We start from the raw sequence: 57,671 nt of genomic DNA on the forward strand, positions 1-57,671 counted from the left end.
CCGGGCGCGGGGCCGCCGGCCACCGAGGACGTGCGGTCGGTGACGTTCGCCGGCACCCCCACCGGCCTGACCACGGCCGACGGCGTCCCCTTCAAGAACGTCTCGTTCATCTGGAGCCGCCAGACGGGCGACAGCCCCTTCCGCGTCCTCAACCACGAGAACGCCCACAGCTTCGGCCTGCCCGACCTCTACTACACGGGCCGCGGCGCCGCGCTGCTGAAAACTCCCGTGGGCCACTGGGACCCGATGGACGAGGACTGGGGCCCGTCCAACGACTTCCTCGCCTGGCACAAGTGGAAGCTGGGCTGGCTCGCGCCCCCGCAGGTGCGCTGCCTCGACGGGCCGGGCGTCCGCTCCTTCGCCCTGACGCCCACGTCGGTCCCGGGCGGCCTCAAGCTCGCGGTCGTCCCCGTCTCCCGGCACACCGTGATCACCCTCGAGGCGCGGGCGGCCGGGCAGCTGGACCACGCGGTGTGCCGCCCCGGCGTCCTGATCACCACGATCACCACCACCATGTCCACCGGCTCCGGCCCCGTGCGCACCACGGACGCCACCCCGGGCAGCAAGGGCTGCTACACCACCGACCTGAACGTGAACGCGGCGCTGAGCGACGCCCCGTACACCGCCGGGCAGCGGTACGCCGGGCCCGGCATGTCCGTCGACGTGCTCGGCGAGGACGACGAGGGCGACTGGCAGGTACGGGTGCGGACGGTCAGGCCGCGCGCCAGTGACGGCGGCCGAGACTGATCAGCCGCAGCTGCCGACCGGCCGTGTCGGCGATGGCGCGCTCCTCCTCCGGGGACGCCTCCAGGAACGCCGACGCGGTCATCACGAGGTGGTCGACGTAGAGCCCGGCGAGCATGCGGACGTCCTCCGCGCTCCACCCCTGCGAGACCTCCTGCGCGGCGAGGGCGGCGGCGACCTCGTCCCCGAACCGCTCCAGCTCCGCCGCGATGGCCTCCCGCACCGCCCGCACCCCGCCGTGCCGTTCGCGGGCGACGAAGCGCACGTGCGCCGGGTGCCGCCGCACGTGACCGGCCACGGCCTCGACGCTGCGGTCGATGACCTCCTCGGCCTCCTGCTGCTCAGCCAGGACGGCCCGGATCATCACGTGCAGGCTGCCGAGCGACTCCTCCACCAGCGCGACGCCGAGCTCGGCCATGTCCCGGAAGTGCCGGTAGAACGCGGCGGGCGCGACCCCCACGACCCGCGTGACCTCCCGCAGCCCGAGGCTGCTCAGGCTCTGCTCCTCCAGCAGCCGCAGCGCGGCGTCGAGCAAGGCCTGACGGGTCTTCAGCTTCTGGGCCTGGCGGACCCCGAGGGTGGCGTGGGTGCTGCTGCTCATGGATTCAGTAAACAACTGTTTGCCACGGGACGCCAGGAGCGCTACGCTGGATTTCAGTGAACAACTGTCATTCCAACTGTTCACCCAAGAAGGGAAGGACATGATCTTCCTAGTGGCGGCCGTGCTCCTCCTGGGAGTCCTCGTGGGCGCCGCCGCCCATCTCGCACTCCCCGTGATCATCCCGGCGGCGACGGCGATCTCCCTGTGGCTGCTGGTCTTCGCGATCCGCGAGCGCAGGAGGGAGCACTGAAATGCCGACGACTCCGACGACGACCCTGACGAAGCACGCAGCACACCGGCCCGCGACGGACCAGGCGCGGCCGGATCCCCAGCCGCAGCCGCAGCCCGACAAGACCCCCGCCCGCCGGGAGGCCGACGGCATGGCGGTCGCCTCCTTCGTCCTGGGCCTGGTGGGCCTCCTGATCTTCAACATCGTCCTGGGCCCCCTGGCCCTGACCCTGGCCGGCCTCGCCCTCCTCCGCGGCACGAACCGCCCCGGCCGCGCCGCCCTGGGCCTGACCCTGGGCGCGGCCGACCTGATCGTCCTGGCGGCCCTGGCCACCACGGACCACACCCTCTCCTGGAGCTTCGGCCCCTGACCCCCGCCCGCCGCCACCCGCTACACTGGCGGCTACCTTGCCTCCGTAGCTCAGGGGATAGAGCACTGCTCTCCTAAAGCAGGTGTCGGCAGTTCGAATCTGCCCGGGGGCACCGCCTTGAAGCCCTCCAGCCATCCCGGCTGGAGGGCTTCGGCATGGCCGGGCAGCGCGACGACGACAGGCGCTCGCCTCGAGCCACCACGTGACCAGCCTCATGGCGCTCGACAGCAGTCACAGAGAAAAGTGACCCCACCCCGCCCCAACGCCCTACAGTGATCTACCAAGTTGATCGTAGGAGCATCCACAAGGGGAGGGCGCACAGTGTCAACGCATTCCGATCAGGACCCCCTCTTCGAAGAGGACGAAGGCGACGTCACATCCGAGCAGGCCGAGCCCCTGTTCGTCCCCCTCGAAGAGAGGCGGCTGGTCACCCAACCGTACGACCTTTCGCTGGCAACACTGGTGGATGACATCCAGCGCGAGCGGCTACTGCTCAGCATCGAGTACCAAAGAAAGTACGTATGGGACAGGTCTAAAGCCAGCAGACTCATCGAGAGCTTTCTCCTGAACATCCCCGTACCGGTTTGCTACTTCGCCGAAAACGAAGACGGATCCTACGAAGTTATCGACGGCCTCCAGCGGATCCAGACCATCAAGGATTTCCTCGGTGACGAGTTCGCCCTTCGCGGCGTTTCAGTGGTCAGTGAATTTGAAGGTCTCCGCTACAGCGGTCTCCCTCTGAAAGAGCAGCGGCGACTGAGCAACCGCACCATTCGTTGCATCGTAATCACCGACGATTCACACCCGGACATCAAATTTGATGTATTCGAACGACTCAACACCGGATCTGCGATGCTGGCCGCACAAGAGCTACGAAATTGCATTTACCGCGGATCACTGAACTCATCCCTGAAAGAACTGGCGGAGAATCCGGAGTTCTCCGGCATCCTGGGCGGACTAAAGAACAGTCGGATGGCTTACGAGGAGCTGGCCCTACGCTTCTTCGCACTTTACGAAAACCTCAGCGGTTACCGCCCACCGCTCCGTCAGCTCCTTAACACCTACATGCGGCGACACCGAAAGGGGACTCCTGGCGAAGCAGAGATTCAGGTTTTCCTGGAGACCTGCAGAGCGGTCTCAGAAATTTTCGGCACCAGTGCATTCAGGCTGATAAAAGACGGGAAGATGGGGGCGTTCAACAAAGCACTGTTCGACTCCATCATGCTCCCCCTTGCATTCTCCGACCGGCGGTCCGCAGTGAGCAAGGCCAAAGAAATACGAGAGCTGCGCTCCGAGCTACTTGACAGGGAAAGCTTCCAAACAGCGATTGGCCGGGCAACGGCGGACAAGAGCCGGATGCATGGGCGCGTACACGCATTCGCAAGTGGACTGGTGAAACTGGGAGTCCGCTGCGACCTGCCCACTCTTCCCGACTAGCGAGGATCGATGGCCGAGTCCGAACTGGATTCCTACTGTGAGTTCATCGACAGCCTCCGAGAAGTGGAAACGCTTCTTGCTGCCGGCCCTTCACAGCCGCTCGGGCATGGCGGGACTGTGGACCAGGCCCAAGATCGAGAACTGACCAACGCGGTGACCCGAGCATGTGTGGTGATGCTGGTTGCACACTTCGAAGGCTTCGTAAAAGCTGCCCTGACAGAACTCATCGACGAGATCTGCGAGGCGAAGCCACCGACGCGAAGAATCCCCGATGGCCTACTTGAACTGCACACCAGGGAGCGAATCCAAGAGATATTTGGCAGCGAGGGCCCCGACAGGATCCACAAGACCCGTCGATTATTTTCTACATATGCTCCGCTTTGGGAGGAGGACCGCTCCATCAATCCACAGGTCCTCTCGGCCAAAATCTTAACCCGCCAATTCACCAATGCCAGGCCAGAGATTCTGGACAACGTCTTCAGGCTTCTCGATGTTCACGACCTCATCAGCCAAATAGAAGCGCACGTCAATCGAGCCATCGTCAATCGCGGCGACGAAGCAACCAGCGTCAAGGTGGCAGTCAAACTGACCGAGATCGTGAGCAGACGAAATAAAATCGCCCACGGCGACAGATCGGAGAAGCCCACCCAGTTCGAGGTCGAGAGCTATGTTGATTTTCTCAAGGATGTATCGGAGTGCATATCCAGCATCATCCAAGCACGAATCGCCCATTGCTGCTCCCTCAGGTGAAGGGCGACACTCTCCAGCCTTTCAATGATGACTACCCGAGAAATTCTGCACTCGCAACCCCAGTGGCGAGCAGGCGACTCCAAGTGGGCCGCCAGGGTGAACTAGGCCGGGATCAGCCGTGCCTGAACTGCGGGGGAACAGTGGGGACCACCCAGCGGTCCCCAAGCGGGGCTGGTCAGGTTTTCACCAGGCGACCGGGAGGGACTCCGGGCCGCGGTTGATGGAGCCTCGGCGCCAGCGCATTTCGCTTTCGGGGACGGCGAGGCTCAGGTTCGGGAAGCGGTCGAGGAGGGCGGTGAGCATGACCTCCGCCTCCATCCTGGTGATCAGGGCGCCGACGCAGTAGTGGGGACCGTGGCCGAAGGACAGGTTGGGGGCGTCGTCGCGGGTGAGGTCGAGGCGGTCCGGGTCGCGGAAGACCGACGGGTCGCGGTTGGCGGCGAGGTAGGAGACGTAGACGACGTCGCCGCTGCGGATCACCGCCTCGCCGACCTGCAGGTCCTCGGTGGCGACGCGGGGCAGGCCGACGCCGTTGCGGTGCGGGATGTAGCGCAGGAGCTCCTCCACCGCCTGCGGGAGCAGGGCCGGTTCGGCGCGCAGGCGGGCCAGCTGCTCGGGGTGGGTGAGCAGCGCGTACACCATGTTGGACACCTGGTTGCGGACCGCGTCCATGCCGTTGAGGACGAGCATCACCGCGAGCGAGATCAGCTCCGGCATGCTGAGGCCGCCCTCCGTCCGGGCCTCGACCAGGGCGCTGAACAGGTCGTCGCCGGGGTGCTCGCGGCGGTGCGCGGCCATGGCCTTGAAGTAGCCCGCGATCTCGCCCTTGACGGCGTTGCTCTGCTGCTCGGAGTGGTTGCTGGAGAGGATGACGCTGCGCCAGTTCTGCAGCCGGCCGAGGTCGTGGGGCGGGACGCCGAGGAGCTCGCCGATGAGCTGGGCGGGCAGGGGGTCGGTGAGCCACTCGGTCAGGTCGGCCGGGGAGCCGTGCTCGGCCATGCGGGAGAGCATCTGGTCGGCGAGCTCCTCTGCGCGGGGGCGCAGGGCGGCGACGCGTTTGCGGCCGAAGGTGAGGGCCACGTGCCGGCGGATCCGGGTGTGGTCGGGCGGGTCGGTGCGGCCGACGCCGCCGGCCGGGGCGACGACGTGCGGCGTCATGCTGGTGACCGGCCGGTCGACGGTGAGGGCGCGGCTGAGCCGCGGGTCGGCCGCGACCGTCTTGACGTCCTCGTACCGGGTGGCCAGCCAGGCGTCGCCCTCGCCGAACCGCAGCCGGATCCGCGCGATCGGCTCCTCGCGCAGCAGGCGGTGCATGAGCGGATCGAACTCCAGGCCGGGGAGGTGGTCCACCGGCCAGTCGTGGACCGTCTCGCCCGGCTTGCGGAAGGCCGGGCAGCCGGCAGAAGCCGGGTCGGACGTCACATCGGACGTCACATCGGACGTCGCGTCGGACGTCACGCCGGACCTTGCATCGGGCGTCGGATTCGTCAGCGGTTCGGCCATCGGACCCTTCCTCGCTCGCCGGGCATCGCTCACCACGCGACGGGCAGGTGCTCCGGCCCCCGGATGAGCGCGCTCCGCTGCCACCGGATCTTCTCCACCGGCTCCGCGAGGCGCAGGTCCGGGAAGCGTGCGATCAGGCCGGCGAGGATGATCTCGGATTCCAGGCGGGCGAGCATCGAGCCCAGGCAGAAGTGCGGTCCGTGCCCGAAGGACAGGTGCGGATTGTGCTCCCGGTCGAAGTCGATCTCGTCCGGGTGGTCGAAGACGGAGGGGTCGCGGTTGGCCGTGAGGTACGAGGAGTGCACCACTTCGCCGGCCCGGATCAGGACGCCCCCCACTTCGACGTCCTCCATGGCGATGCGGCCGAGGCCCACGGCGTTGCGGTGCGGGATGTAGCGCAGCAACTCCTCGATGGCCTGCGGGAGCAGCCCGGGCTCGCGGCGCAGCCGCTCCAGGTGGTGGGGGTGGGTGAGCAGGGCGTAGACCATGTTGCTGCTGTTGTTGCGCACGGCGTGGGCGGCGCTGGCCTGGATGAGCAGGGCGATGGCGACGGCTTCCTCCGTGCTGAGGTCGCCCTTCGCGACGGCGGCGGCCAGCTCGCTGGCGAGGTCGGGACCCGGCTCCGCGCGCTTGCGCGCCAGCATCTCCACGAAATAGGCGGCCATCTCCGCCTTGGCGCGGTCGCTGGCCTCCCGCCCGTGGCCCGCGGACAGCAGGACCTCCGTCCAGTGCGCCATGCTCGGCAGATCGGCCTCGGGGACGCCCATCAGGTCGCTGATGACGGCGAGGGGCAGCGGGCCGTTCAGGTGCGCCATCAGGTCCGCCGGGGGGCCCTCGCGCTCCATGGCGTCGAGGAGTTCGCCGGCCACGCGCTCGGCGCGGGGCCGGAGCCGTTCGAGGCTGGCGGGCGTGAAGGAGCGCGCCACGGCCTTGCGCAGGCGGGTGTGCTCGGGCGGATCGGCGAAGCCCACCGCCTCGTCGAGCGGGATGAAGTGGGGGGCGAGCCGGGTGATCGGGCGCCCGAGCACGGCCTGCCGGCTGAACCGCGGGTCGGACGTGACGAACTTGACGTCCTCGTAGCGCGTGACGAGCCAGGCGTGCCCCTCGCCGTGGGGGAGCTTCACCCGGGCGATGGGCTCGTCCCGGAGCCGCTCGGCCATGAACGGGTCGAAATCGAGCCCGCGGAGATCGTCCACCGCCCAGAAGCGCACCGGATACTGGTCCGAGTCGGATGCTGTCGTCGTCACCATCAGTGCCCTCCCGCCCACCCCGTCGCTTACGAACCGTTGCTCACGAACCGGACGCCTGTGCGTGGTCCCTCCAGGACAAGCTCCCCGGAAAATCGCACCGGCAACGGGGCACGCCGGGAAAATCACCCGTACGGCTTACAAGGCGGCCCCTCGGCCGACTCGACGGCCGGCTCCGCAGTTCGGCGCCCCGGTCGACCACTCGGCCGGCCCCTCGGTCGCCCCCTTCGGCCACCCCTTCACCCCACACCCCCTCGTACGACTTGCAGCTGATCGGATTGTCCGTCAGGCGGCTAAAGTCGACTTGACCACTGGTTGTCGGGGCCAGTGCACGTGGTTCCGGGACGCCGGGTGTCCCGGGGGGAGGGCATGTATCCGCATGAGTCGTCGCTCCAGTGGACTGATAGGGATCTGGGCCGAAACGCAGCGCCAGCAGCAGCGCCTGCGGGAGGCCGAGCACCGGGAACGGGTGCAGTTCCAGAGGGAGCAGGAGCGGCAGGAACGGGCGGCGGCGCGGGAGGCCGCGCGGGCCGACCGGGAACAGCGGGCCGCCTACCGGCAGCGGCGCGAGGCCGAGGCCCGGCGGCGCACGGAGGAGATAGAAGCGCGCGTCGCGGAGCTGACGGGACTGCTGGTGACGGGCTGTCAGGTACCGGCGTTCTCCACCGCCGCCCTGCGCCACCCCGAGACCGTGGAGCCGTTCAACCCGGGACACCTCGGGCAGCCCCTCCCCATGCCGGACCCCGGCCTGTACCGGGCCCAGGGCGGCTGGGGCTTCGGCGCGGGCCACGGCCGCGAGCAGTACGACCACGACCTGCGGGCCGCGCAGGCCGCCGAGGCCACACGGCAGCAGCAGCTGGCGGCGTACCGGCGGCAGTACGAGCAGTGGGCCGCCGGGCAGCTCGCCGAGATCCGGGAGCACAACGCGGGTGTGGAGGAGATGGTCGCGGCGCTGCGCGCGGGTGACACCGACGCCGTCGTCGACTACTTCTCGGCCGCCCTCTACGCCTCCTCCGCGTGGCCCGACGAGTTCCCGCACCAGGTGTCGGCCGCCTACGACCCGGCCGCCCGGCAGCTGGTGCTGATGTGGGAGCTGCCGGGGTACGACATCGTGCCGGAGGCGAAGGCCGTGCGGTACATGCCGACCGCCGACCAGGAGAAGGAGACGGTGCGGCCCGCGGCGCAGCGCCGGGCCGTCTACCGGGACGTGCTGGCCCAGTGCGTCCTGCTGGTGCTGCGCGACCTGTTCGCGGCGGACGGGTCCGGGGCGCTGGAGTCCGTCGTCGTCAACGGCTTCGTCGACGACCACGACCCGGCCACGGGCCGCCGCGCGGAGATCGTCCTGGCCTCGGCCACCGTCTCCCGCTCCGTCTTCGCCGGGCTGCACCTGGAGCAGGTCAGCGCGGTGGACTGCCTCACCGACGGGCTCGGCGGGCTGCTGTCCGCCCGGCCCGACCAGCTCGCCGCCGTGCGCCCGGGCCGGATGCCCGCCGACGTCGGGCGGGGCGTCGTCTCCCACGGGGGCGGCGACGACCCCGACCTCTACGAGATGGACCCGGTCGCCTTCGAGGCGCTGGTCGCCCAGCTCTTCCGCGCCCGGGGCATGCAGGCCGTGATGACGACCCGCTCCAACGACGGCGGCGTGGACGTCGAGGCCCTGGACCCGGACCCGATCAGCGGCGGCCGGATCATCGTGCAGGTGAAGCGGTACCGCAAGACGGTCCCGCCGACGGCCGTCCGGGACCTGTACGGCACGGTGCAGGGCGCCGGCGCCAACAAGGGCGTGCTGGTCACCACGTCCGGCTTCGGCCCGGGCTCGTACGCCTTCGCCAACGGCAAGCCCCTGACGCTCGTCCCGGGCGAGGAGCTGGTGGGGCTGCTGCAGCGGCACGGGCTGCGGGGGCGGCTCGGCGGCGGGACGCAGGGCGGCCGGCAGCCCGCTCCCCCGGCGGCCGCGCCGGACGAAGGCGCTCCCGGCACGCCGGGAGATCACGGAGAGCCCGGCGCTCCCGGCGCTCCCGGCGCTCCCGGTGACCACAACGTCCTCGGCATGTCCTGGTCCGGCGCCGTCGCCCTCGACGTGTGCGCCCTCGTCTGCCGAGGCACCCGCGTGCTCAGCGACGACCACTTCGTCTTCTTCAACAACCCCGCGACCCCCGACGGGGCCGTGCGCGCCGTGCCGCCGCCCCGCGGGGACAAGGCCGCCGTCCGCGTCGCCTTCGAGGCGCTCCCGGCGGACGCCGACCGGCTCGTGCTCGTCGCAGCCGTCGACCCGGCCGTCAATCCGGACGCCGACCTGGCGGGGTTCACCGACGCCCGGATCCGGCTGGCGGACGCCGCCGGTGCCGAGCTGGGGCAGCTGGAGGTCTCCGACGGCCGGGCGGGCGAGACCGCGCTCGTCCTCGGCTCCTTCCGGCGGCGCGCGAACGGCGACTGGGACTTCGTCCTCGGCGGGCAGGGGTACGAGGGCGGGCTGGAGGAGCTGCTGGAGGACTACGGGATCGAGGTCGCGTAGACCGGTGTCGGGCAGACCGGGGGCGCGCAGACCGCGGTGACGTAAATCGCGGTGACGTAGATCGGGGGCCGTGGAGCCGGGGTGCAGACCGAGGCCGCGTAGATCGCGGCCCCCGTACTCGCCTCCCCGGTCCCCGTGAGTTATCCACAGGCCCCCGTTCGTGTCGGCGGCCCGCCCTAGACTTTCCGCATGGCCGACCTCACCGAGACCGCCCGCCCCGCTGACTCCGTTCCGTCCCCCTCCCCCACACCCGACGCTGCGGGCAGTGAGGCTCTGGGCTGCCTGCGGCGCGTCTTCGGTTACGACGCCTTCCGGGGCGATCAGGAGGCGATCATCGAGCACGTCGTCGCCGGCGGCGACGCGCTCGTCCTGATGCCCACCGGCGGCGGCAAGTCGCTGTGCTACCAGATCCCGGCCCTGGTCCGGCCGGGCGTCGGTGTCGTCGTCTCCCCGCTCATCGCCCTCATGCAGGACCAGGTGGATGCGCTGCGCGCCCTCGGCGTGCGCGCGGGCTTCCTCAATTCCACGCAGGATGCGGACGAGCGGCGGATGGTCGAGGCCGAGTTCCTCGCCGGCGAGCTCGACCTGCTCTACCTCGCGCCGGAGCGGCTGCGCGTGGAGAGCACGCTGCGGCTGCTCGACCGCGGCAAGATCTCCCTCTTCGCCATCGACGAGGCGCACTGCGTGGCCCAGTGGGGCCACGACTTCCGGCCGGACTACCTGGCACTGTCCGCGCTGCACGAGCGCTGGCCGGACGTGCCGCGCATCGCCCTGACCGCGACGGCCACGCAGGCCACCCACACCGAGATCGCGTCCCGGCTGAAGCTGCAGGACGCCCGGCACTTCGTCGCGAGCTTCGACCGGCCCAACATCCAGTACCGCATCGCGCCGAAGAACGACCCGAAGAAGCAGTTGCTGGAGCTCCTGCGCACCGAGCACGCCGGGGACGCGGGCGTCGTCTACTGCCTCTCCCGCAAGAGCGTGGAGGACGCGGCGAACTTCCTGGTGCAGCACGGCATCGACGCCCTGCCGTACCACGCGGGGCTCGACGCGGGCACCCGCGCCGCCAACCAGGCGCGGTTCCTGCGCGAGGACGGGGTCGTCGTGGTGGCCACGATCGCCTTCGGCATGGGCATCGACAAGCCCGACGTCCGCTTCGTCGCCCACCTCGACCTGCCCAAGTCCGTCGAGGGGTACTACCAGGAGACGGGCCGCGCCGGGCGCGACGGCCTGCCGTCCACGGCCTGGCTCGCCTACGGCCTGCAGGACGTCGTCCAGCAGCGCAAGATGATCGACGGCTCCGAGGGCGACGACGCCCACCGCCGCCGGCTGGCCGCCCACCTCGACGCGATGCTGGCCCTGTGCGAGACCGTCGAATGCCGCCGGGTGCGGCTGCTGGCGTACTTCGGGCAGGAGAGCGGCCCCTGCGGCAACTGCGACACCTGCCTCACGCCCGCCGAGACCTGGGACGGCACCGTCGCCGCCCAGAAGTTCCTCTCCGCGGTCTACCGGCTGGCCCGGGAGCGGCGGCAGAAGTTCGGCGCGGGCCAGATCATCGACATCCTGCTCGGCAAGAAGACCGCGAAGGTCATCCAGCACGACCACGACGGCCTCACCGTCTTCGGCATCGGCACCGAGCTGAGCGTCGCGCAGTGGCGGGGCGTGGTGCGGCAGCTGCTGGCGCAGGGGCTGCTCGCCGTCGAGGGCGACTACGGCACGCTCGTCCTCACGGAGGCCAGCGGCGAGGTGCTCGGCGGCCGGCGCGAGGTGCGGCTGCGCAGCGAGCCGGAGCGTCCGGCGCGGGCCTCGGCGAAGTCGGGCGGTTCCGGCTCGGGCTCCGGCAAGCGGGCCGCGCCCGTCGACCTGCCCGCCGAGGCGGTCCCGGTCTTCGAGGCGCTGCGGGCCTGGCGCGCGGCCACGGCGAAGGAGCAGGGCGTCCCCGCCTACGTCATCTTCCACGACGCCACGCTGCGGGAGATCGCGACGGCCGCACCCGCTTCCCTCGAAGCGCTGTCCGGGGTGAGCGGCGTGGGCGAGAGCAAGCTGGCGAAGCACGGCGAGCAGATCCTGGAGCTGCTCGCGGAGATGCGGGGAGAGGCGTGATCGCGAAGGCGTGAGCGCGGAGACGTGAGCGCGGAAGCGTGAGCGGGCCGGGGCAGCCAGGGACGCGGCCGTGAGCAGCCGGCCGCGTGCCCTCACCTCACCCCGGTGAGATGGGCGTAGACGACCACGTTGCCGAGGTAGGCGTGGCTCTCCTCGGAGAACCCCCCGCCACAGGTGATCACCCGCAGCTCGGCGCGCTTCGACGGCCCGTACACCTTCTGCGACGGGAAGTCCGTCCGGCTGTACACCTCGATCGCGTCGATGGTGAACAGCGCCGTCCGGCCGTCCGCGCGCGCCACCTCCACCCGGTACCCCTTCCTCAGGGCGCCGAGGTTGTAGAAGACGGCCGGCCCGGTGGCGGTGTCGACGTGGCCGGCGACGACGGCGGTGCCGGTCGCGCCGGGCGCCGCCCCGTCCGCGTACCAGCCGGCGAGGTTGCTCTCGCCGTCCCGCGGGCTGGAGAGGCTGCCGTCCTGCAGCAGGCCCAGCGGCTGCAGCGGCGCGTCCACGTCGATCGCCGGGATCCGCACCCGCGTGGGCACGGCGGCCGGCAGCGGCGGCACCGCGCGCTCGCCGCGCACCGGCCCCACGGGCGGCCCGGCGGCCGGGAACGCCTCGGCCGCGGAGGGCACCGGGGGCGGGTCCTGGATGTCGGCACCGCGCTGGATCAGCCAGCTCCCGAAGCACAGGGCGACGGCGATGCACGCGGCGACGACGGCCTTGCGCCGGGACTCGCGCGCCTGCAGCGAGGTCCGCGGGGGACGGCGAGGGCCGGGCGGGCGGGCCCCGGAGGACCCGGGCCCGGCGGAGAGCGGGGCCACCGGGGCCACCCTGGCCCGTCTGTTCGGATTGCGGCGCATCTCCCGCGAGTTCCGCGGCTTGCGGGACCCGTGCGCCCTGCGGACGGCCCGTTCGCCTGCGTTCTGCGACTGGGACATCGTTCTCCTCCACCGCGCCCCTGGTCCCCGGACGCGCGCGCGTTCGGGGACCAGGGAACGGAGCCGGCCGGGGGCGCGTCAGACCCGGTTGCCGTTGCTGCCACGGCGCCGCAGGTACCAGGTGCCGCCCACCGCCGCGGTGGCCAGCACGGCCGCACCCGCCATGAGCTCGGTCATGCCGGAGTCGTCGCTCGTGGAGCCGACACCGGTCTTCATGCCGCCCTTCGGGGGCTTGGCGGGGGTCGTGGAGGACCCGGAGCCCGTGCCGGAACCGGAGCCGCTGCCCGTACCGGGGCTCGCGCTCGAGCCCGAACCGGAACCGGAATCGGAAGCCGGGCTCGAACCGGAACCCGAGCCCGAGCCCGCACGGGAACCCGGCGCCGAGCCCGAGCCGGTGGAGACGACCAGGTCGCCCGTGGCCTCCTTGCCGCTGTGGCACTTGACGCCGACGCCGTACGTGCCGGCCTTCGCACTGTTCGGGACCTTGAAAGTGCCGACGACGGACTCCTTCTGCGCGCCCGGCTTGAGCTGGAACGAGGCCGGGCCGCCGACGGCGCTGGCGTCGCCCGTGCCCGAGCCGTTGGCGCCGCAGGCGGTGGTGTTCACCGTGACCTCGGTGCCGGGCTTCGCGGGGTTCGGGCCGACTTCCAGCTTGCCGAAGTCCGCGGCGAGCGCGGGAGCGCTCGCCAGCCCGAGGGCGGCTATGGACAGGGCGGTCCCGGTGAGCACTCGTGAGTTACGCATGCTTGTTCCTCCGTGAGCGCGGCCGCGGCACTTCGATGTGCCACCGAAAGGAGTGGGGGGTCCGCGCTCCTCAGAGCCGAGCGAACCGGGATCCGGCCCCTCCCGCACCCTGACGTCACATCAGAACCACCGGTCCGGAACAGCCCGCCGGGCCCGGCCGGCGGACGTAAGAGCAGGTCACCGACGGTAACCATGCAGTAACCGGAGAGGCCTCCCCCGGGCGTGGCAAACGGGTGAACCCCGGGGGCGCACGGCACCCGCCGTGAATCACACGGAACGGTGACCCCACAGTCGGAGGGGGCACTTCCGCCGGGGGCGCGCGTATGCTCTGCGCCCATGGGGGAGGAGACCGAGGTCCCCGTCAACACCGAGATGCGCGGCGAGACTTGGCGGGTCCGCATTTCCACGTCCGGCGGGGACGTCCTGGGTGCCGGCATCCTGCTGGCCGCCGATGTGGTCCTCACCTGCGCCCACGTCATTCCCTCCGGCCCCCGTGACCCCGCCTTCCCCTCCGTCCCCACCGGCGACGTGCTGGTCGAGCTCGTCGGGGTGCCCGGCGCCCGCCCCGTGGCGGCCCGCGTGGCCGACGGCTGCTGGGTGCCCGAGCTGGAGGACTCCCGGGGCGACGTCGCCCTCCTCACCCTGGACGAGCCGCAGGACGTCCGCCACGCCGCCCCGCTGCACCGCGTCGCACCCACGCGCGGCCGGACGGTATGGATGTGCGGCTTTCCCAGCACCAGGGAGCTCAAGGACGGCGTGTGGTTCCGGGCCACCCTCGCCGGGCCGTCGGGGCCGCGCGGCGAGTGGGTGCAGATGTTCCCCGTGACGCCCGAGGAGACGGTGCGCCCCGGCTTCAGCGGAGCCGCCGTGACGGACGCGGAGACCCACCGCGTCCTCGGCATGGTCGTCAGCCGCTACGACGACCGCTCCTCGGCCGCGCCCGCCGATCAGCGGCTGCACCTGTCATACATGATCCCCATCGAGACCGTCGTCCGGCACCTGCCGGCCATCGCCCGCTACGTGAGCGGCGAGCGCGGAAACGGCCTGCCGTCGGTGCCGCGGAGCGCGGCCCGGGACCGTGACTTCGCCCGCTGGCTCGCCCGCTGGTTCGCCGGCGCGGAGGGCACGCGGCGGGTGGAGGCGATCGTCATCAAGAAGGGCGAGGCGGTCCGCTCGGCGACGCTCAGCAGGGCGGTCGCCCTGGCCGACCGCGAACTCCCCGCGGACGGCCCGGTTCCGGCCGATGGGCCCGGCGGCCCCGACGGGCCCGGTGCGTTACCCGGCGGCCCCGGCACGTCCCACCAGGACCGGAAGCAGCTGTGCAAACAACCGGCACAGCAGGCACAGCAGGCACAGCCGACGAAGCCGCCGCACCAGGCCGCGCCACCGGCCGCACCCACCCCCCGGCCCGCCGTAAATCGACCCCCCGGAAGCCAGTCCACGGGAAACCGGCCCGCCGGGAGCGAGCCCGCAGGGAGCAGGCCCGCAGGGCACCAGCCCACCGGCATACGGCCCCCCGCGCCCCGCAACGCCCCGCCGCCCGGCACCCCGCCCGATCCCCACCCCGATCCCCGCCCCGGCCCCCGGCCCCGCACCAACGGCACCTCGCGCCGCCCTCCGTCCCCGTACGAGACGGAGGACGACGTCCTGCCGCCCCTCGGCAGCGTCGACCTCGCCCTGGACGTCTCCGGGGAGACCGTCGCCAGGGTCGCCGAGCGCATCGCCGACCGGCTCGGGCTGCGCGCCGCCGACGACGAGGAGTCGCCGGTCGGCCGCCTGGGCGCGGCGCGGAGCGTTCCGCTGACGATCGTCGCGGAAGGCGTCGACTACGCGGCCGACCCCCTGGCACTGGTCGAGTTCACCGGGCTCCTCGCCGCCCGGGGCGCCCGGCTGCTCCTCGTCTTCCGCAACCCCGAATCGCAGAGCCTGGAGCTGGCGCTGAGGATGGCTGACCCCGCCAAGGACGACATCGCCGCACGCCTGGACCGGGTGCGCGAGGGCATCGACAACATCGCACGCCGCGAGCGCACCGCGTTCGAGAAGGCCGCCCTCATCGCCCCGGTGCGCCCCGTGCCGCAGCGCGCGGCCGCCCTCCGGCTGGACCTCACCGCACTGCGCCGCCACCCGGAGCCCGGCGGCGAGCGCTTCCTGGCCGACCTCTCCGCCTTCGAGCGGACCGTGGAGTCCGGGCTGCTGCGCATAGAGGAGGCGATCGGCCTGGCCGAGGCCCGCATCGCCCGGCGCAACGAACTGCGCGGCCGGCTGGAGGCCTTCTTCGCGCTGCTCGCCGCCCGCAGCCTGGAGGAGGAGCGGGCAGCCGCGCCCCTCTACCGCACCGCCCACAACCTCCTCTACCAGGCGCCCTGCGAGCTCGCCGAGGCCGAGCGCGCCGTGGAGCGCTTCGCCGAGGCCGTACGGCACCACACCCACCGTCCGCGAGGGGGCGACCCCGGATGACGCCACCCAGGAATCCCCGTAACGATCCTCCCGGCAAACCGCCCGCGCAGCCCCCCGACCCTTCCCCGCCCCCCGACCGCTGCACCTGGCCCGGCTGCGACAGCCGTATCGAGGCGACAGGCTTCTGCTCCACGCGCGGCCACCGCGCCCGGCGCGAGGTCCCGCCCGTGCCGGACAGCCCGCCCACGGCCGGCACCCGCAGGCGGGCCGAGACCGACCGGCTGTTCACCGTGGGCCCCGCCGAGGACGGCCTGCTCGACCTGCCCTACATCGCCACCCCCTCCCCCGAGGCCCTGGTCGTCGCGGACCCCCGGGTCCCGGCCGGCGGCAAGACCTGCGGACACGGCGGCTGCACCGCGATCGTCGGCCGTCCGTACGCCGGGCAGCCGGCCCTACCCACGGGCTTCTGCGAGCGGTGCGGCCACCCCTACGACTTCACCCCGCGCCTGGCCCCCGGCGATCTGGTCGGCGGGCAGTACCGCGTGGTGGGGTGCGTGGCCAACGGCGGCCTCGGCTGGGTCTACCTCGCACACGACATCCGGCTGGAGGGCACCCCCGTGGCCCTCAAGGGCCTCATCAACACCCGCGACCCCGAAGCCCTGCAGAACATGGGCGAGGAACGGCGCAACCTCATCCGCTTCAACCACCCCGACATCGTCCGCATCATCAACTTCGTCACCCACCCGGAACCCGCAGCCGACGGCGGCGCACCGGACGCGGACGGCCCGGGCGGCGACGGGCCCACCCGTTACATCGTCATGGAGTTCGTCCGCGGCATGCTCCTCTCCCAGGTGCGCGACCGCATCACCCGCCGCGAGGGCCCCTTCGGCGAGGACCGCATCTTCGAGTACGTCCTGTCGTACGGCTGCCGCATCCTCGACGCCCTGGAGAGCCTGCACCGCAAGAACTACGTCTACTGCGACCTCAAGCCCAACAACGTCATGCACTACGCGGACCGGATCAAGCTCATCGACCTCGGCGCCACCCGAGAGCTGGGCGACGAGAGCGGCTTGGTCCTCGGCGCCCGCGGCTTCACCGCCCCCGAGGTCGCCCGCCACGGCGCCCGGGGCCTGTCGGTCCAATCGGACCTCTTCAGCCTCGGCATGACCCTGCGCGCCCTCTCCGACGACTCCGGCCGGCAGCCCCCGGGCCTCGGCGCCGAGTCCTACCGGCGGGCCGTCTCCCGCGCCACCGCGAAGGAGGCGCCCGGCCGCTTCGCCTCCGCCCGCGAGATGGCCGAGCAACTGCGCGGCGTCCTGCGCGAGATCCGCTCCCTGCGCACCGGCACGGAGCACCCCGAGCCGTCCACCCTGTTCGCCCCCGCCGTCACCCTCCTAGACGCCTCGCTCGGGCGCGTGCCTCCCCTGGAGCGCTGGCTGGGCGGCGAGCCGCGCCCGCTCCTCGACCCCGGCCTGCCCGCGGCCGACCGCGTCCCGCGCCACCTGCCCGTGCCCTACCCCGACCCCGGCGACCCGGCCGCGGCCCTGCTCGGCCAGCCCACCACCAGCGGCCCGCGCCGCCTGATCCAGCAGCTGTCCGCCTCGAAGCACAAGTCGGTGGAGATCTGTCTCCGGCAGCTGCGCGCCCACCTCGAACTGGGCGAACTCGGGGCCGCCGAGGAGCGTCTGACGACTGCGAAGCAGCTCTTGGGGAAACTGGTCTCCTACGACTGGCGGATCTCCTGGCACCAGGGCCTGCTCCACCTCGCCCGGCGCGAACCGGACGCTGCCGAGGGCGAGTTCGACCGCGTCTACCACGACCTGCCCGGCGAGTACGCCCCCAAGCTGGCCCTCGGCTTCTGCGCCGAGCAGCGCGGCGACGCGGAGGCCGCCGAGCGCTACTACCAGGCCGTGTGGCAGCGCAACCGCTCCCAGGGCAGCGCCGCCTTCGGGCTCGCCCGGCTGCGGCTGGCCACCGGCGACCGCACCGGCGCGGTCGAGCTCCTCGACGGCCTGCCGGAGGTCTCCCGTCACTACGACGCGGCCCGCATCGCCTGCGTACGCATCCTCTCCGGCCGCCTCCACACCGACGGCGGCCGCGGGCTGCCCGGCCGCGCCGACCTGGCCGCGGCCCTGGACCGCCTGCCCCGGCTCTACCTGGACGAGGGCCACCCCGGCGGCCCGGCCCGCGAGCGGCTGGAGGCGGAGACGCTCGAAGTGGCCCTGGAGCGGGTACGGGCAGGGGCGACGACCGGCGGGCCGGGTGAGGGCACCGCACTCTTCGGCGCGGACGACGAGGAGTTCGCCCTCCGCTCCCGGCTGGAGGCGAAGCTGCGCCGGCTGGCACGGCAGGCACCCACCCCGGGCGGCCTGGCCGCCCTGGTCGACCTGGCGAACAGCGTCCGCCCCAGGACCCGCTTCTGACACGAGGGAACGAATGGACCGAGGCAAGGGACCGAGGCAAGGAACCGACGCGATGAACCGAGATGCGCGATGAACCGAGATGACGGTGCGGGCCCGCAGGACCGCGCGCCGACGGCGGCCCTGCCCGCCCTCACCGCCCAGCTGGGGCAGAACAAGCACCTGCCGGCCGGGGCCGGCATCGTACCGGCCCACGCCATCCTCACCGTCGAGGGCCACGGCCTGGGCGGGGTCACCGCCCACTCCTCCTCCGCGGAGGTCGTCGTCATCGACTGCTCGGGGTCGATGAGCTGGCCCAGCACGAAGATCTCGGCGGCCCGCAAGGCCGCGGCCGCCGCCATCGGCGTCCTGCGCGACGGCACCCGCTTCGCCCTCGTCGAAGGCACCGACAAGGCCCGCGTCGTCTACCCGGCCACCGGCCGGATGGCCGTCGCCGGCCCCGACACCCGCGCCGACGCCGCCCGCACCGCCCACGACCTCGTCGCCGCGGGCGGCACGGCCATCGCCTCCTGGCTCGCCTGCGCCCGCGACCTGCTCACCGCCCCGGAGCAGGACCACCCCATCCGGCACGCCCTCCTGCTGACCGACGGCAGGAACGAGCACGACCGGCCCGACGAGCTGGAGCGCGTCCTCGCCGACTGCGCCGGGAAGTTCACCTGCGACGCGCGCGGCATCGGCGACCAGTGGGGCGCCGCCGAACTGCGGGCGATCGCCACCCGGCTGCACGGCAAGGCGGATGCGGTCGAGCGCGACTCCGACCTTGAGGAGGAGTTCCGCACGATGATGACCAGCGCCATGACGAAGGCGCTGCCCGGCATACGGATCCGCGTCCGGCTGCGCGTCGGCAGCGAGCTCCGCTTCTTCAAGCAAGTCTTCCCCACCGAGCTGAACCTGACCGCGGAGGCCGTGCAGACCGGGGAGCGCAGCTGGGACTTCCCGACCGGGGCCTGGGGCGACGAGTCCCGCGACTACCACCTGTGCGTCACGGCCGACCCCGCCGGCGACCCGATGGACGAGGACATGCAGCTGGCCTCCCTGTCGCTGGTGGCCGACGCCGTCGGCGACCACCCCGCCGAGGCCGTCGTCGCCGTGCCCCGGCCCGTCCCCCTGCTCGTCCACTGGACCGACGACGCCGCCCTGTCCACGCGCGTCCACCCGCGCGTCGCCCACTTCGCCGGCCACGCCGACCTGGGCCGCGCGGTCAACGCCGGCTGCGAGGCGTACGAGCGGGGCGACCGCGCGACCGCGGAGGAGGAGTGGGGCCGGGCGGTACGGCTCGCCCACGACCTCGGCGACGAGAAGATGCTGCGCCGGCTGCGGCGGCTGGTGCACGTCGACGACGCCCGGGCAGGGCGGGTCCGGCTGCGCGACGTCATCGCGGCCGGTGATTTCAACGCGGCCTGGGTGGGCTCCGACCACAGCACGCAGACGCATGAGTCCTGGGAGCAGCCGCCCGCACCCGTACCCGTACCCGGTCGACGCCACGCGCCGGTTGCGGCGGACGACGGCGTGTCCGACGTGGAGTGCCCCGACTGCGGGCGCGTCTCCCCGGGCACCGCGAAGTTCTGCTCCCAGTGCCCGTACCGCTTCGCGGACCGACCCACGCCGCCGGAGCAGCACCGGCGACCGGAGCACGAACGGCCGGAGCACGAACGGCCGGAGCCGACCGCATGACCACCCCCGCGAACACCCCGCCGCACACCAGGCCCTGGCTGATACGCCGCATGGCCGCCCTGCTGGTGGCGACCGTGCTGGCCTGCGGCGCGCTCCTGGCGGCGTACTACGGGGTGAGCCGGGACGCCGCCCAGGTGCCGGACCGCACCGTGCCGGCCATGGGCCACGTCGCCGCGACGGAGAAGGCCCTGCGGGACTCGCTGAAGGCCGCGAAGGCCGCCCTGCGCAGCCCGGCCGCCGCCACGGAGGGCACCGGCGAGGACTACCGCGCGAAGTTCAACGCCGCCTTCAGGAGCCTGGAGAAGGCCTCCGCCACCACCGTCGCGGGCTCCGCCGGGCAGAGCATCCTGAGCACCGCGGCCGGCCAGCTCTCCTCGTACGACTACCTCGTCGGGCAGGCCGCCCGCAGCCAGGCCGACGAGAAGCTCCGCGACGCCTACCTGCACTACGCCGACAGCACGCTGAACCGCAAGAAGAGCGGCATCATCGCCCGGCTCGCGGACGTCCAGGACCGGCAGGCGGCGGTGCTGAGGGCGCAGACGTCGACCGGCTGGCTGCTGAAGCTCGCCTGGGGCGCGGCGGTCCTGCTGTGGTGCGTGCTGGCCTGGCTGCTCGTGGACACGCAGCTCTTCCTCCGGCACCGCTTCCACCGCCGGTTCAACGGCCCCCTCGCGGGGGCCACCCTGCTGCTGGCGGGGCTCGTGCCGCTGCTCCTGACCGCCGCCCTGCACCTCCAGGACGACCTGGGCCGGGCCTACGGCGCGGCACGCGGCGGGGACGTCTCCGGCAGCGTCCCGGAGACGGTGCGCGGCCACATGCAGGACACCCAGTGGCTGACCGCCGTCCCCGCCTGGATCCCCCTGGCGGCCGTCGTCATCGCCGCCCTGACCGTCCTCGGCCTACAGCCCCGCATCGAGGAGTACCGCTTCGCCCGGGTCCCGCAGAGCCTCGGCCGGCGGATACGTTCCTTCGAGACCGCGACCGTCCTCCTGGCCCTGTGGCTGGTGCTGGTCTCCACCGTCGGCACGGGCGACGCGCGCAGCGAGCACCACGGGCGCATCACCGTCCTCGCCCCGTGGACGGACACCGAGGAGGCGCGCTTCCGCCAAGTACTTGACGCGTACTCCGCCAAGTACCACGTCGACGTCGACTACCAGGGCACCACGGCCCTGCGCGAGGTGCTGCTCTCCCGGCTGAACGCGGGCAACGCGCCGGACGTCGCGATCCTGCCGAGCCTCGGCGAAGTGCGCGAGTACGTCGGCTCGGAGACCCCGCCGCGGGAGCTCGCCCCGGTCCTCGGGAACACCCTGGACGGGTACGGCCCGCTGTGGGCCCCCGCGATCGGCGGCAAGGTCTACGCCATCGCGGTCAAGGCCGACCTGAAGAGCGTCGTCTGGTACGACCCCGCCCGCGGGCAGGACCTGCGCACGCTCGCGGCCCGCGGCGGCCAGTGGTGCGCGGGCATGGGCGGCGACGCCACGTCCGGCTGGCCGGGCACGGACTGGATCGAGGACATCCTGCTGCAGCAGAGCGGCAAGGGGGTCTACGAGCTGTGGGCCCGGGGCGAGCTGGAGTGGTCGCGCGGGCCGGTGGCCGAGGCCTGGCGGACGTTCGGGGGGCTCTTCGACCGGGGACCGGCCACCGCCGCCCTGAGCCAGGACTTCGCGAAGAGCATCTTCTCCTCGCCGTGCGCCCTGCAGCACCAGGGCTCGTTCATTCGCGACTCCGACTACACCCGCCGCGCGGCCTTCGTGCCCACGCGGGACGTGCTCCCCGGCATCGCCCGCAGCCCCGCCTCCTCCGAGGTGTCGGCGGACTTCGCGACCCTCTTCGGGAAGAGCGCGGCGGCCCGGGCCCTGATGCGCTTCCTGGCCTCCCCGCAGGGCCAGCGGGCCTGGGCCGAGACACCGCCCGGACCGGGCGAGGGCGGGCAGCAGGGGGCGGCGGCCAAGGCCGCGGCGGACCCGGGCAATCCCGGCCGGCCCTTCTTCGTCACCGCGAGCGCACCGCAGCCCGGCCGCTCCGAGCGCGTCAACGACGCCATCGGCAAGGCCCTCCGGGACCGGCAGCGGCCCAAGTGCCTGGACGCCTCGGACGTCATGCCGCTCCGGATGCGCTTCGCCTTCCAGCACGGCGTCCTGGACTACCTCAGCGATCCCGGCCCGAAGCGGCAGCAGAAGGTGCTGGACTACCTGGACAGCGTGCAGAAGGACCTCAAGGCCCCGCCAAGGGCCGCCGGGTCACCGCCGCGCGTCTGCGAGTGACCCGGAAGCGTCCAGGCCGCCGGAAGCGTCCAGAGGCCGCCGGAGGCGTCCGGAGACGCCTGGGGACGCCCGGAGGCACCCGGCGGGGCTACTTCGCCAGGTTGTCCGGACAGCCCGTGCCGCGCGGCAGCTTGTAGCGCGCCACGATGTGGTACGTGCCCGGCTTCGGCGCGTTCAGCACCGTCCAGTTGTCCTCCGGCCGGTCCTCGCGGGCCTCCTGGACCTCCTTGGACAGGCAGCCGTTGACGTTGACCGGCGGCTCGCCGCGCGGCCCCGCCTTCGGGGGCTTGACGTCCTTGCCGTTCTCGTCGACCAGGCCCAGCCACGGGGAGTGCGGGATGCGGATGAGGACCGGGCCCGGCTTGTCCACGCGGATCGTGAGGCCCTCCGCGTCCGTGCGCTCCACGACCGCCGGGGGGTCGGCGAGGGGCGTCGGCGCCTCGACCTCGTACAGCCGCCAGTTGTCGTCGGACCACACCTGGCGCAGGTAGGGCTGGCCCTTGGCGACGAGCTTGGCCTCGTCGACGGCCGCGGGGTCCGGCTCGTCGGTGGGCAGCACGACGTAGTGCACGGCCCAGCGGTCGAGCCAGGCGCGGTAGGTGGAGGAGTTGAGCAGGCCGGGCTCGTAGAAGAGCGGGTTGCGCTCGCGGTCGGCCTGCCGGTTCCAGCCGCGGGCGAGGTTCACGTACGGGGTGAGGGCCGAGGACTCGCGGTGGCTGCGGGCGGGCACGACCTCGACGCGGCCCCGTGCCGTGTCGGTCTGCTGCAGCCGGTGCACCAGGGGCGCGAGCTCGCGCGCCCAGGAAGCGGCGGGCGTGGTGTGGATGATGTCGCCGATGGCGTTGGCGAGCTGCCACGACGTGCACGTGACCAGGGCCAGGATGAGCGCCGTCCAGCGCAGGCCGCTCTTGAGCAGCTCCGCCGGGCGCGGCACCTTCAGCTCCGGCAGGGCCGCGACCAGCACCGTCCCGCCGAAGATCATGCCGAGCCGGGAGACGTTCGTGCCGATCTGGGAGGGGATGAGCCAGACCAGCAGGACGGCCAGGACGTAGAGCGCCGAGGCCATCCGGACCGTGCGCCACTCCTTGGGGACGAACAGCACCCCGAAGAGGCCGCTCAGCAGCGGCAGGATCGCCGAGGCGAAGGCCATCGGCTGGTGGCCCGAGAACGGGAACAGCCACGCCGACAGACCCACCACCACGGCCGGGGAGACACCCAGCGCGTACGCCGCCGGGCGCCGCTTGCCCAGCCACAGGGCGGCCGCGACGAAGCCCACGAACAGGCCGGCCACCGGGCTCGACGCCGTCGCCAGCGCGGCCGCCAGCGCGGCCAGCCCGGCCCGGCCCCAGCGGTACTTGCCCTCCGAGCGCCAGCGCATCGGCCACGCGAAGATCACGGCGACGGCCGCCAGGCCGAACATCGTGCCGAGCCCGAAGGTGACCCGGCCGGATATCGCGTTGCAGGTCAGCGCGAAGGTGCCGTACAGGGCCGCCACGAGCGGCCGGCGCACGACCCTGCTGCGCACGAGCAGCAGGGCGATCAGGCCCGCCGAGAGCGTGCCCGCGATCATCATCGTGGTGCGGACGCCGATGCTGGCCATCAGGTACGGCGAGATCACGCTGTACGAGACGGGGTGCATGCCGCCGTACCAGGCGAGGTTGTACGCCGAGTCGGGGTGCTGGCCCACGAACTCGGCCCACGCGTCCTGGGCGGCCAGGTCGCCGCCGCTGTTCGCGAACACGTACACCCAGAGCACGTGCAGCGCCGCCGCCACGCACAGAGTGGTCAGGACGGGGCGGCCGGCCGCCGCGCGGCCCGCGCGCCTCAGGCGCCCGCGCAGGCCCGCGCCGCCCGAAGGCCGCGGGGCTCCCGGGAAGACGGAATCCCGCCCGTCCTGCTCACCCGGCTCGTCGGGCTTGCCGGCCCGTGCCGGGTCCACGGTGGTCACTGCTGTTCTCCCCGTCTTCCCCCGGAGGTCTTCCCCCATCTTCGCGCTGCCCCGGTTCCACGGGTAGCGGCACGGCGCGCGGCCGTGCTCAAACCCTCGCGACGCTAGCACGCCGCGAGGGCCCGGCAGGGACGGCGACCGCCGCCCCCGCGCACCTCAGCCGAGGCGCGTGAGCTTCGCGCCGAAGCCCGGCTCGGCCAGCGGCGCCTTCAGCGCCACCGGCACCCGGACCTGGCCCGGGCCGCTGCCCACGGTCAGCATGCCGACCTCGGCACCGGACTTCGCCGCGTGCGGCAGCTTGTGGCCGCCGTCGTTGAGCGCCAGGCCGACGGACAGGCCCGCCCAGCCGACGGCCGTGACGTCCTTGGTCGCCACGACCGGGGTGCGGCCGCCGAGACCGTCGTCCACGGCGCCCACGACGTCGCCCTTCTTCACGACCGTCTTCGCCTCGAGCGCCTTCTTCGCCGACTCGATCGCGTCCTTGGTCGCCGCGACCACCGAGTCGATGATCGGCGTCTTGTGCTGCGCCAGCACCGCTCCGATGATCAGCTGCGTGGTGCCGCCGATCTTCTTCTCCGCGGCGAAGAGCAGGTTGCCGCCGGCCGCGGTGGTCGTGCCGGTCTTGATGCCGGTGCCGTACAGCGGAACGATCGGGTTGAAGTTCTTCTGCTTCTCGCCGTTGCTGTCGATGTACTCCGTCAGCCCCGAGATCTCCTTGAAGACCGGGTCCGCCATGGCCTTCTTGCCCAGCTTGACCAGGTCCTTCGCGGTGCTCTTCGTCGTCGCGTCGAAGCCGCTCGGGTCGGTGAACGTCGTGTTCACCATGCCCAGGTCCTTGGCGGTGTCGTTCATCTTCTTGACGAACGCCTCCTCGGAACCGGCGTCCCAGCGGGCCAGCAGCTTGGCGATGTTGTTCGCCGACGGCAGCATCAGCGCTTCCAGCGCCTCGTACTCCGAGAGCTTCTGGCCCTCGGTCACCCGGACCAGGGACTCGCCCTCGGGCTTGCCCTTCTGGTAGTCGCTCACCGCCTTGGCGTCGACGGTCATCAGCGCGCCCTTCTTGTCACCCTTCTTCATCGGGTGATCGCGAAGGGTGATGTACGCGGTCATCACCTTGGTGACGCTCGCGATCGGGACGGGCTTCTCCTCGCCGGACTCGCCCAGCGCGCCCAGGCCGTCCACCTCGACGTACGCCTGGCCGGTCGCCGGCCACGTCATCTGCGCCTTGTCGCCGTCGAACTTGAACGTCTTCTTCGCCGTGAGCACCAGCGTCGGCTCCGGCAGCGGGCGGAACGCCTGCACCACGCAGAAGATGATCGCCAGCAGCACGACCAGCGGCGTCCAGATCTTCACCCGGCGCAGGATCGTGCGGGTGGGCGTCTCCGGCGGCGGAGGCGTGTTGGTCAGCTGCGCCAGCAGGTCCAGCGGCGCCGCGGGCTGTCCCGCCGCCGGGGGGACGGTGGGGCCGCCGCCGCCCGGCCTCGGGGGGAACGGCTGCTGCTGCGTCCGCTCGGAGGGGGCGGGCGGAGTGACGCTGACCGGAATGGCGGGCTTGCCCGGGGCGGGCGCGGGCGCGGGGACCTTCGCGGACGCCTTGGCGGCGTCCTTCGCCGGGGCGGGCTTGGCCGGAGCCTTGGCAGCGTCCCTGGCGGGGGCCTTGGCAGGGGCCTTGGCAGGGGTGGCCGACTTGGCGGCAGCCTCGTCGAGCGACTTCAGCGGCACGAACTGGCTGGTGCGCTCGGAGTCGGAGTCCCCGCCCTCGGCGGCACCGTCCTTCTTGGCGGCACCGTCCTTGGCGGCGCCGTCCTTGCGGGCGGGCGCGTCGATGACGGGGGCCTTGAGCAGGGCGGTCGCCTGATCATCGGATCCACGGGACTTGCCGTCGGCGGCCGGGGACTTCGGGTCCTCGCCGTCACGGGCGGGAGCCTCGGCCTTGGGCCGGAGCGTACGGAAGACGGCGGTGGCCTGGTCGGCGGGCGCGGAGTCCTCACCCTTGTCCTTGGCGGACGGGGCACCGTTGGCGGACCGCCCGGCGGCCGGGGCCTCCGCGGAGGAGGCGTCCTTGCGCTCGCCGGAGGCGCCCTTCGCGGCCTCGGAGGCCTTGCCGTCGCCGCCCGCGGACGGCCCGTCGCCCTTCGGCCGGACCGTACGGAACACGGCGGTGGCCTGGTCGGCGGGCGCGGGCGCGGAGTCCTTGCCCTTGTCCTTGCCGGACGGAGCGCCGCCGTTGGCGGACCGCTCGGCGGCCGGGGCCTCGGCGGAGGAGGCGTCGGCCTTCGGCCGGACCGCACCGAAGACGGCCGTGGCCTGGTCGGCGGGCGCGGAGGTCTTGCCCTTGGCGGACGGGGCACCGTTCGCGGGCCGGCCCGCGGGGGTGGCGTCCTTGTCCTCGCCGGAGGCGGCCTTCGCGGCCTTGCCGTCACCGTCGCCGTTGCCGTCGCCGTCATCGGACGAGGCATCGGCCTTCGGCCGGACCGTACGGAAGACGGCCGTCGCCCGGTCGGCGGGCGCGGAGTCCTCGTCCTTGCCCGACGGGGCGCTGTTCGCGTCGGGCTCGCCGGGCTCGTCCGCGGCGGCAGGGGCGGCAGGGGCCTTGGAGGCCTTCTCCGAGCCGTCGGAGGCCTCGGAGCCCTCTTCGGCCTCTTCCCCGTCCGTACCGGCCACCCACGCCGCCACAGCGGCCTTCAGGCGGGCGTCGCCGCCGGGGGCCGCGCGACCCCCGGTGGAGGGCCCGGCCTTCGCCGAGTCCTCCGCAGAGGTCTCGGCCTTTGCATCCGCATCGGCCTCACCGGACGCCGGGGACACTTCTTCACGGCCGCCTTCGGCGGCATCCGCGGCATCCGCGCTCTCGGGCGCGTCAGCTTTCCCGGACGGCTTTCCGGAAGTTTCCCGGAAAACCCCGAGACGCGGGTCGAGCTCGCCGCCAGTCGTCTCCCCCGACGACTTCCGCTGCTCCGACTTGCCGGGGGACTCGCCCGCCACCGATGCCTCCTCGAATTCCCACGCGATACGCCACCGCGGGGTGCTCCGCACCCCGCAGGCCGAACCTTCTCAAACGCTTACCAGTGTCCTGTGCGGCAGCCCTGTCACCGCGCAACCGCACCGCCGGAAGGGATCGACCGGCCTCACCGTCGTGCTAGACGAGACGACATACCTACCGGTTCCCACCCGAAGCCACCACGCACTCTCGACAGACCAATGTGAGAGGGGTCACCCTGTCAGTCATCCACGCGGGGAGGCATGGATGGGCAGGAGCCGCAGAACAATTCCGGAGGAGCTTCTGCTGCTCGCTTTGGACCCGGCCACGGGAACCACGGCGCAGCCGCAGTCGCTCGACCTGGGTCTCGCCGGGGCGCAGCTAGTGGAGCTGGCTCTGGCTGGACGGATAGCCCCAGACGGGGATCGTATCGCCGTGGTGATGCCGCGGCCGACAGGAGATCCGACGCTGGACACCGCGCTCGAACTGCTGCGCCGCCGCGGCAGTCCGGTCCGCGCCGTCCACTGGATCGGCGGGCCCCGGCTGGGGCTGCGCCAGACGTATCTCACGCACCTGGAGCGGTGCGGCATGGTGCATGCCGTGGCGGGCCAGATGTGCGGGGTGCTGCCGACGACGCGCTATCAGGCGACGGACACCGCGATCAGCCGGGAGATCAGGGCCCGGCTGGACAGCGCGATCCGCACCGGCGTCCCGCCGGACCCGCGGACCGCGGCGCTCGCCGCCCTGGCCCACGCGGTGGGTCTCGGCAAGCACCTCTACCCGGGCAACGAGGGGCGGTCCTCCCGCTCCCGGCTGCGGGATCTGATCAGGCACGACCCGATGGGCGGGCTCGTGGCGCACGCCGTGATGGACGTGCAGAACGGCGTCGCGGCGCAGCCGCGGCGGGCCCCGGCAGCAGCCGGTTCCGGCGCGGGCGCCCACGGCGCCGGCGGCTCGGGGCGGCGCACGTCGGTCCGGGGTACGGCGTCCGGGCAGCAGGTGGCCCAGGGGACGGCCGTGATGGCCCGGGTCGGCGCGTCGTGAGCCGACGCCGCCGAAGCCGCTGACCGCCCGGAGAACGGCGCGACACAGCACATCGCACCACCACTGCATCACTGCACCACCGAATCACCGCACCACCGCACCACCCGCACAGCAACACCCACAGCACACCCAGAGCTCGACCGACCGCAGCGCAGTCCCCCGGCCCGGTTCGGGAGCCGCGATATCGCGCGGGGTGGTGGGCCGGCCGCCCGGGACGGCGGTCCGGACCACCACCCCGCGTGCACATGCACGGGACGATGCACGGTCCGCAGCGGCCGGCCCCGGCAACCCTTCACCGCAGGCGGACTCTGTGTGGCATTTTCCAGCGCCGCCCCGGCATGTGGTGGCAGGCTGCGAGGTCAGGAGACAGCAGCATGACGGAGCCGGAGGTGCGTCCCGTGGCGTCCAGTGTCAATCCCACCGTTAGGCGACGCCGCTTGGGGCAGGAGCTGCGCAAGCTCCGCGAACTCAAGGGCATGACCGCCGAAGAGGTGGCCGAGCGGCTGCTCGTCTCGCAGTCGAAGATCAGCCGCCTGGAGAACGGCCGCCGCAGCATCAGCCAGCGCGACGTGCGCGATCTCTGCGGGGTGTACGGGGTCGAGGACCACCGCATTGTCGATTCGCTGATGCAGATGGCCAAGGAGTCGCGCCAGCAGGGCTGGTGGCACGCCTTCGGCGACATTCCCTACAGCGTCTACATCGGCCTGGAGACGGATGCGGCCTCACTGCGCGTGTACGAGGCATCTCTCGTACCGGGTCTGCTGCAGACGCCCAATTACGCGAGCGCCGTGACCGAGGGCTCCTGGCCGGAGGCGACGGGCGCGGATATCGAGCGGCGCGTGCAGGTGCGGATGCGGCGGCAGGAACGGATCACCGATCCGGAGAATCCGCTGCGGCTTTGGGCGGTCATCGACGAGTCGGCGCTGCGCCGGATCGTGGGCAGCCGGGAGATCATGGCGGAACAGATGCGCCAGCTCGTGCAGTTCAGCATGGAGCCGCACATCACGGTGCAGGTGCTGCCGTACGACGTGGGTGCGCATCCGGGCATGTACGGAAAGTTCTCCATTCTTGAGTTCAACGACCCGCAGGATGCCAGCACGGTCTATCTGGAGGGGATCACCAGTGACCTCTACCTGGAGAAGCCGAACGATGTGCAGACCTACAGCGTGATGTACGAGCATTTGCGAATGCAGGCCCTCAACGCGGATCACTCCCGGCAGTTCATCGACCGGGTCGCGGAGGAGTGGGCGGCGGAGGTCTGAGCCGCAGCGGTCCGGGCCGATCCGAGCCCGTCCGGGCGGATCCCGGCGAGCCCGAGTGATCCCGAGCGAGCCCGAGCGGGCAGTCGAGCCCGTCTCCCTGGGCGGCCGCCGCACGGTACACCCTCCACCGGTCAACCGGGAAGGGCGTTCCCGAATATGCCATCCGGTCGAGTGAATGGCCCGTTCATCAGGTGATGTTGGCGCGTAACGTCGGTCGCACCTCGGGAAACCGGCGTTCCGACCGGCGTTTCTGATCAAGGCACATACTCACCAAGGCATGGGAGCAATCATGGCCATCCAGCAGGGAAACACCACGTGGCGCAAGTCCTCGTACTCGCTGGCCAACGGCGACTGCGTGGAGGTCGCTTCCCCTCTCCCCCAGTCCATCGCGGTCCGTGACTCCAAGGACCCCCAGGGGCCGATTCTCGGTTTCGAGCCCGCCGCCTGGTCCTCGTTTGTGACGACCGTTTCCCGTCGCGCGTACGACTTCTGATAAGTCCGCCCGATACGACATCTTCACCACCCCAAGGCAGTTCCGCGCAGAACCCCCTCGACTGGTCCGCCGTCCCGGCCGAGGGGGTTCCGCCGTATCCGGGCACAGGCCCGGGGGTCGCGACCGTGCGGCCGCGACCTCGGGTTGTGCAATCGCAACGGTTGCCCGCCCTCGGACGCCCCGGCCGCTAGCCCTGCGGGTAGCGCTCCGTCCAGACCGTCGAGGCGACGTCCGGGCCGTGCAGCTGCGCCCCCTGGGTGAGCTCCAGGGCGAAGTCGTCGGCGAGTTCGGCGATCGCGGCCCGTCCCTCCAGCTCGGCCAGCAGGTCCGGCGGCAGCGCGGTCTCGCCGTGCAGCGCGCCGAGCAGGTTGCCGCAGATCGAGCCCGTGGAGTCGGAGTCGCCGCTGTGGTTGACGGCGAGCAGCAGCCCGTGCCGCATGTCCTCGGCGACCAGCGCGCTGTACACGCCCATGGCAAGGGCCTCTTCGGCCACCCAGCCCTGGCCGAGCGCTTCCAGCCGCTCGGCGCTCGGTGCCCCCTGGCGTACGGCGTCGAGCGCCTGCCGGAGCGCGGCCGTCGTCTCCTCGTGGCCGCCCCACTGCGCCAGCAGGTCGAGCGCCTGCCGCACCGACGTCTCCAGCGTCCCGCCGCGGACGATGCCGTGCACGATCGCCGCGAAGGCAGCCGCCGCCAGGACGCCCGAGGGGTGGCCGTGGGTCTGCGCGGCGCACTCGGCGGCCAGCCGGAAGACCTCCGCGGCCTCCCGGTCCACCAGCAGGCCGAACGGCGCCGAGCGCATCACGGTGCCGCACCCCTTGGACTGCGGGTTCTTGGGCGCGGCGAGGGTGCCCATCCGGTCGTCCGCCAGCCCGGACAGGCAGGCGTTGCCCGGCGCGCGCTGCGAGTACAGCCACTCCTGGCGGCCCAGCCGGCCAAGGGCGGGGATGCGCGGATCCGGCCCCGGGTGGCGCTGGGTGGCCTCCCAGCGCAGGTACGCACGGTGCACCTCCTCGGGTGCGGGCCAGGTGCCGCTGTCGCGCCGGATCTCGGCGCGGATCAGGCCGTCCACGGTGAAGAGCGTCATCTGGGTGTCGTCGGTGACGGCGCCGCGCCGCCCGTAGGCCCGGACGTAGTCGCGTACGCCGGCCGGCCCGTGGGCGTCCCTGATCGCGTGCAGCGACTGGAACTCGATGCCCGCGCCGAGGGCGTCGCCGATCGCCCCACCGAGCAGGCAGCCGCGGACGCGGGCGCGGAAGTCCTGCTGCTGCGCCCGGCTCCACAGTGCGGTGGTGGTCATGGTGTCCCGCCCCTTCCTGTTCTCGGCCCTGTTCTCGGCTCTGCCCTCAGCCCTTGAGCGGGCGGACCGTCTTCATGATCTCGTCGATCCGGGACTCCGGCAGTGCGCCGGAGACGCCCTGGTCGGCGTACATGATCCAGCTGCTGAAGGTGCCGTCGGGGAGCTTGGTGACGATGCTCTTGACGATGGCCGTGGGCGGTACGCACGGGCTCGGGCGGTTGAGGACCTTGACCTTGGCGGTCGCGGTCCAGCCCTCGATGCCGTTCTGCTTCCAGGGCTTGGCCTGGCTGACCTCGATCTTGGGCTTGTTGCCCAGGCCGCCGTACGCGTAGACGCCCCAGTTGCCCGCCCAGTTGCGGGCGTTCTCCTGGATGCTCAGGGAGGCGTCGCCGCCCGCCGTGCCGACGGTGGCGAGCTGGCCCTTGCCGGCCTCGCCGATCGAGTTGGGGTTGGCGGACGAAGAACAGCCGCCCTCGCTGAAGTTGGCGGTGTCGCGCATCGAGATCTGCGGCTTACCGGACGCGTCCGTGTACGCGATCATCGTGTCCTGGGGGAAGATCTTCCACTTCTCCCCCGTGCCGGGCACGTCGTACTGGAGCTTGTGCTCCTTGCTGGTCTGCGTCTGCCATCCGGCGGGCACGGCCTGCGGACCGCCGTCCGAGGGGGCCGCGCTGTTGGCGCCGCCTTCGGGGGCGGGCTGCTGCTGGTTCCCGGCGGCCGGGGCGCCGGAGGCCTGCGACGTGCCGCCGGCCTTCTCGTCCTTCTTGTCGTCGCCGCCCTTGAGGAAGAAGAACGCGCCGCCGCCGATGACGGCGAGGGCCACGACGCCGCCGATGACGGCGAGCAGGGTCTTGTTGTTGCCGCCGCCGCCACTGCCTCCGCCCGGCGGGGCGGGTGCGGGGGCCGGTGCCGGGGCGGGGGCCGTCCAGCCGCCCGGCGGCGGGGGCGGAGGCGGCACGGATCCGGCTGCGCCGGGGCCCGGCGGCTGGACGGCGGGCTGAGCGAAGACGGTCGGCTGCGCGTGGGCGCCGCCGCCCTGCGCCGGGGCGGGCGGCGTCACCGCGGGCTGCGCGAAGGCGGTGGGCGCCGCGTGGACCCCGCCGGGCGGCGGGGCGACGGCCGGCTGGTCGACGGCAGTGGCCTCCGGCCCACCCCACGCCCCGCCCTGCGGTACGCCTTGCGGAGGCTGCGACGGATGCGGCTGCGGAGGCTGGTGGGGCTGCTGGGGATTCTGAGGCCAAGACATGCGGGCCACCCTAGACGCCCGTCGGTTGCCGTCTTGTCGAGGCATCTCGACAAGACGGCAACATCTGGGACAACCCGATAACCGAAACCGAGCCCGGCGGCGCGAGCCCGGCGGCAGCCGCCGCCGAGCCGGGCCCCGGCACGACCCGAACCGCCCGACGCTAGTCGTCCAGCACCGGCAGCAGCTCCGGCAGATGCCCGTCCGAAGCCATCGCGGCAGCCACCCGCTCCGCCGGCACCTCCCCGTACAGCGTCGTGCGCGGCCGCGCCCTCCGCCCCGCCGCCTCCGCGATGGCGACCAGGTCGCGGACCGACCGGTACGAGCCGTACGAGGAGCCCGCCATGCGGGAGATGGTCTCCTCCATCAGCGTGCCGCCCAGATCGTTCGCCCCGGAGCGGAGCATCTCCGCCGCTCCCTCGGCGCCGAGCTTCACCCAGCTGGTCTGGATGTTGGTGATGTGGGGGTGGAGCAGCAGCCGGGCCATGGCCGTGACCGCCCGGTTGTCCCGCATGGTCGGGCCGGGGCGGGAGATGCCCGCCAGGTACACGGGGGCGTTGGTGTGGATGAACGGCAGCGTGACGAACTCCGTGAAGCCGCCCGTCTCCTGCTGGATCTCGACGAGCCGGCGGAAGTGCCCGAGCCAGTGCCGGGGCTGGTCCACGTGCCCGTACATCATCGTGGACGAGGACCGGATCCCGACCTCGTGGGCGGTGCGCACGACGTCGATCCACGTGGCGGCGGGCAGCTTGCCCTTGGTGAGGACCCAGCGGACCTCGTCGTCGAGGATCTCCGCGGCCGTGCCGGGGATGGTGTCGAGCCCGGCCTCCTTCGCGGCGGTCAGCCACTCCCGTACGGACATCCCGGTACGGGTCGCGCCGTTGACGACCTCCATCGGCGAGAAGGCGTGCACGTGCATGCCCGGCACGCGCTCCTTGACCGCCCGCGCGATGTCGAAGTAGGCCGTGCCCGGCAGGTCGGGGTGGATGCCGCCCTGCATGCAGACCTCGACGGCACCGACGTCCCACGCCTGGGCGGCACGGTCGGCGACCTGGTCCAGGGAGAGGGTGTACGCGTCGGCGTCGGTGCGCCGCTGGGCGAAGGCGCAGAAGCGGCAGCCGGTGTAGCAGACGTTGGTGAAGTTGATGTTCCGCGTGACGATGTAGGTGACGTCGTCGCCGACCACGTCCCGGCGCAGGTCGTCGGCGATGCGGCACAGGGCGTCGAGCGCGGGCCCGTCGGCGTGCAGCAGGGCGAGGGCCTGGGGGTCGGTCAGCCGGGTGGGGTCGTCGGCGGCCTGCCGCAGCGCCTCGCGCACGTCCGCGTCGATCCGTTCGGGCGCCATGCCGGGCGCGGCGGCCTCCCGGAGCGCCTCCCAGTCGCCGTACACCTCGTCGAAGTCGTCGCGCCGGTCGGCGGTGCGGCCTTCGGTGTCGATCGCGCGGTGCAGTTCGGTGCGGCCGGAGGGGACGAAGACGTCCTCGGGCTCCTGCCAGGGCAGGCCCTTGACGTCGGCGCGCTCGTTCGCCAGCCCGGTCTCCGGGTCGGCCAGGGCGCGGACGTGGGGCAGTACGCGCGGGTCCAGCCAGGGCTCGCCGCGCCGGACGAACTCGGGGTAGACGGCGAGACGTTCCTGCAGCCGGAAGCCGGCAGCGGCGGACCGCTCGGCGAGCTCGTCGATCTGCGGCCAGGGGCGCTCGGGGTTGACGTGGTCCGGGGTGACCGGGGAGACGCCGCCCCAGTCGTCGATGCCGGCGCCGATGAGCCGCTCGTACTCGCCCGCCACGAGGTTGGGCGGCGCCTGGAGGCAGGCGGAGGGGCCCATGATGTGCCGGGCGACGGCGATGGTGGCGACCAGGTCGTCCAGTTCGGCGTCGGGCATGCCGCGCATCGCCGTGTCCGGCTTGGCGCGGAAGTTCTGCATGATCAGTTCCTGGATGCCGTGGTACGCGCGGGAGATGCGGCGCAGCGCGAACAGCGACTCGGCGCGCTCCTCGGGCGTCTCGCCGATCCCGATCAGCAGGCCGCTGGTGAACGGCACGGAGCTGCGCCCGGCGTCCTCCAGGACGCGCAGCCGGACGGCGGGTTCCTTGTCCGGGGAGCCGTGGTGCGGGCCGCCGGGCTCGCTCCACAGCCGTTCGGCCGTGGTCTCCAGCATCATGCCCATCGAGGCGGAGACCGGCTTCAGCCGCTGGAAGTCCGTCCAGGTCATGGCGCCCGGGTTGAGGTGCGGGAGCAGGCCGGTCTCCTCCAGGATGCGGATGGAGATGGCGCGGACGTAGGCGATGGTGTCGTCGTAGCCCGCCGCCTCCAGCCACTCGCGGGCCTCGGGCCAGCGGTCCTCGGGACGGTCGCCCAGGGTGATGAGGGCTTCCTTGCAGCCGAGTTCGGCGCCGCGGCGCGCGATGGCCAGGACCTCGTCGGGGGACATGAACATCCCGTGGCCCGCGCGGCGCAGCTTGCCGGGGACGGTGGCGAAGGTGCAGTAGTGGCACTTGTCCCGGCAGAGGCGGGTGAGGGGGATGAAGACGCTCTTCGAGTAGGTGATGACGCCGGGGCGCCCGGCGGCCTCCAGCCCCGCGTCCCGCACCCGGGCGGCGGACGCGCACAGGTCCTCCAGGTCCGCACCGCGGGCCCGGAGGAGAACGGCGGCCTCGGCGACGTCCAGGGCCACGCCGTCCCGGGCGCGCTTGAGGGCGCGCCGCATGGCGTTGGCGGTCGGTGCGGGTCCCTGCGGGGGCGGCGGGGTGGAAGTCATTGTCCGAGCATACGAGCGCGGTGCCGCCCGCCCGGAGGAGGTCCGTCCGTCATTCGTGTGCCTCTCGTCACCCCGGGTCACCCCAGGCGGAGGCGCCCTCCGGCAGCCCGGGGCGCCCGCCTGCCCGCCCCGCTCACAGGAATTCGGCGTGCGCGTCCAGCGCCCGCAGGATCTCCGCCTCCCCCGCCGACGGCAACCCCACCACGACCTCGGTGAGCCCCAGGTCGGCGAAGTACGCGAGCTTCCCGGCCGAGGGGTGCACCGCGTACGGGACGACCTGCGGCTCGCCCGGCCGCCCGGCCTCCTGCCAGGCCCGGCGCAGCTGCGGAATCGTCTCCTTGAGCCCGCTGCCGCCGACGGGCATCCAGCCGTCCGAGTACTCCGCGACGTGCGCGAACAGCTTCGGCCCCGCGGCACCCCCGATCAGGGTGCGCGGCCCCACGAGCGGCGGCACGTCCGGGCCGCGCCGGCGCGGCGCCCGCAGCGGCTTGGGGTCCGCGAAGCTGGCACTGACTCCGCCGAACTCGCCGCGGTATCCGGTCGGTTCATCGGCCCACAGCGCCCGCATCAGGGCCATCCGGTCGCGCACCAGATCGCGCCGCGTCTTCCACTCGACGCCGTGGTCGGCCGCCTCCTCCACGTTCCAGCCGAACCCGATGCCCAGCGTCAGGCGGCCGCCGCTGAGGAAGTCGAGCGTCGCGACCTGCTTGGCGAGCGCGATCGGGTCCTGCTGGGCCACCAGCAGGACACCCGTGCCGAGCTCGATCCGCTCGGTGACCGCCGCGGCCTGGGCGAGCACCGCCAGCGGGTCCAGGGCCCGGCCGTACTCGCGCGGCAGCGGATCACCCATGGGCGCCGGCGTCTCCCGGCTGACCGGGATGTGCGTGTGCTGCGGCATGTACAGCCCGTCGAAGCCCCGCTGCTCCAGCTCGCTCGCGAGCCGGACCGGGCTGATCGTCTCGTCGGTGAGGAAGACCGTGGTTGCGATCCGCACGGGGCGGCACCTCCTTCGCGTCCTGCGGGGAATGGGGCTCACCGTAAGCCCAAACGGGCCCCAGGGGCCCCCGGCGGGGCGGTGCCGCCATACGAATGTCGCAATCGTGGGGCTTCCTGTACCCCTCCGCGCCATCGGGGCGTACAACAGTGCCCCCGAAGAGCCAGAGCCCCTTCCACGGGAGGAGAGCGATGAAGCGGATGGAGCGACCGGACCGGCGCGCGGTGCTCACGGCTGTCACAGGCGCGGCGGCGGTGCTTACCCTCGATACCGTGACGTTCGCGAGCACAGGGGACGGCCACGACGGCCGGACCGCGACCCGGAAGGTCACCGGACACCTTCCGCCCGGAGCGCCCGACTACGTCTACCTGCCCGTGGACGTGCCGCCCGGCGTGCGCGAAATCGCCGTCTCGTACGCGTACGACAGACCGTCCGTGCCCGCCGGCACCCAGGGCAACGCCTGCGACATCGGCATCTTCGACGAGCGCGGCACGGAGCTGGGCGGTGCGGGCTTCCGCGGCTGGTCGGGGGGCGCCCGGTCCGAGTTCGCGATCGGCGCCGAGCGGGCCACGCCCGGCTACCTGGCCGGCCCCGTGCGGCCCGGCACCTGGCACGTCGTCCTCGGCCCGTACACGGTCGCGCCGCAGGGCCTGGCGTACGAGGTGACGGTGACGCTGCGGTACGGGACGCCGCCGGCCGGGGCCACCCCGCGCCCGGTGTATCCGCCGCAGCGGGCCCGGGGCCGCGGCCGCGCCTGGTACCGGGGCGACAACCACCTGCACAGCGTCCACTCCGACGGCAAGCGCACCCCCGCCGAGATCGCCGCCGCGGCGCGGGCGGCCGGCCTGGACTGGATCACGACCACCGAGCACAACACGACGTCGTCGCACGGGGCGTGGGAGGGCCTGTGGGGCGACGACCTCCTCATCCTGACCGGAGAGGAGGTCACCACCCGCAACGGCCACGTCGTCGCCCTCGGCACGGACCCCGGCGTCTTCATCGACTGGCGCTACCGCGCCCGCGACGCCGCCTTCGGCCGCTTCGCCCGCACGATCCACCGCGCGGGCGGCCTGGTCGTCCCCGCGCACCCGTACGCGACCTGCGTCGGCTGCAACTGGAAGTTCGGCTACGAGGACGCGGACGCGATGGAGGTCTGGAACGGCCCGTACACGCCGGACGACGAGATGGCGATCGCGGCGTGGGACGCGTCCCTCGTGGCGGCGGTACGCGAGGGCCGCCGCCGCTGGCTGCCGGCCATGGGCAACAGCGACGCCCACCGCGAGCCCCAGGTGGTGGGCATGCCGCAGACGGTCGTCCACGCGGACGCCCTGTCCCGCGAGGCCCTGCTGGCCGGCCTCCGCGCGGGCCGGAGCTGGATCGCGGAGTCGTCGGCGGTGAACCTGTCCTTCACGGCGACGGGCGGCCGCGGCAAGCACGCCGGCATCGGCGAACGCCTCCCGGTCGACCGGGGCACCCCGGTGACGATCCGCCTGGAGGTGTCGGGGGTGCCGGAGGGCTGCACGGCGTCGTTCATCACGGACCAGGGCCGCCTGCACGAGACGCCGCTGCCCGCGGCGGGAACGGGGTCGGGGTCGGCCACGGTCGAGTGGCGCACGACACCCTCGCACGCGGCGTACGTACGGGCCGAGGTGCGGCGGGCGGCGACGGGCGGCTCGGGGATGCCGGGTCCGATGGTGGCACTGACGAATCCGGTGTTCCTGGGAAAGCCGACCTAGATCGAACGCGAGTCGCACAAGAAAGCCACGATCAACCTTCCGCGCTATCAGGGGACTTGGCCGGATTCGCGGGTATAGAGTCCCTCTCGGCGCTTCGAGAGCGCCCCCCTTCAAGAGGTCCCGACATCGGGATGTCGCCCCAGGGTGTCCCGGTCCGGGCTCCCTCCGGCGCGGTCACCGGATCCTGGCCGCAGCCCGATGAAGGGGGGCGCCAGTGGGGCGCCACCGTAAGAAGCCTCTGCACGAGCGAATCGCAGCCGTGGTTCGCGAGCTGTGGAGGTGGTGCACCAAAAGGTGACCGCTGGACGGCGACCGGCAGTCCTCACACAGACTGAGGGCTGACGGTCGAACCGTCCCTACGGTTGGCCCTCGCCCGGGTATCCGGCCCGTGGCGAGGGCCTCTTTGCGTCGATCCCTAAGCTACCCAGGGATCGCGCCGTACGCGAGCCCTTCCGCGAGTGGGCGAGCGGCGAGTTCCTCGTACGCCGCCGTGAAAGCCGCCGTGAAACGAGTGTCAGCCTGAGCGGGCGTTCACCCCTTGGGGCGGTTTATGGGTAGTGCTCATGTCCCGGTGCAAGCCATCTCCCCACTGAATGCGCGCAGGGAGAGGGGACCGTCTTGCCTGATCGTCTGCCCAGAGTTCTGACCCTCGTCGCCTTCCTGGTGGGCGTGGGGGTGATCACCGGCGCCGCGATGGTGCCGACGGCGCCGTTCGACACCATGGCGACGTCCATCAGAATCGCCAAGAGCGTCGACCGGCCGTCGGCACACCCCGGGGACACGGTCACCTACACCGTGACGGTGACCAACACCGGCACGACGGCGATCGACGGCGCGGCGATCGCCGACGACCTGTCGGACGTGGTGGACGACGCGACGTTCAACTCCGCCTCCGCCGACCGGGGAACGACCTCGTACTCGTCCCCCACCCTCCAGTGGCAGGGCGACCTGCCCTCCGGCGCCAAGGCGACGATCAGCTACTCGGTGCGGGTGGCCAACCCGCCGACGGGCGACGACCACCTGGACAACCGGATCACCTCCACGACCGCGGGCAACAACTGCCCGTCGGGCAACACGGACGCGGCCTGCGCGGCCAGCACGCCCGTCTCATAGACGTAGGCAGGTACAGCCGGGCACGGGGGTGAGCGCGGGCGGGCCGCCGGTGTGGGGTACGGGTACAGGTACGGGCACCGGCCCCGTCCCGGCGCCCACCAGGGGCGGCCCCGGCGGTAAGAGCCGCACGGGCCGGCGACGCCGCCACCACGCACGCAGGGATCTCCAGGCCGCCGCCCCCTTCACCGCAGCCCCTGCTGCAGCCGGAGAAGATCCCTGGCTACCAGCCCCAGCCCCCTGGCAAAGGTGATCGCCGAGGCGTATCCGTCCCCGGGACCGAGCCCGAGGCGGTGGCGTGCCTCCGCGGCCGTGGCCAGAACCTCCACACGGACGGGATCGTCCACGGGCCTGCCCTGCACGGCCCCCTCGACGGCGGGCACCGCGGCCCCGATGTAGACACGGAGCCGGTCGGCCAGCTCGGCCACGCGACTGGGGGCGGGGAGCCAGCGGTCCATGGCGATGGCGTCGCGGATCACCTTCTCGATTCCGGCTCCGTCGGTCGGCGGAAGCACATAGGTGAGTCCTCCGCCGGTATGCGCGGTACGGGGGAACGGAGGCATGCGCGTCTCCTTCACGAGTGTGGGGGGCTGGCTCAACCACGGTCCCGCAACAGCTTGTTACGTCACAAGCTTGCCGAACATTCTCGGGAGAAATGGCATATACCTAAGCCCGGACATGGCTTGCGCACCCTGGGACACGCGGTGGAAGACTGCCAACATCCGGGCTCTGGAAGGCAACAGGAGCTCGTCGCGAACCGCCAGGGGCACGCCGACGGGGTACAGAGGCGCGGCACCGGGTACAGCACCGGGAGGGCTCAAAGTGGCAGCACGACGCGGTCCGACGTTCCGTCGGAGGGAGCTGGGCAAGGAGCTCCGCCGCCTGCGGGAAAAGAAGGGGTACAGCACCAAGGAAGCAGCCGCGGCCATCGAGAGCTCGGACACCAAGCTCAACAGGGTCGAGTCCGGGCACAACCAGCTCCCGCGCGTCCGCGATCTGGAAGACCTGCTCGATTTCTACGGCGTAACCGACCGCAACGACCGTGCGCAGTTGTTGGAGCTCCACCGGGATTCCCTCAGCGCCGACTGGTACAGGCCGTATCAGAACTACATGCCGTCCGGCCAGCTGCTGTACGTAGGGCTGGAGACCGATGCCCGCACGATGCGCGCCTGGCACTCCCAGGTCGTCTTCGGCCTCCTGCAGACGGAGCGCTACGCACACGCCCTGTTCTCGACGGCCAAGCCGGTCGAGGAGAGGACGACCGAGTTCGTGGAGGAGTCCGTGGCCGCCCGCATGAAGCGCAAGGAAGTGGTCTTCGGAGACGATCCGGTCGAGCTGCGGGTGATCCTCGATGAGGCCGCCCTGCGGCGCGTGGTCGGCAGTACGGCTGTCATGCGTGAGCAGTACGAAGAGATCGCCAGAGCGGCTGAGCTCGACCACGTGACCGTCCAGATCCTCCCGATGAACCTGCCCACCTACAGAGCGAACGCGAACTTCGTCATCCTGGACTTCGACTCCGGTCTCGATCCTGTCGTCATGGAGGACAGCCCGTCCGTCATGACGGTCAGCGACCGGCCGCGCGAGGTCTGGAAGCACGCCCGGAAGTTCGATGCACTGCGGGAGGGCGCCCTCGCTCCGGCCAAGACAGCGGATTTTCTGCACCGACTGGGAAGAGAGATCGATGAGCACTAGCCCCCACCTGACCGCCCTCGAAGTGGCGCCCCGCGATGTCTGGTTCAAGTCCTCCCACAGCGGCGACAACGGCGCAGGCGGCTGCGTCTCCGTCGCGGCGCTGGCCGATCACGTCGGAGTCCGCGACTCCAAACAACACAACGGCCCCGCCTTCATATCCCCGGCCGCGGCCTGGACCGCGTTCATACACGAGGTGCGGTCCGGGCGCTGGCCGGCGTAGGGCCGAAGCGAGGGGCTCATCCGCGACCGGCCAGGTACTGCTCGAACGTGGCCTTGCCGACCGCTCGGTCCGGGGCGAGGATGCCGCCCGCGCGCAGGGTTCGGGCGATCTTGCCCGGGAGTCGCAGCGGCACGATGCGTCGGTGGAGGCCCGTCGCGCGCAGGGTGGCGGCCGCCAAGTCGCGGGCGTCCCGGACCTCGGGGCCCGCCATGTCGGGCACGCGGCCTGCCGGGGCGCCCTGGACGAGCTCCGCCAAGCGGTCGGCGACCTCGGTCACCTCGACGGGCTGGACCCGTACGCCGCTCAGCGTCAGCACCACCGGCAGCCGGCGCTGCACCGTGGTCATGGTCGCCACCAGGTCGTGGAACTGCGTGGTCCGCAGGATGGTCCACGGCAGTCCCGACTCCCGGATGATCCGCTCCGCCTCCCGCTTCGAGCGGTAGTACGGGAGCGGCACCTTGTCGATGCCGACGATCGAGATGTAGACGAGGTGCGGGCCCGGGCTCCCGGACCGCCGCGCGGCCTCGACCAGTCGCCGGGTCGCCGCCACGTCGTTGCGGGTGTTGGTAGCGCAGTGCACCACCGCCCGCACGTCCGCCAGGGCGGCGTCGAGGCCCGTGCCCTTGGCGAGGTCGCAGACCGCCCACTCGTACGGCCGGTCGTCGCCCGCCCGCCGCGGCCGGCGGCTCATCACCCGTACGGGCAAGCCGTCGGCGAGCAGCCGCGCGACGACGGCACGGCCGAGGGTGCCGGTGCCGCCGGTCACCAGGATCGGCTTGTTCATGGTTGGAGTACCTCCCGTGCCCGATGGTGCTGTCACGGATAAGGACACGACGGAGGCCCCGGATGTGACATGCCATCGCAAGGTGTGTCCCGACTCGGGTCAGAACAGGCCGGCAGCGGGGGTGGGGGCGGCGGCCTTCCGGGCCCGGAAAACAACCGACCTGAGCCGTAGGGCGGCGGACAAGTGACCCGAGACGACGGCCGAGCGTCTCAACAGCCCCAGCCAGGCCTCCTCGCCGCACAAGCCCCCGCCCTCACCCCACCCCCCAGCCCGGTTACTTCATCAACGCGCTCACGTCGATCCGCTCCAGCCGTTCCGGGTCCGTCAGGATGTCCAGTGCCGTGACACGGCCGCCCTGGATCGTGAAGGCCATGACCGACATCGGCCGGCCGTCCGCCGTTACGGCGACCACGCCCGGCGTGCCGTTGATGAGCGCCGGGAGGGCCGCCTCGGCGAAGCGGGCGAACATGATCGCCTGGGAGGCGACCTCGGTCGCGCCGCGGCGCAACGCGCTCGGGAGCAGCGTGCCGCCGTCCGAGCGGGCCACGATGTCCGGGTCGAGGACGGCGACGAGGGCGTCGAAGTCGCCGCCGCGCGCGGCGGCGAGGAAGGCCTCGACGACGCGGCGCCGGGCGGCCAGGTCGGTGTCGGGCGCCGGGGCCTGCCCCTGGACGCGGCGGCGGGCGCGGCTGGCGAGCTGCCGGGTGGCGGCGGGGGTGCGGTCAATGACCTCGGCGATGTCGTCGAAGGGCACGTGGAACATGTCGTGCAGGACGAAGGCGAGCCGTTCCGCGGGGGCGAGGGTCTGCAGGACGACCATGAGGGCGATGCCGACCGAGTCGGCCAGGAGGATCTCCTGTTCCGGGTCGATGCGGTCCGCTCCGCTGATGACCGGGTCGGGGAGGCGGACGACCTGCCCGTCCCGGTCGTGGAGCGGCTCCTCGTGCCGCGTGGCGCGCGAGCGCAGCATGTCCAGGCACACCCGGCCGGTCACGGTGGTCAGCCAGCCGCCGAGGTTCCCGACCTCGCTGGTGTCGGAGCGGCTCAGCTTGAACCACGTCTCCTGCACCACGTCCTCGGCCTCGGCGAGCGAGCCGAGCATCCGGTAGGCCACCGCCCTCAGGTGCGGCCGGAGCTCCTCGAACCGCTCGGCCAGAAAATCTTTTTCGCTCACCTGTCACATCCCCCTGTTCCGATCCGTCAGTGAAGTGAACGGTCGACAACCGGCCGGGGAGGACGCCCCGGCCACCATGACACAACAGAGGATTTGATCACGACTGCTCGGATGAAGAACCCCGCGAAGGTCCTGCCCGACACCATGACGGGCATCCGGCACCCAGCGACGCCGAGCGCGCCGCGCTGGCCCTGGCCGAGGTCTCCACGCGGCTCGCCGACCACACCGGCAAGGCCGTGCCGGACGACATCTGGGACGCGGCCGCCGACCACTTCACCGAGGAGCAGCTCGCCGCGATCATCCTCATGGTCGCCACGACCAACTTCTTCAACCGTCTCGACACCACCGTCGAGGAGCCGGCCGGGACGACCTGGTAGCCCCGGCCCTCCCTACTCCCACCCCTACTCCCGCCCCTGCTCCCGCACCGCCTCCACGTCAACCGTGACGTCGACCATGTCACTGACGACCACTCCACCCCGGTCGACCACGTCGTTCCAGCTCACCCCGAAGTCCTGGCGGTTGATCCTGGTGGTGGCGGTGAAGCCGGCCCTGAGCCGGGGGCCGGCGTCGCGGCCGTCCTCCCACCAGGGGGTGTCCCACTGCCCCAGGTACGTGACGTCGAACGTCACGGGGCGGGTCACGCCCCGGATGGTGAGTTCTCCGGTGACTTCGAATTCGGTCGCGCTCGCCTGCTGGACGCGCGTCCCGGTGAAGGTCCATTCCGGGTGGTTCTCGCAGTCGAAGAAGTCCGCGCTGCGCAGGTGTGCGTCGCGCTGTTCCTGGCCGGTGTACACCCCGGTCGCGTCGATCACCGCTTCCACGCGGGCGTTCTCCGGGTCGTCGGGATCGACCTCCAGCGAACCGCGTACGTTCTTCAACTGCCCGCGCACGTAGGTGACCATCATGTGCCTGGCGCGGAATTCGGCGCCGGTGTGGCCGGGCTCGAAGAACCATCTGGTGCTGCCCATGACACCTCCCGGGAAGAACCCCCCGCCCGTGTAGCGCCCACCCCTTCCGCCAGGATAGGGCGCCATGGAATTCTCCGCGCCTGCGTGCGTCCTGGGCAGCACCGGCCTCTGCGCGCCCCACACCGACCGGGGCCACGACCCCGACGCCTTCGTCGAGATCGGCTCCCTGACGAAGACGCTGACCGGAACGCTGCTGATGCAGCTCACGGCCCAGGGCGTGGTCTCCCTGGACGATCCCGTGGAGCGGTGGCTGAAGACGCCCGCGGGTACGGGCATCACGTTGCGACACCTGCAGGAGCACACCTCCGGGCTGCCCCGCCTGCCCCCTCCGCTGCCCGGCGCGACCCGCTCGGACCCGTACCGCCCCTTCACCGACCAGGCGCTGCGCGAACTCCTCGCGGCCGGCCCGGGCGCCCTCGCCGTCTCTCCTCCCGGGGAGAAGGAGGAGTACTCCAACCTCGGTTACGCCGTGCTCGGCGCCGCATTGTCGGCCGCGGCGGATGCCCCGTACACCGATCTACTGGCGGAGCACGTGCTGGACCCCCTGGGCATACGCAGCGAGGTCACGCATCGGCCGCCGCCCGGCCGGAGCCTGGTTCCGACCGGTCTCTTCGGCCGCCGGCTGCGGCCGTGGACGATGACCGGCGCGATACTCCCCGCGGGCGGCATGTGGGCGACCCCGCGCGCCGCGGCCCGCATCCTCACCGGTCTGGTGGTGGAGCGCGTGCTGGGCGAACCGGCCCCGGCGTGGCAGCGGGCCGGCGAGCTCGTCTGGCACAACGGCGCCACCCGCAACTCCTCCGTCTTCGCCGGCGCCTTCCCGGACGGCCGCTGGATCCTCGTCCACCGCCTCGGCGGCGCCCCGGACACGACGGACCGTATGGGCGTCGACCACCTGCGGGGCACGAGGTGCAGCGGCGGCGCCTGAGCAGCGGATCAACGCCCCTCCCCGCCTCTCCCCCGCCCATCCCCTGCTGCTGCCCGCTACGCCCCCGCTACGTCCCCGCTACTCCTCCACCACCAGCGCCGGCGTCGACCGCGTCAGCACCTCGCCGCGGAAGAACGCCGGGCTGCGCCGCCGCATCAGTTCCATGAGGACCGCGCCGACCAGCAGCAGCCCCACCCCGATCACGAAGACCGAGCCCACGCCGAGGACGGAGCTCCCGCTGCCGTACGACGGGTCCCACATGTCGTACAGCGTCTTGCAGAAGACGGCGGCGAGGAGCACGCCGCCCAGGACCGGGAAGACGCCCTTGAAGAGCGCGTCGCGCGCCGAGCGGCCCAGGTCCCCGCGGAAGTACCAGGCGCAGGCGAACGCCGTGATCGAGTAGTAGAAGCAGATCATGAGGCCCAGCGCGTAGATCGTGTCGATGAGGACGTTCTCGCTGAGGAAGCTCATGGCGGCGTAGAAGACGCCGGTGGCGATGCCCGCCGCGACCGTCGCGCGGCCCGGTGACCTGAAGCGCGGGTGGATGCGGGCGAAGGACGGGGGCAGGGCCTCGTAGGCGCTCATGGCCAGGACCGTGCGGGCGACGGGCAGGAACGTCGTCTGGAGGCTGGCGGCCGCCGACGCCAGGACCGCCACGAACAGCAGCACGCCCAGGGCCGTGCCCATGACCGGGTCGGCGAGCGCGGCGAAGACGTTGCCGGCGGTGTCGGGGTTGCCGAGGCCGGTGCCCTCCTCGCCGACGCCCGCGAACATCTGCGCGGCGACGGCGGTGACCAGGTACGAGCCGACGAGGACGGCCATGGCGAGGAGCGCGGCGCGGCCGGGGGTCTTCGCGCTGCCCGCGGTCTCCTCGTTGACGGTCAGGCACGCGTCCCAGCCCCAGAACATGAAGATCGAGAGGGAGAGTCCCGCGGTGAAGGCCGCGAAGGACTGGACGGCGAAGGGGTCGAGCCAGGTCCAGGAGAAGTCGATGGAGGCGGGCAGGTCGCCCGAGCGGGCCTTGACCAGGGCCATCGCCGCGAAGACGGCCAGGACGGCGAGCTGCAGGGCGACGAGGGCGTACTGCACGCCCTTCGTGGCGGTCATGCCGCGGTAGCTGATCGCCGTCGCCACGGCGATGAAGGCGAGGCACGTAGCGACGTGCACGGGGCGGTTGCCGTCGAGGGCGGCCACCGCATCACTGCCGGTGATCTCGCCCAGCAGGAGGTAGAAGAACGACGTGGCCACGCCCGCCAGGTTCGACAGCACGATGATCGTGGCGATCACCAGGCCCCAGCCGCACATCCAGCCGACGCGCGGCCCGAACGCCTGCACCGTCCAGGTGAAGGACGTGCCGCAGTCGGGCACGGCCTTGTTCAGCTCGCGGTAGGCGAAGGCGACCAGCAGCATCGGCAGGAACCCGGCCAGGAAGACGGCGGGCATCTGCACGCCGACCTGGCCGACGGTCGGGCCGAGGGTGGAGGTCAGGCAGTAGACGGGGGCGACGGTGGAGATCCCGATGACGGCGCTGCCGAGCAGGCCCACGGAGTTGCCGCCGAGGCCTTTGCCCTTGCCGGGCCGCGGCCCCGCATCGGTGACGCTCGTTACCGTGTCTCCGGCCCCGGGCCGCGGGTGTACCTGAACCATGGGCAGGACGGTAGGGGGTGCTGTTTCCGCAACAGGAGCTTTACGGTCCAGGAACTGGACCAAGAACTTCCGCCCTTTACGGGCCAGTTGGCCTGGCAAATGAAGGCCCTCTATGCGTTACGGTCGGTAACCCTAAGGCCGCACAGGCCATTCCCCTCGGTGCGGGAACCGCACCCCCACCCCTTTTGTCCCGGTTCAAAAATTTCCCGTTCAGGATTTCCCCGTCCCCGCCGCCCCCGCCGTCCCCACCGTCTCCGTGTCCCGCCCCGACCGCAGCACCGTCCCCGGCAGCGCCCCCGTCACCACGTCGTGCCGCACCGCCTCCACCCCGTTGACCCGTACGCTCACCACGCCCACCGCCCTCGAGTCCAGCCGCGGCCCGTCGCCCGGCAGGTCGTGGACGAGCGCGGCGGGTCCGGCGTCGATGCGGCCGGGGTCGAAGAGGACCAGGTCGGCCGCGTAACCCTCGGCGATCCGGCCTCGCCCGCGCAGGCCGAACAGACGCGCCGGCTCGTCCGTCAGCATCTGTACGGCCCGCTCGACCGGCACCAGCTTGCGGCCGCGCAGGCAGTCGCCGAGGAAGCGCGTCGTGTACGGCGCCCCGCACATCCGGTCCAGGTGCGCGCCCGCGTCCGAGCCGCCCAGCAGCACGTCCGGGTGCTCCCACGTGTCCCGGCGCAGCTCCCAGCTGGCGAGGTCGTTGTCGGAGGGCATCGGCCACAGGACCGTGCGCAGTTCGTCGGCCGCGCAGATCTCCACCAGGCACGCGAACGGGTCGAGGCCGCGCTCGGCGGCGATGTCGCCCACGACGCGCCCGGTCAGGCCGTCGTTCTCCTTCGCGTACGTATCGCCGATCACGTACCGCCCGAAGTCGGCCAGCCTGCGGAAGACCCCCGCCTCGGGGCTGCGGGCGCGGCGCAGCATGTCGGCCTGGACGGCCGCCTCGCGCAGGGCCGTGATGCGGTGGGGCACGGGCAGGTCCAGGATCTCGCCCCAGCCGGGGATGAGGTTGAGCGCGCAGAAGGTGCCCAGGGACATGTTCATGGGCGTGAGGATCGGCATGGTGAGCGCCACGATCCGGCCGCCTGCGGCGCGGGCCCGTGCGCTCGCGCCGAGCTGGCGGGGCACCCGGCCGGGGACGGCGGCGTCGATGGTGAGGACGTTCCAGTTGAGGGGGCGGCCGGCGGCGGCCGTCATCTCCGTCAGCAGGTCGATCTCGGCGTCCTCGAACCGGTCGAGGCAGCCGGAGACGATGGCCTCGATCTGGGTGCCCTCGTGCTCGCCGACCGCGGCCGACAGTGCGAGCAGCTCGGCGGGCAGCGCGTGCCGTGAGGCGACGGGCCGGCCGTCGCCGTCGGAGTGGGTGGACGACTGCGTGGTGGACAGGCCCCAGGCGCCCGCGTCCATCGCCTCGTGCAGCAGGGCGGTCATGCGCCGCAGCTGCCCGGCGTCGGGCTGCCCGCCCACGGCGCCGGGGCCCATCACGTACCGGCGCAGGGCGCAGTGCCCGGCCATGAAGCCGGCGTTGACGGCGATCCGCCCGTCCAGCGCGTCCAGGTACTCCCCGAAGGACGACCAGTCCCAGGGCGCCCCCTGCTCCAGGGCGGTCAGCGACATGCCCTCGACCTTGCTCATCATGCGGCGCGTGTAGTCGGCGTCGGCGGGCCGCGCGGGGTTCAGGGGCGCGAGGCTGAAGCCGCAGTTGCCGCCGACGACGGTGGTGACGCCGTGGCCGAGGGACGGTGTGGCGTACGGGTCCCAGAAGAGCTGGGCGTCGTAGTGGGTGTGCGGGTCGACGAAACCGGGGGCGAGGACGAGGCCGGTGGCGTCCTCCTCGGTACGGGCCCGCTCCCCCAGCCTGCCGCCCGCCTTCACCCGGGCCGGGGACCGTCCGATCAGGGCGATGCGCCCGTCCCGGATGCCGATGTCGGCGACGTAGGAGGGGCCTCCGGTGCCGTCGACGACGGTGGCGCGCTTGATCAGGTGGTCGAGCATGGCCGGTGTCACCTTCTCCAGAAGAAGTTCCGTAACACAGGTGCGCGGCGGAAACACAGGTGTGCGGCGGAAACACAGGTGTGCAGCGGACGGCCGGAGGCCGGGGCGGCGGATCCGGGAAGACGCCGCCCCGGTGCACGTGGAAGGGGCCCGGAAGAGGGACCCTCAGCCCGCCTGCCGCATCCGCGCCGTCCGGTGGACCGGATCCGTGTCGATCTTCGGGATGACGTGCTCGCCGATCAGCCGGATGGTGCGCATCGTGTCCTCGTACGGCACCCCGACCGGCAGCCCGAACGACAGCTGGTCAGCGCCCGCCTGTTCCCACCGCTTGCACTGGCGGAACACCTCGTCCGGGTCGCCGCAGATCATCAGCTCCTCGGCGATGAGGAGTTCGACGACCTCCTCGGTGTACTCCGGCAGCAGCTCGGGCCACTGCGGAATGCCCTCGGGGCGGGGGAACGTGTCGTGGTAGCGGAACAGCAGCGACTGCAGGTAGTGCAGCCCGCCCGCGGCCGCGATCTCCACGGCCTTCGCGTGCGTCTCGGCGCAGATGGCCGTGGACGTGACCATGACGTTGTCGTTGACGTAGGCGCCGACGGGCTCGGCGTCCGCGATCGCCGTCTTGTACGAGTCGACGACCCACTCCATGTCGGAGACCTTCTGCACGCTGAAGCCGAGCACGCCGAGGCCCTTGCGAGCGGCCATCGCGTACGACGAGGGCGACCCGGCCGCGTACCACATGGCGGGGTGCGCGGGCCCGTACGGCTTGGGCAGCACCTTGCGCGGCGGCAGCGACCAGTGCTTCCCCTGGAAGCCGGGGTACTCGTCCTCCAGCCACATCCGGGGGAACTCGGCGATCGTCTCCTCCCAGATCTCCTTCGTGAGGTTCATGTCGGTGATGCCCGGCAGGAACCCGAGGATCTCGTGGCTGCCCGCGCCGCGCCCGGTGCCGAACTCGAAGCGGCCGCGGGAGAGGTGGTCGAGCATGGCGGCCTTCTCGGCGACCTTGGCCGGGTGGTTGACCTGCGGCAGCGGGTTGAAGATGCCGGAGCCGAGGTGGATGCGGTCGGTCGCGTGGGCGAGGTAGCCGAGGAAGACGTCGTTGGCCGAGAGGTGCGAGTACTCGTCGAGGAAGTGGTGCTCGGAGGCCCAGGCGTATTTGAAGCCGGACTTGTCGGCCTGGATGACGTACTCGGTCTCCTCCATCAGCGCATGGTGCTCGGCCTGCGGGTCACCCCGCCGCCGGCCCTCCGGAACGTAGCCCTGCACGAAGATCCCGAATTCCACGGAGGTTCACCGTCCGTCCGCTCGCTCGTTGTCCGTTCGTCCGCTTACTCGTTGCTCGTTTATTCGTTGCTGCTTACTCGTTGCTCGTTTGCTCGTTGCTCGTTTGCTCGTTCACTCAAGATTTTCTGACGATGAGTCAGATGAGGAAGATGGGTGAGACTCTGGCACCGGCGCACGGGAGCGTCAAGACACCGGCAGCGGAACCCCGGCCAGCCACCCACCGTCCACGACGAAGTGCTGCCCGGTCACGTACGAGGAGTCGTCCGCCGTCAGGTAGAGGGCCAGCCGCGCCACCTCCTCCGGGCGTCCGATCCGGCCCATGGGCACCGCCTTCCGGTAGAACGCGGCCGCCGCGGCCGCCGCCCGGCCCGGGTCGGCGGAGGGGTCGAGGCCCGCCGGGTCGGTCATGGGGGTGTCGATCGCGCCCGGGCACATGGCGTTGACCCGGATGCCCCGGGCCGCCAGCTCCAGGGCGGCCACCCGGGTCATGGCGAGGACGGCCGCCTTCGAGGCCGCGTAGGAGGTGAGGAAGGGCATGCCGGCCAGCGCGGCGTACGAGGAGGTGTTGACGATGGTGCCCCCGCCCGCCGCCGCCAGTTCGGGCGCGACCGCGCGCATGCCGAGGAAGGCACCGAGCTGGTTGACGCGGCAGACCTCCGCGAACTCCTGCCGGGGCGTGTCGGTCAGCTGGTTGCAGCGCAGGATGCCGGCGTTGCCGACGAGCCCGTCGAGCGCACCGAAGGCCTCCTTGGCGGTGGCCACGGCCGCCGCCCAGTCCGCCTCCTCGCCGACGTCCAGATGGACGTACGCGGCGGAGTCCGGACCCAACTCCTTTGCCACGGCGCTCCCCTGCTCGTCCAGGACGTCGGCCAGGACGACCTTCGCGCCCTCCTCGGCGAACAGCCGGGCCTCCTGCTCGCCTTGTCCGCGCGCCGCACCCGTGATGAGCACGACGCGGCCGTCGAGTTTGCCCATGGTGTGTTTTTACCTCCGTCGCATTCATCGGGCGGGTGCAAGTCTTTGCGTCGTCACTCAGCCCGCACTCCGTCAGGGCCATGCGCCCGTCAGCGACGCGGGGAACTGCGCGACCGGCCACAGACGGCCCGCAGTTACTGGACCCCGCCCCCGCTCCCAGCGGCGCGCTCAGTCGTCCAGCAGCGGCGCCACCCCGTCCGCGAACGCCTCCATCTGGTCGAGCAGTTCGCCGAGGTCGCGGCAGCGGAACCGGACCTGGATCTGGTTCACGCCCATCGCCCCGTACACCCGAAGCGACTCCGCGAGCGTGCCCGGGCGGCCGGTCAGCGTACGGGCTCCCGTGTCCCAGGAGGGCGTGCCGACGTAGAGCGCCTCGGAGATCGCCCCGACCGCGAAGGGCCCGTCCAGCCCGTCCAGCCCGCCCAGCCCGGCCTCCTCGCGCAGCCGCCGCAGCGTGGCGATGCGCTGCGGCAGCTGATCGCGCCCGTCGCCCTGCGACAGCCAGCCGTCGCCCCGCAGCGCCGCCCGGCGCAGCGCCGCGGGCGAGGAGCCGCCCACCCAGATGGGCGGGCGCGGCGTACGGGCGGGCCGGGGCGCCTGCCCGAGTCCGCGGAAGACGAAGCGGCGTCCGCTGAACTGCGGGAACTCCGAAGGCCCCAGGGCCTCTTTGAGGGCGTCGACCGTCTCGTCGAGGATCGTGCCGCGCCGCCCGAAGTCCACGCCGAGCGCCTGGAACTCCTCGCGCACGTGCCCGGCGCCGACCCCGAGGACCAGCCGGCCGCCGGCGAGGCGGTCGACGGTGGCGTACTGCTTGGCGAGCGCGAGCGGGTGCCGGAGCGCGGCCACGGCGACGTGGCTGAGCAGCAGGGTGCGCTCGGTGACGGCGGCGAGGTGGGCGAGGGTGGCCACCGGGTCGTACCAGACGGTGCCCATGGCGGCGGCCAGGCGCACGGGGACGGCGACGTGGTCGCAGGTCGCGAGGTAGGCGAAGCCGAGCCGGTCGGCGGCCGCGGCGACCTTCCGCAGGTCGGCGGGGCCGGCCTCGACCTCCCACGGCTCGGCGTAGAGGGTGCTGAGGGAGGTGATGGGCAGCTGCATGCCGTACGAGAGACGGCCTTCGGGCAGTACCTGCAGGCCGTCGGGCGACGCCTGCGGGACGCCGGGCAACGCCTGCGGGGCGTCGGGCGGCGGTCGCAGGCCTTCGCGCGGCGTCTGCGGTACGCCGGCCGCGGCCCCGCCCGCTTCGGGCCCACCCGCTTCGGCCCCGCCCTCCGCGGCCCGCTCCTCACCCGGCCGCATGCGCCCACAGCCCTTCCTCCGTGAGCCCCAGCAGCTCGATCGCGTTGCCCCGCACGATCCGTTCCACCACCTCCGGCGCCAGGTGCCCCATCTGCTCCTCGGCGACCTCCTTGGAACGGGGCCAGGTGGAGTCGGAGTGCGGGTAGTCGGTCTCGTAGAGGACGTTGCCGACGCCGATCGCGTCGAGGCTGCGCAGCCCGAAGGCGTCGTCGAAGAAGCAGCCGTGGACGTGCTCGGCGAAGAGCTCGGAAGGCGGCCGCAGGACCTTGCCCGCGACGCCGCCCCAGCCGCGGTTCTGCTCCCAGACGACGTCCGCGCGCTCCAGGGTGTACGGGATCCAGCCGATCTGCCCCTCGGCGTACATGATGCGCAGGTCGGGGAAGCGGTCGAAAGCACCGGACATCAGCCAGTCGGCCAGGGAGAAGCAGCAGTTGGCGAAGGTGATGACGGAGCCGACGGCGGGCGGCGCGTCCGCCGAGGTGGACGGCATGCGCGAGGAGGAGCCGATGTGCATGGCGATGACGGTGCGGGTCTCGGCACAGGCGCGCAGGAAGGGGTCCCAGGCGTCGGTGTGGACGGAGGGGAGGCCGAGGTGCGGGGGGATCTCGGAGAAGCAGACGGCGCGCACGCCGCGCCCGGCGTTGCGGCGGACCTCCGCGGCGGCGAGTTCCGCGTCCCACAGGGGGACGATGCCGAGCGGGATCAGACGGCCGTGCGCCTCGGGGCCGCACCACTCCTCCACCATCCAGTCGTTGTACGCGCGCACGCCCAGGAGGGCGAGTTCGCGGTCCGACGCCTCGGTGAAGGTCTGCCCGCAGAAGCGCGGGAACGTGGGGAAGCAGAGCGCGGACTGGACATGATTGCGGTCCATATCGGCCAAGCGTTCCGGGACGCTGAAGGAGCCGGGCCGCATCTGCTCGTACGTGATTCCCTCCAGCCGGACCTCGTCCCTGGAGTATCCGACGGCGGTATCCAGCCGTGTGAGCGGACGGTGCAAATCCTCATAGATCCACCAGTCCGCCTCCGGGCCGGGGTCCCCCGGGGCGCCCATGACGGGAGCGAATCTTCCGCCGACGAAGGTCAACTCCTTGACGGGCGCCCGGACGATCCGCGGCCCGACGTCGCGGAACTTCGCCGGTAGCCGCTCCGACCAGACGTGAGGAGGCTCGACCGTGTGATCGTCCACCGAGATGATCCTGGGGATGCTCTCCATGGCTGACACGTTAGCGACGATCTGACGATCCGTCAGTAAGGTGCGTGCGGGGCCGTGGGGCGGTCTCTGGCAGGCCTTGTGGAGAGGCCGGACCCCTGCTGACGCAGAGCCCCCGGACAAGGCAGACTGGCCGTGCGACCGAGCGGGACAAGCAGGGGGTCACCATGGCCGGCGACACAGGGCACGGGCAGCAGCTCCGATTCACCGTGCTCGGGCCCGTGCGGGCCCGCCGCGGCGGGGAACTGCTGAACACCGGCTCGCCCCAGCAGCGGGCGCTCCTCGCCGCCCTGCTGCTGCGCGGCGGCCGCACCGCGACCGCGCCCGAGCTGGTGGACGCCCTGTGGGGGGACGAGCCCCCGCACGCCGCCCTCGCCGCGCTGCGCACCTACGCCTCGCGGCTCCGCAAGGCGTTCGGGCCCGAGGCCGACGCCCTGGTCAGCGAGTCCGGAGGGTACGCGATCCGGATCGGCCTCGGCTGCCTCGACATCGACCGGGCCGAACACCTCGTCGCCGAGGCCGAGAAGACCCGCGCCTCCGGCGACCGCCACCGCGCCCGCGACCTCATCAACGAGGCCCTCGGCGTCTGGGACGGCGAGCCGCTCGCAGGCCTCCCCGGCCCGTACGCGGAGACGCAGCGCACGCGCCTGGAGGAGTGGCGGCTGTCGCTCATCGAGACGCGGCTGGACCTGGACCTGGAGGTCGGCAGCCACGCGGAGGCCGTATCGGAGCTGACCGCCCTGACCGCCGCCCACCCGCTGCGCGAGCGCCTGCGCGAACTGCTCATGCTCGCGCTCTACCGCAGCGGCCGCCAGGCCGAGGCCCTCGCCGTCTACGCCGACACCCGCCGCCTCCTCGCCGACGAGCTGGGCGTCGATCCTTGCCCCGAGCTGTCCGAGCTCCAGCAGCGCATCCTCAACGCCGACGCCGACCTCGCCCTGCCCTTCGTCCCGGACGACCGGCCCTTTGCCGGCCCGGCCTTCATCCGGCCCGCGCAGCTGCCCGCGACGGTCTCCGACTTCACGGGGCGCGCGGCCTTCGTGGACGAGCTCGGCGACCAGCTGGCGACGTGCTCCGGCGGGGTGATGGCCGTCTCTGCGGTCGCGGGCATCGGCGGCGTCGGCAAGACGACGCTCGCGGTGCACGTCGCGCACGCCGCGCGCCACCACTTCCCGGACGGGCAGCTCTACGTCGACCTGCAGGGCGCGGGACCGCTGCCCGCCGAGCCGGAGGCAGTGCTCGGATCGTTCCTGCGCGCACTCGGAATCCCCGACTCCGCGATCCCCGAGGGCGTCCAGGAGCGGTCCGCGCTCTTCCGCTCCACCCTCGACGGCCGCCGCGTGCTGGCCCTGCTGGACAACGCCCGCGACGCCGCCCAGGTCCGCCCGCTGCTGCCCGGCACGGAAGGCTGCGCGGCGCTCGTCACGAGCCGGACGCGCATGGTGGGCCTGGCCGGGGCCCACCTGGTCGACCTGGACGTGATGAGCCCGGACGAGGCGCTGGTGCTGTTCACGCGGATCGTGGGCGCCGAGCGCGTGGAGGCCGAGCGGGACGCCGCGATGGACGTCGTTGCGGCGTGCGGCTTCCTGCCGCTGGCCATCCGGATCGCCGCCTCCCGCCTCGCCGCCCGCCGGACGTGGACCGTCTCCGTCCTGGCCCGCAAGCTCGGCGACGAACGCCGCCGCCTGGACGAGCTGCGCGCCGGCGACCTCGCCGTCAAGGCCACCTTCGAGCTGGGTTACGGACAGCTGGAGCCGGGGCAGGCCCGCGCCTTCCGGTTGCTGGGGCTTGCCGATGGCCCGGACATGTCGCTGGCCGCCGCCGCGGCCGTCCTGGACCTCGACATCGATGCCACCGAGGAACTGCTGGAATCGCTGGTCGACACGTCCCTCCTGGAGTCCGCCGCACCCGGCCGGTACCGCTACCACGACCTCGTACGCCTCTACGCGCGTGCATGCGCCGAACGCGACGAACAGCCGCCCGCAGAGCGCGAGGCAGCCCTCTCGCGGCTGCTGGACTTCTACCTCGCGACGGCTGCGGGCGTGTACGTCCTGGAGCGCCCCGGCGACCAGCTCCTCGCCCACCTGACGCCCACGACCCACCCCGGGCTCGTCTTCACCGACCGGGGCGCGGCGAGCGACTGGCTCTTCGCCGAGGCCGGGTGCCTGCTGGCCTGCGTCCGCCAGCACGCGACCGCCTCCGGCGACACCCTGCGCCGCGCCGTCGACCTGCTGCTGGCCGCCAAGGACCTCGCCGAGTCCGGCGCCGACTTCCGCCTCTACGAACAGGCTGCGAGCGCCCTGCTGGCCGCCACCCGGGGGGCCGGGGACACCCGGGCCGAGGGGCGCGCCCGGACCGTGCTCACGCACGTGCACAGCCTCGCCGGCCGCTTCAACCAGGCCGAGGAGCAAGCCCTGCACGCCGTCCTCCTCGGCCGCGCCACGGAGGACCCCATCCCGTGCGGCTACGCCTCCAACAACCGCGGCATCGTCGCCATTTACCAGCACCGCTACGAGGACGCCGAGGCCTACATCGGGCAGGCGCTGGAGTGCTTCCGCGACGACGGCAACCGGCCGTGCGAGGCGACCGCGCTCAGCAACCTCGCGCGCGTGTGCCTCGACACCGGGCGCATCCGGCAGGCGGTCCAGCTCGCCGAGCAGGCGCTCGCCATCTTCCGCGAGATCAACGTCAGCTGGCGGCTGGCCAACGGCCTTTACACGTACGGGCTGGTGCTCACGCACGCCCGCCGGTTCGAGGACGCGCTGCGGCAGCTGAACGAGGCCATGCCCATCTTCGTCGACAACCGGCAGCGGCTCTGGGAGGGCATGACCCACTACCGGCTCGCGGAGGTCCACCTGGCGGCCGGGCGGCCGACCGCCGCCGCCCACCACGCCGAGCAGGCGCTGAAGCTGCGCGGCATCGGCGGCGAGTGGCGGCGCGGCAACGTCCTGACCGTGCTGGGGCGCTCGCTCGACGCCCTCGGGCAGCCGGGCCGGGCGCGCGCCTGCTGGACGGAGGCGCTGGCGATCTACGAACAGCTGGGGTCCTCGGAGGCGGCCGACGTACGCGATCTGCTGTCGGTGGCGACGGCTGCTTAGCGGGTCGGCGCGGGGCTGCCCCAGTGGCACGCGGCTGCGACGGCGCGCGCTGCGGCAGCGCGGGGCTGCGGCAGCGCCGGAGGGCGGCGGCGCGTGGCTGCAGCAGCAGCGGAGGGCGGCGGCGCGGGGGCGGCGCGAGCTCTTCCGCCCGGAAGACGGCGCAGGAGGTTCGCTCGGCGAGGGTGGAACTCTGCGCTCCGGGGTAGCGCATAGATAAGTGCGACCGGCAGGCGAAGCGGAAGCGAAGATTCGAAGCTCTGCACGACGCCTCGAACCCCTCTCCGGGAGCGGCCCACAAGGGCCCTATGGCCCCGGAAAAACGCTGTCACGTGCCCGTTCATCGATCGTTTATCGCGACACGGCAGTCTGAGTCATGTCGATCCGTCGCGTCGGGGGGCAGACGGGTCGTAGGTGAGGCCTCACCTCAGGGGTGATCAGCCCCAGTCCCCGTCCGGCGGCCATCGGGGGAGTCGCCGGGCGGGTTCTGCATCCCAGCACCAACCCCTCACGCCAAACGACTCGCACCGACCCATCGGAGTTGATCGCTATGAGCGACGAGCGCAAGCTCACGCCAGGCGTGGCCACACCGCAGGACGACCACGCCACCGGCGGGACGTTCGCGGCGGGGCAGCAGTTCGCGCCTCCGCCGGACGACCACGCCACCATAGGGGAGCCGATCGTCCTGAAGGACAAGAACGTCCTGAAGAAGAAACCGGTCCCGACGGAGGACCGGATCGTCATGGACGACCATCCCACGGGGGACAAGCCCAAAACCGGGCTCGTCTGATCGAGCTCCCGGGGCGGGGGGTTTCTGACCGAAGACATCGGCGGCCAGGAACCCTCCGGCCGGGGGGCCTCAGGGGGAGAGCACGACACGGGGACGTTCCGGGGAGGAAGTACCGCAGGGAACGTACCCGGGGAAGACGCACGACGGGGGAAACGTACGGGGGACGTACGACGGGGGAGCCGTACGGGGGAACGTACGACGGGGGAAAGCACGACGGGGAGATCCGACCGCGGATTTCCACGGGGGATTCAACGGGGGTCGTCCGGCGCATGAGCGGAACGGGGGGCGTCGGACGGGAAGAAAGGCGCCATCGCAACGGGGGAAAGCACGGGGGAACACCACGGGGGACGCACAACAACCGAAGAAGGTGAACGGGGGAACGCGCACAACAACTGAACACGGAAGCACCAACGGGGGACTGTCAGGGGCCGGCGTCGGCAGCACGGAGGGGAAGCCGTCGACGCCGGCCCCTGCGGTCATGCGCCCATGGCGCTCAACTGCAAACAAACGGACCGGAGTTCACGCACTTCCGTCCGAACCGCGGACGTGGCCGTCCTCACCCGCTACGTTCGCTGGCATGCGCACCACCACCGCATTACACCCCCCGAATCAGAGAGGTCGGAAATGAACGCCACCAGCACGCGCACGAAGAAAGCTCTCCTCATAGCCGCCCTGGCCGCCGCCGGAGCACTGGCCGCGGCCGCCCCCGCAGCAGCCGCGGGCGCCGACGACCACACGACCAAGGGCGCTCCGTCCGCCTCCGTACAGCTCGTGCACTCGCTCGGCGGCGGTGCGGGCGCCCCGGGTGA

General features: G+C 72.2%; 44 protein-coding genes and 1 tRNA gene (2 of these 45 only partly in view). 24 read left to right on the forward strand and 21 right to left on the reverse strand.

Translation table 11 applies throughout. The annotated features are described in order from the left end of the window. Positions 1 to 747, forward strand: the 3' portion of a protein-coding gene (locus AS857_RS32460) for a M6 family metalloprotease domain-containing protein (RefSeq protein ID WP_058046719.1). The gene continues 546 nt to the left of window position 1, outside the view; 747 of the gene's 1,293 nt are visible here — the last part of the coding sequence; the start codon falls outside the window, past its left edge; its stop codon occupies positions 745 to 747. Here AS857_RS32460 and AS857_RS32465 read toward each other — a convergent pair. Further along, positions 713 to 1,345 carry a TetR family transcriptional regulator gene (locus AS857_RS32465; RefSeq protein WP_058046720.1) on the reverse strand — a complete coding sequence of 211 codons (633 nt, stop codon included), beginning with the start codon at positions 1,343 to 1,345 and terminating at the stop codon, positions 713 to 715. The genes AS857_RS32460 and AS857_RS32465 overlap by 35 nt on opposite strands. Before the next feature lie 100 nt (positions 1,346 to 1,445). On the opposite strand from AS857_RS32465, the gene AS857_RS40515 reads away from it, so the two are divergent. From AS857_RS40515 to AS857_RS39690, 5 genes are all read left to right on the forward strand, one after another. Further along, positions 1,446 to 1,595 carry a hypothetical protein gene (locus tag AS857_RS40515; RefSeq protein WP_173864829.1) on the forward strand — a complete coding sequence of 50 codons (150 nt, stop codon included), beginning with the start codon at positions 1,446 to 1,448 and terminating at the stop codon, positions 1,593 to 1,595. A gap of 1 nt (position 1,596) precedes the next feature. Then, complete coding sequence (locus tag AS857_RS41695) at positions 1,597 to 1,944, forward strand: hypothetical protein (RefSeq protein ID WP_063278446.1); 348 nt, start codon at positions 1,597 to 1,599, stop codon at positions 1,942 to 1,944. Between the two features lie 39 nt (positions 1,945 to 1,983). Further along, positions 1,984 to 2,056 (forward strand) — tRNA-Arg (locus AS857_RS32475). A gap of 209 nt (positions 2,057 to 2,265) precedes the next feature. Beyond that, positions 2,266 to 3,381: a DUF262 domain-containing protein gene (locus AS857_RS32480; RefSeq protein WP_058046721.1), complete on the forward strand. Its 1,116-nt coding sequence runs from the start codon at positions 2,266 to 2,268 to the stop codon at positions 3,379 to 3,381. A 9-nt stretch (positions 3,382 to 3,390) separates the two neighbouring features. After that, the gene (locus AS857_RS39690; protein WP_144440910.1) at positions 3,391 to 4,131 is read left to right on the forward strand and encodes an MAE_28990/MAE_18760 family HEPN-like nuclease; all 741 of its coding nucleotides are present in this window, start codon (positions 3,391 to 3,393) and stop codon (positions 4,129 to 4,131) included. Between the two features lie 183 nt (positions 4,132 to 4,314). Here AS857_RS39690 and AS857_RS32490 read toward each other — a convergent pair whose 3' ends face one another. Both AS857_RS32490 and AS857_RS32495 read right to left on the reverse strand, forming a co-directional pair. Continuing rightward, a complete protein-coding gene (locus AS857_RS32490) occupies positions 4,315 to 5,634 on the reverse strand; it encodes a cytochrome P450 (RefSeq protein WP_079110775.1) in 1,320 nt (439 codons plus the stop codon). 29 nt (positions 5,635 to 5,663) lie between these two features. Next, positions 5,664 to 6,884, reverse strand: a complete 1,221-nt coding sequence (locus tag AS857_RS32495; protein ID WP_058046723.1) for a cytochrome P450 — start codon at positions 6,882 to 6,884, stop codon at positions 5,664 to 5,666. A 376-nt stretch (positions 6,885 to 7,260) separates the two neighbouring features. Here AS857_RS32495 and AS857_RS32500 point away from each other — a divergent pair, with 376 nt between their 5' ends. Next, a complete protein-coding gene (locus AS857_RS32500) occupies positions 7,261 to 9,396 on the forward strand; it encodes a restriction endonuclease (protein WP_173864830.1) in 2,136 nt (711 codons plus the stop codon). Positions 9,397 to 9,585: 189 nt separating this feature from the next. Then, the gene (recQ, locus tag AS857_RS32505; RefSeq protein WP_058046724.1) at positions 9,586 to 11,499 is read left to right on the forward strand and encodes a DNA helicase RecQ; all 1,914 of its coding nucleotides are present in this window, start codon (positions 9,586 to 9,588) and stop codon (positions 11,497 to 11,499) included. A gap of 92 nt (positions 11,500 to 11,591) precedes the next feature. Here the strand turns inward: recQ and AS857_RS32510 are convergent, their stop codons facing one another. Further along, complete coding sequence (locus AS857_RS32510) at positions 11,592 to 12,245, reverse strand: class F sortase (RefSeq protein ID WP_058047212.1); 654 nt, start codon at positions 12,243 to 12,245, stop codon at positions 11,592 to 11,594. 270 nt (positions 12,246 to 12,515) lie between these two features. Continuing rightward, positions 12,516 to 13,181: a hypothetical protein gene (locus AS857_RS40155; RefSeq protein ID WP_063804389.1), complete on the reverse strand. Its 666-nt coding sequence runs from the start codon at positions 13,179 to 13,181 to the stop codon at positions 12,516 to 12,518. A gap of 336 nt (positions 13,182 to 13,517) precedes the next feature. Here AS857_RS40155 and AS857_RS32520 point away from each other — a divergent pair, with 336 nt between their 5' ends. The 4 genes from AS857_RS32520 to AS857_RS38280 all read left to right on the forward strand — a co-directional run bounded on the left by AS857_RS32520 (position 13,518) and on the right by AS857_RS38280 (position 21,936). Then, positions 13,518 to 15,638 (forward strand): S1 family peptidase, encoded by a 2,121-nt coding sequence (locus tag AS857_RS32520; RefSeq protein WP_058046726.1) that lies wholly within the window; start codon positions 13,518 to 13,520, stop codon positions 15,636 to 15,638. Continuing rightward, positions 15,635 to 18,001, forward strand: a complete 2,367-nt coding sequence (locus AS857_RS32525; protein ID WP_079110776.1) for a serine/threonine-protein kinase — start codon at positions 15,635 to 15,637, stop codon at positions 17,999 to 18,001. Before AS857_RS32520 ends, AS857_RS32525 begins: the two co-directional genes overlap by 4 nt. 69 nt (positions 18,002 to 18,070) lie before the next feature. Beyond that, entirely contained in the window at positions 18,071 to 19,672 is a 1,602-nt protein-coding gene (locus AS857_RS32530) for a VWA domain-containing protein (RefSeq protein ID WP_063804390.1), read from the forward strand. Beyond that, positions 19,669 to 21,936 (forward strand): ABC transporter substrate-binding protein, encoded by a 2,268-nt coding sequence (locus AS857_RS38280; protein ID WP_058046728.1) that lies wholly within the window; start codon positions 19,669 to 19,671, stop codon positions 21,934 to 21,936. The genes AS857_RS32530 and AS857_RS38280 overlap by 4 nt, the downstream gene beginning before the upstream one ends. Before the next feature lie 88 nt (positions 21,937 to 22,024). On the opposite strand, the gene AS857_RS32540 is transcribed toward AS857_RS38280, so the two are convergent. Beyond that, the gene (locus tag AS857_RS32540; protein WP_079110777.1) at positions 22,025 to 23,884 is read right to left on the reverse strand and encodes a hypothetical protein; all 1,860 of its coding nucleotides are present in this window, start codon (positions 23,882 to 23,884) and stop codon (positions 22,025 to 22,027) included. A 156-nt stretch (positions 23,885 to 24,040) separates the two neighbouring features. Beyond that, a complete protein-coding gene (locus tag AS857_RS32545) occupies positions 24,041 to 26,689 on the reverse strand; it encodes a D-alanyl-D-alanine carboxypeptidase (RefSeq protein WP_245700585.1) in 2,649 nt (882 codons plus the stop codon). Positions 26,690 to 27,128: 439 nt separating this feature from the next. Between AS857_RS32545 and AS857_RS32550 the strand changes: the two genes are divergently transcribed. The 3 genes from AS857_RS32550 to AS857_RS32560 all read left to right on the forward strand — a co-directional run bounded on the left by AS857_RS32550 (position 27,129) and on the right by AS857_RS32560 (position 29,660). Beyond that, entirely contained in the window at positions 27,129 to 27,905 is a 777-nt protein-coding gene (locus AS857_RS32550) for a GOLPH3/VPS74 family protein (RefSeq protein WP_058046730.1), read from the forward strand. A gap of 398 nt (positions 27,906 to 28,303) precedes the next feature. Continuing rightward, the gene (locus tag AS857_RS32555) at positions 28,304 to 29,167 is read left to right on the forward strand and encodes a helix-turn-helix domain-containing protein (RefSeq protein ID WP_058047214.1); all 864 of its coding nucleotides are present in this window, start codon (positions 28,304 to 28,306) and stop codon (positions 29,165 to 29,167) included. Between the two features lie 289 nt (positions 29,168 to 29,456). After that, positions 29,457 to 29,660 (forward strand): DUF397 domain-containing protein, encoded by a 204-nt coding sequence (locus AS857_RS32560; RefSeq protein ID WP_058046731.1) that lies wholly within the window; start codon positions 29,457 to 29,459, stop codon positions 29,658 to 29,660. Positions 29,661 to 29,847: 187 nt separating this feature from the next. On the opposite strand, the gene AS857_RS32565 is transcribed toward AS857_RS32560, so the two are convergent. The 4 genes from AS857_RS32565 to AS857_RS32580 form a co-directional block, all read right to left on the reverse strand. Then, a complete protein-coding gene (locus AS857_RS32565) occupies positions 29,848 to 30,957 on the reverse strand; it encodes an ADP-ribosylglycohydrolase family protein (RefSeq protein WP_058046732.1) in 1,110 nt (369 codons plus the stop codon). A 46-nt stretch (positions 30,958 to 31,003) separates the two neighbouring features. Further along, positions 31,004 to 32,203 carry a DUF8017 domain-containing protein gene (locus tag AS857_RS32570; protein WP_245700587.1) on the reverse strand — a complete coding sequence of 400 codons (1,200 nt, stop codon included), beginning with the start codon at positions 32,201 to 32,203 and terminating at the stop codon, positions 31,004 to 31,006. Positions 32,204 to 32,363: 160 nt separating this feature from the next. After that, on the reverse strand, positions 32,364 to 34,958 hold the full coding sequence (locus tag AS857_RS32575) for a bifunctional FO biosynthesis protein CofGH (RefSeq protein ID WP_058046733.1): 2,595 nt from the start codon (positions 34,956 to 34,958) through the stop codon (positions 32,364 to 32,366). Between the two features lie 133 nt (positions 34,959 to 35,091). Further along, a complete protein-coding gene (locus tag AS857_RS32580) occupies positions 35,092 to 35,952 on the reverse strand; it encodes a TIGR03619 family F420-dependent LLM class oxidoreductase (protein WP_058046734.1) in 861 nt (286 codons plus the stop codon). Between the two features lie 200 nt (positions 35,953 to 36,152). On the opposite strand from AS857_RS32580, the gene AS857_RS32585 reads away from it, so the two are divergent. Beyond that, on the forward strand, positions 36,153 to 37,688 hold the full coding sequence (locus AS857_RS32585; RefSeq protein WP_058047216.1) for a CehA/McbA family metallohydrolase: 1,536 nt from the start codon (positions 36,153 to 36,155) through the stop codon (positions 37,686 to 37,688). Positions 37,689 to 38,306: 618 nt separating this feature from the next. Then, complete coding sequence (locus AS857_RS32590) at positions 38,307 to 38,801, forward strand: DUF7927 domain-containing protein (RefSeq protein ID WP_144440912.1); 495 nt, start codon at positions 38,307 to 38,309, stop codon at positions 38,799 to 38,801. A 182-nt stretch (positions 38,802 to 38,983) separates the two neighbouring features. Here the strand turns inward: AS857_RS32590 and AS857_RS32595 are convergent, their stop codons facing one another. Continuing rightward, positions 38,984 to 39,361, reverse strand: a complete 378-nt coding sequence (locus AS857_RS32595) for a DUF6415 family natural product biosynthesis protein (protein ID WP_144440913.1) — start codon at positions 39,359 to 39,361, stop codon at positions 38,984 to 38,986. A gap of 259 nt (positions 39,362 to 39,620) precedes the next feature. On the opposite strand from AS857_RS32595, the gene AS857_RS32600 reads away from it, so the two are divergent. Continuing rightward, positions 39,621 to 40,490: a helix-turn-helix domain-containing protein gene (locus AS857_RS32600; protein WP_058046737.1), complete on the forward strand. Its 870-nt coding sequence runs from the start codon at positions 39,621 to 39,623 to the stop codon at positions 40,488 to 40,490. Then, on the forward strand, positions 40,480 to 40,710 hold the full coding sequence (locus AS857_RS32605; protein ID WP_058046738.1) for a DUF397 domain-containing protein: 231 nt from the start codon (positions 40,480 to 40,482) through the stop codon (positions 40,708 to 40,710). The genes AS857_RS32600 and AS857_RS32605 overlap by 11 nt, the downstream gene beginning before the upstream one ends. Positions 40,711 to 40,726: 16 nt before the next feature. Here the strand turns inward: AS857_RS32605 and AS857_RS32610 are convergent, their stop codons facing one another. Beyond that, positions 40,727 to 41,494 (reverse strand): SDR family oxidoreductase, encoded by a 768-nt coding sequence (locus AS857_RS32610; RefSeq protein ID WP_058046739.1) that lies wholly within the window; start codon positions 41,492 to 41,494, stop codon positions 40,727 to 40,729. Positions 41,495 to 41,768: 274 nt separating this feature from the next. After that, positions 41,769 to 42,668, reverse strand: a complete 900-nt coding sequence (locus tag AS857_RS32615; protein ID WP_058046740.1) for a sigma-70 family RNA polymerase sigma factor — start codon at positions 42,666 to 42,668, stop codon at positions 41,769 to 41,771. Positions 42,669 to 42,904: 236 nt separating this feature from the next. Between AS857_RS32615 and AS857_RS32620 the strand changes: the two genes are divergently transcribed. Further along, the gene (locus tag AS857_RS32620) at positions 42,905 to 43,045 is read left to right on the forward strand and encodes a carboxymuconolactone decarboxylase family protein (protein WP_338058288.1); all 141 of its coding nucleotides are present in this window, start codon (positions 42,905 to 42,907) and stop codon (positions 43,043 to 43,045) included. Positions 43,046 to 43,069: 24 nt separating this feature from the next. Here the strand turns inward: AS857_RS32620 and AS857_RS32625 are convergent, their stop codons facing one another. Next, the gene (locus tag AS857_RS32625) at positions 43,070 to 43,636 is read right to left on the reverse strand and encodes a YceI family protein (RefSeq protein WP_058046741.1); all 567 of its coding nucleotides are present in this window, start codon (positions 43,634 to 43,636) and stop codon (positions 43,070 to 43,072) included. Between the two features lie 64 nt (positions 43,637 to 43,700). Between AS857_RS32625 and AS857_RS32630 the strand changes: the two genes are divergently transcribed. Beyond that, positions 43,701 to 44,564, forward strand: a complete 864-nt coding sequence (locus AS857_RS32630) for a serine hydrolase domain-containing protein (RefSeq protein WP_058046742.1) — start codon at positions 43,701 to 43,703, stop codon at positions 44,562 to 44,564. Between the two features lie 78 nt (positions 44,565 to 44,642). On the opposite strand, the gene AS857_RS32635 is transcribed toward AS857_RS32630, so the two are convergent. From AS857_RS32635 to AS857_RS32660, 6 genes are all read right to left on the reverse strand, one after another. Then, a complete protein-coding gene (locus AS857_RS32635; protein ID WP_058046743.1) occupies positions 44,643 to 46,211 on the reverse strand; it encodes an APC family permease in 1,569 nt (522 codons plus the stop codon). Positions 46,212 to 46,421: 210 nt separating this feature from the next. Beyond that, positions 46,422 to 48,206 carry an N-acyl-D-amino-acid deacylase family protein gene (locus AS857_RS32640; protein ID WP_058046744.1) on the reverse strand — a complete coding sequence of 595 codons (1,785 nt, stop codon included), beginning with the start codon at positions 48,204 to 48,206 and terminating at the stop codon, positions 46,422 to 46,424. 165 nt (positions 48,207 to 48,371) lie between these two features. Beyond that, positions 48,372 to 49,493, reverse strand: a complete 1,122-nt coding sequence (locus AS857_RS32645; protein ID WP_058046745.1) for an LLM class flavin-dependent oxidoreductase — start codon at positions 49,491 to 49,493, stop codon at positions 48,372 to 48,374. A 183-nt stretch (positions 49,494 to 49,676) separates the two neighbouring features. Further along, positions 49,677 to 50,468, reverse strand: coding sequence for an SDR family NAD(P)-dependent oxidoreductase (locus tag AS857_RS32650; protein WP_058046746.1), 792 nt, complete (start codon positions 50,466 to 50,468; stop codon positions 49,677 to 49,679). 168 nt (positions 50,469 to 50,636) lie between these two features. Then, positions 50,637 to 51,566: a TIGR03619 family F420-dependent LLM class oxidoreductase gene (locus AS857_RS32655; RefSeq protein WP_058047217.1), complete on the reverse strand. Its 930-nt coding sequence runs from the start codon at positions 51,564 to 51,566 to the stop codon at positions 50,637 to 50,639. A gap of 187 nt (positions 51,567 to 51,753) precedes the next feature. Beyond that, positions 51,754 to 52,980 carry an amidohydrolase family protein gene (locus AS857_RS32660; protein WP_058046747.1) on the reverse strand — a complete coding sequence of 409 codons (1,227 nt, stop codon included), beginning with the start codon at positions 52,978 to 52,980 and terminating at the stop codon, positions 51,754 to 51,756. A 164-nt stretch (positions 52,981 to 53,144) separates the two neighbouring features. On the opposite strand from AS857_RS32660, the gene afsR reads away from it, so the two are divergent. The 3 genes from afsR to AS857_RS32675 all read left to right on the forward strand — a co-directional run. Beyond that, complete coding sequence (gene afsR, locus AS857_RS32665) at positions 53,145 to 56,075, forward strand: SARP-family global regulator AfsR (protein WP_058046748.1); 2,931 nt, start codon at positions 53,145 to 53,147, stop codon at positions 56,073 to 56,075. Between the two features lie 547 nt (positions 56,076 to 56,622). Then, positions 56,623 to 56,862, forward strand: a complete 240-nt coding sequence (locus AS857_RS32670) for a hypothetical protein (RefSeq protein ID WP_058046749.1) — start codon at positions 56,623 to 56,625, stop codon at positions 56,860 to 56,862. Between the two features lie 624 nt (positions 56,863 to 57,486). Further along, positions 57,487 to 57,671 carry the 5' portion of a hypothetical protein gene (locus AS857_RS32675; RefSeq protein ID WP_058046750.1) on the forward strand. 124 nt of this gene lie beyond the right edge of the window, so the window shows 185 of its 309 coding nt (coding positions 1-185); its start codon is at positions 57,487 to 57,489; its stop codon lies beyond the right edge, outside the window.

The sequence above is a fragment of the Streptomyces roseifaciens genome, assembly GCF_001445655.1.
GTDB classification, from domain to species: domain Bacteria; phylum Actinomycetota; class Actinomycetes; order Streptomycetales; family Streptomycetaceae; genus Streptomyces; species Streptomyces aureoversilis.

Bases quoted from the DNA above. Each gene is read 5' to 3' on its own strand.
- AS857_RS32670 (WP_058046749.1), top strand. From the start codon at position 56,623: ATGAGCGACGAGCGCAAGCTCACGCCAGGCGTGGCCACACCGCAGGAC.
- AS857_RS32610 (WP_058046739.1), bottom strand. From the start codon at position 41,494: ATGAACAAGCCGATCCTGGTGACCGGCGGCACCGGCACCCTCGGCCGT.
- AS857_RS32560 (WP_058046731.1), top strand. From the start codon at position 29,457: ATGGCCATCCAGCAGGGAAACACCACGTGGCGCAAGTCCTCGTACTCG.
- AS857_RS32495 (WP_058046723.1), bottom strand. From the start codon at position 6,884: ATGGTGACGACGACAGCATCCGACTCGGACCAGTATCCGGTGCGCTTC.
- AS857_RS32630 (WP_058046742.1), top strand. From the start codon at position 43,701: ATGGAATTCTCCGCGCCTGCGTGCGTCCTGGGCAGCACCGGCCTCTGC.
- AS857_RS32585 (WP_058047216.1), top strand. From the start codon at position 36,153: ATGGAGCGACCGGACCGGCGCGCGGTGCTCACGGCTGTCACAGGCGCG.
- AS857_RS32650 (WP_058046746.1), bottom strand. From the start codon at position 50,468: ATGGGCAAACTCGACGGCCGCGTCGTGCTCATCACGGGTGCGGCGCGC.
- afsR (WP_058046748.1), top strand. From the start codon at position 53,145: ATGGCCGGCGACACAGGGCACGGGCAGCAGCTCCGATTCACCGTGCTC.
- AS857_RS32530 (WP_063804390.1), top strand. From the start codon at position 18,071: ATGAACCGAGATGACGGTGCGGGCCCGCAGGACCGCGCGCCGACGGCG.
- recQ (WP_058046724.1), top strand. From the start codon at position 9,586: ATGGCCGACCTCACCGAGACCGCCCGCCCCGCTGACTCCGTTCCGTCC.
- AS857_RS39690 (WP_144440910.1), top strand. From the start codon at position 3,391: ATGGCCGAGTCCGAACTGGATTCCTACTGTGAGTTCATCGACAGCCTC.
- AS857_RS32525 (WP_079110776.1), top strand. From the start codon at position 15,635: ATGACGCCACCCAGGAATCCCCGTAACGATCCTCCCGGCAAACCGCCC.
- AS857_RS32490 (WP_079110775.1), bottom strand. From the start codon at position 5,634: ATGGCCGAACCGCTGACGAATCCGACGCCCGATGCAAGGTCCGGCGTG.
- AS857_RS38280 (WP_058046728.1), top strand. From the start codon at position 19,669: ATGACCACCCCCGCGAACACCCCGCCGCACACCAGGCCCTGGCTGATA.
- AS857_RS41695 (WP_063278446.1), top strand. From the start codon at position 1,597: ATGCCGACGACTCCGACGACGACCCTGACGAAGCACGCAGCACACCGG.
- AS857_RS32595 (WP_144440913.1), bottom strand. From the start codon at position 39,361: ATGCCTCCGTTCCCCCGTACCGCGCATACCGGCGGAGGACTCACCTAT.
- AS857_RS40515 (WP_173864829.1), top strand. From the start codon at position 1,446: ATGATCTTCCTAGTGGCGGCCGTGCTCCTCCTGGGAGTCCTCGTGGGC.
- AS857_RS32640 (WP_058046744.1), bottom strand. From the start codon at position 48,206: ATGCTCGACCACCTGATCAAGCGCGCCACCGTCGTCGACGGCACCGGA.
- AS857_RS32520 (WP_058046726.1), top strand. From the start codon at position 13,518: ATGGGGGAGGAGACCGAGGTCCCCGTCAACACCGAGATGCGCGGCGAG.
- AS857_RS32550 (WP_058046730.1), top strand. From the start codon at position 27,129: ATGGGCAGGAGCCGCAGAACAATTCCGGAGGAGCTTCTGCTGCTCGCT.
- AS857_RS40155 (WP_063804389.1), bottom strand. From the start codon at position 13,181: ATGCGTAACTCACGAGTGCTCACCGGGACCGCCCTGTCCATAGCCGCC.
- AS857_RS32605 (WP_058046738.1), top strand. From the start codon at position 40,480: ATGAGCACTAGCCCCCACCTGACCGCCCTCGAAGTGGCGCCCCGCGAT.
- AS857_RS32660 (WP_058046747.1), bottom strand. From the start codon at position 52,980: ATGGAGAGCATCCCCAGGATCATCTCGGTGGACGATCACACGGTCGAG.
- AS857_RS32575 (WP_058046733.1), bottom strand. From the start codon at position 34,958: ATGACTTCCACCCCGCCGCCCCCGCAGGGACCCGCACCGACCGCCAAC.
- AS857_RS32465 (WP_058046720.1), bottom strand. From the start codon at position 1,345: ATGAGCAGCAGCACCCACGCCACCCTCGGGGTCCGCCAGGCCCAGAAG.
- AS857_RS32635 (WP_058046743.1), bottom strand. From the start codon at position 46,211: ATGGTTCAGGTACACCCGCGGCCCGGGGCCGGAGACACGGTAACGAGC.
- AS857_RS32655 (WP_058047217.1), bottom strand. From the start codon at position 51,566: ATGCAGCTGCCCATCACCTCCCTCAGCACCCTCTACGCCGAGCCGTGG.
- AS857_RS32570 (WP_245700587.1), bottom strand. From the start codon at position 32,203: ATGTCTTGGCCTCAGAATCCCCAGCAGCCCCACCAGCCTCCGCAGCCG.
- AS857_RS32625 (WP_058046741.1), bottom strand. From the start codon at position 43,636: ATGGGCAGCACCAGATGGTTCTTCGAGCCCGGCCACACCGGCGCCGAA.
- AS857_RS32500 (WP_173864830.1), top strand. From the start codon at position 7,261: ATGAGTCGTCGCTCCAGTGGACTGATAGGGATCTGGGCCGAAACGCAG.
- AS857_RS32565 (WP_058046732.1), bottom strand. From the start codon at position 30,957: ATGACCACCACCGCACTGTGGAGCCGGGCGCAGCAGCAGGACTTCCGC.